We start from the raw sequence: 57,671 nt of genomic DNA, 5'->3' as shown, positions 1-57,671 counted from the left end.
GCCTCATCTACAAGGGCGTTATCGGCACGTACCTGCACGGACCGGCGCTGCCCAAGAACCCCGAGCTCGCCGACTGGCTGATCGCCCACGCCCTCGAGCGCCGCGGCGACGCACAGGCCGTGGCGCTGCTGCCACTCAAACCCCTCGACGACGCCTACGAACACGCCGCCCACGACGCCGCCATGAAGCTCCTCCCCTAACACCTCAACCACCACAAAGGGGACAGGCACCTTTGTGGTGGTTTTTCAGTTTGCTAACGATATGTGAACGGGTAAAAAAGTCTGCTATACTCTTTCCCGCTGTCCCCATCGTCTAGCGGCCAAGGACGCCACCCTTTCAAGGTGGATATCACGGGTTCGAATCCCGTTGGGGGCACCATTTGAAATGCGAAGCCCGTTACCATTTCGGTGGCGGGCTTTTTTCTACTCCAACGCCGGGATTCGAACCCGGCAGGGTGCTCGCTATCAGATAAACAGCTCGCATTCTTTTCGATCCACGCAGGCTTTGCTCAACATCTTGGTAGCCGCAGAGAGCATGATGGGGTTTACCGCGCGAGCGGCATGCGGACACACGGCAACGCAGCGCATGCAAGAGATGCACGCCTTTTTGTCCACCCGCCTGGGATCGTCTTTATCGATGGCACCAACGGGGCACGCAGTGGCGCAGGCCCCGCAGTCGGTGCACTCCTTAGTGGCCTTAGGCACCATACCGGTGCCCCCAGCTTTCTTGTAGGGTCGGTTGCCGGGAATGGCAGGCTCAGAAGCATCTCCCTCAGATATCTTTTGCTGAATCTTACGCGCGAACCCAGCGAGCTGTACCGCGTCCTGTGCATCTGGTCGGTCGGCGGCAAACTGACGAACAACAGAATGCTCGGCAATGGCAGAAACCGCTGCGATCACCCGAAATCCCGCGCCCTTCGCCGCATCCTCAAGCTCGACCAGCGTGTCCTCATACGCGCGGTTTCCGTAAGCACAAACCAGAACCGCCCGTGCCCCGTTCCCTCGCACCATACCCAAGCGTTCCACGGCCACAGCCGGAACTCGTCCGCCATACGAGGGCACCGCTATCACGGCTACATCCTCTTTTGTCATCGCAACCGTACGAAAACCAAGCCCGCAATCGGTCAGATCCACAGCAACGGGCTCCCCTTCCAACGCATCGGCAATGTAGCCAGACACCTTTTCCGTTCCACCCGTCGGGCTAAACACAATCTCGAATATCTTCATCGGCAAGTCCTCCCCTTTATGGGCAAACGCCACAAGCGCGTCTATGCCAAAACAGGTTACATCTTATTGGATGCCTCGCACGAGGCACTCGCTCTGCAGCAAGCCCGCAGAAGATCTGAGCCGCAAAAAAGAAGGGGCCTCGCACAGGCGAGACCCCTTCGAACGCAAAATCGAACGCGTCTGTTACACGTAGAACAGAATGTCATCGTAGGTCGGAACCGGCCAGTAGTCGGCGGCCACGATCTCCTCCATGGCATCCACGGCGGCGCGAAGCGCGTCCATAGCGGGAACGACCTCGTGCGCGTACACGATGGCCTGCTCCTGGCCATCGAGGGCCTCGGCCTTCTGGTGCACGGCATCGAGAGCCTTGATGGAGTCGTTGATGGTGGTGATACCGTTGCAGAGCTTGTTGAGCGTGTTCTGCTCGCACTGCATGGCGGCCTCCGCACCAGCGGCACGAATAGTCTCAAGGCCCTTGGCGACCTTGGTGGCATAGGCGGTGATGACCGGACGATAGGTACGACGTGCCTCGCGAATCATCGTGGTGGCCTCGATGTTCATAAGCTTGTTGTACTTCTCAAGCTTGCAGTCGTAACGGCACTGGGCCTCGGCGCGGGTCAGAACGCCCGTCTCCTCAAAGAGCGCGATGGCCTTATCGGCAACGAAGGCGGGCAGAGCGTCGGCCGTGGTCTTGTTGTTGGCGAGGCCGCGCTTCTCGGCCTCGACGGGCCACTCGTCGGAGTAACCGTCGCCGGAGAACAGGATGCGCTGATGATCGGTCAGGACCTTCTTGCAGTACTCGAGCGCGGCGTCCTGGAACTTGTCCTCGGGCGTGCCCTCGAGCGCGTCGGCAAAGGACTTGAGCGACTTGGCAACGGCAGCATCGAGCACCAGGTTGGAGTCGGAAACGTTCTGCTCAGAACCGCAGGCGCGGAACTCGAACTTGTTGCCGGTGAAAGCGAACGGGGAGGTGCGGTTGCGGTCGGTGTTGTCCTGCATCAGCTTGGGCAGGGTGTCGGCGCCCAGGTCGAGCACGCCGCGCGTGGCATGGACGGAAGCCTTGCCGTCGATGATCTTCTCGACGACCTCAGTAAGCTGGTCGCCCAGGAAGATGGACATGATTGCCGGAGGAGCCTCGTTGGCGCCCAGACGATGGTCGTTGCCGGCCGAGGCGACGGAAGCGCGCAGGAGCTCCTGATAGTTATCGACGGCCTCGATCACCGCGGTGAGGAAGACGATGAACTGCAGGTTGTCGAGCGGTGTGTCGCCCGGATCGAGCAGGTTCTCGGACTCGGTGCCGAGCGACCAGTTGTTGTGCTTACCCGAACCGTTGATGCCCTCGAACGGCTTCTCGTGCAGCAAGCAGACCAGGTCATGGCGGGAGGCGATGAGCTTCATCTTCTCCATCATGACCAGGTTCTGGTCGATGGCTTCGTTGACCTCGCCATAGACGGGGGCGAGCTCATGCTGGCAGGGAGCGACCTCGTTGTGCTTGGTCTTGGCGGGAATGCCGAGCGCCCACAGCTCGTTGTCCAGGTCCTTCATATAGGCCGAGACGGTGGGGCGGATAGCGCCAAAGTAGTGCTCCTCGAGCTCCTGGCCCTTGCAGGGAGCGGCGCCAAAGAGGGTGCGGCCGGTGATGACCAGGTCCTTGCGCTTGCGGTAGGCATCCTTCTTGATCAGGAAGTACTCCTGCTCGTCACCCACGGAAGGAACGACCTTCTTGGGGGTCTTGCCAAAGAGTGCCAGCACACGCTTGGACTCACGCGAGAGCGCGGTCATGGAGCGCAGCAGCGGGGTCTTCTTGTCCAGGGCCTCGCCCGTGTAGGAGCAGAACGCCGTGGGGATGCACAGGACGTCGTCCTTGATAAAGGCGGGGCTGGTGGGATCCCAGGCGGTGTAGCCGCGGGCCTCGAAGGTGGCGCGCAGGCCGCCGTTGGGGAAGCTGGAGGCATCCGGCTCGCCCTGGATGAGGTTCTTACCCGTGAACTTGGTAATGGCGGTGCCGTCGTGGTTGGGCTCGAGGAAGCTGTCGTGTTTCTCGGAAGTGATGCCCGAAAGCGGCTGGAACCAGTGCGCGTAGTGCGTAGCGCCCTTGGAGATGGCCCACACCTTCATGGCGTGAGCAACGGCGTTGGCCACATCCAGATCGAGCGGCTCACCATCCTCGAGGGTTGCAGCAAGGCGCTTCCAAATGTCCTTGGGGAGGTAGTCCTTCATGACTTCCTCAGAGAACACCATGGTCCCGAAGCGGTCAGTAAGTTCGGCCATACGGAACTCCCTTCGTATCGGCACCGCGTGAGAAGCGGTGTTGATTACTAACGAACGAGTCATAGATTAGGCTCGCCGTGTTTCCGCGACATTACCGTTATGTTGCTGTCGCGAAACCAATCAATGAGGTTACCGCATCGCAGCGGCATTACCACCCCTAACAGCAAATGAACTGTATAAATTGCAGACCTCTCCGCATGGTTAAAGGGTAGTTATTTGGGACGGGGCTATTTTAGCTGCCTCGGCTGCCAGCGCTAGCGTTTTGCCTGACTGACGGTCGAGGTAGCTAAAATGGCCCCGCCGGGAACACTCCCGACGGGGCCATGATCAACAGCACCCTATGCGAACCCGTTTGCCGCTACAGGCAGACGCCGTCTTTCCAGATACCGATCTCGTGACAGCCGCGGCGCCGCAATAGCATGGGCCACCAAATTAATCCAGGTCGGCTCCGTTAGTCTCGATCACATGCTTGGCCCAGTAGTAGCTGTCCTTGAGGACGCGCTTGCCGGTACCGTGGCCGTAGTCATCGCGATCGACGTAGATAAAGCCGTAGCGCTTGGACATCTCGGAGCTCGAGCAGCTCACAATATCGATGGGGCCCCAAGCGTAGTAGCCGCGCACGTCGACTCCGTCCGCGATGGCCTCGCGCACCTGCTCAAGGTGCGCACGATAGAAGTCGATACGATACGGATCGTGAACGGTCCCGTCCTCCTCGAGCGTGTCGTAGCAGCCCACGCCGTTCTCGGTAATGTAGATGGGCTTGCGGTAGCGATCCCAGTACGCGTTGAGCGTAAAGCGCAGGCCGAGGGGGTCGATGCACCAGCCCCACGGATTCGCCGGCAGCTCCTTGTTGCGCTTGGCGTCGTAACCGTCCTCAAACGATTCCTTGCTCACCACGCGCACGTAGTAGTAGGAGAACGTGCAGAAATCGGCCGTGTTGCGCAGGTCCTCGATATCCTGGTCGGAGATCTGGACCTTGATGCCGTTGTCCTCCCAAAAGCGATATGCGGATCCGGGAACCTCGCCGCGCAGCAGCACATCCGAGAAGAAGAACTGCATCTGGTTGAAGCGCAGCGTCGCGAGCGCGTCCTCGGGTTTGCACGAAGCTGCATACGAGGGACCACCGCAGAGCATCATGCCGATCTGCATCTCGGGATGGTGCTCATGGGCATAGCGCGTCGCGCGACCGCATGCAACCATCTCGTTCATGACCGCCTGGTACTTTGCAGAAGGCAGATCGTCGACCTTGTCCTCGGCAACGCCCAGATGGTTAAAGGACTCATGCTCGATCAGGTTGATCTGGTTGACCAGAATCCAGTACTTGACCTTGCCGGCATATCGGTCAAACACGACCTTGCAGTAGCGCTCAAAGCAATCGATCGTCTCGCGCGAGTACCAGCCCGTATAGGAGAGGGTAAGGTTGATGGGCATCTCGTAATGCGAGAGCGTGACCATCGGCTCCATGCCGAGCTCGATCATCTTGTCAAAGAGCCGGTCGTAGAACGCAAGGCCTTCCTCGTTGGGCTCCGCATCGTCGCCGTTGGGGAAGATGCGCGACCACGCGATCGAGGTCCTAAAGGTGTTGAGCCCCATATCGGCAAGCAGCTCAAGGTCCTCAGGGTAGGTATGGTAAAAATCGATACCCTCGCGCTTGGGGAAGATGCGGTCCTTGCTCTCGAGTGCTTCCTTGATAAACGTCGTGGTGATCTCGCGGTTGTGCTTCTCACCGATGGGGATATCGTCGCGAAACTCGTTGATATCCGCCACGCTCGGGGCCTTGCCGTCGACGTCCCATGCGCCCTCGCACTGGTTGGCGGCAACGGCGCCGCCCCACAAAAAGCCCTCGGGAAACGTGCGGGGAACCTTATGCATGGCTCTCCCCTCCCTCAAGCGCGCTCAGGCGGGCATCGAGGCTCTTGCAGATCTTGAGGATCTGCTTGGTGATCACGATTTCGGAGTTGACCGTCATCAGGTGATCTTGGGCGTGGGTGAACAGAAGCGAGTACTCCTGCTCCCCGCCGGCGGCCTCCTCCTGGATCGCATCGGTCTGCGTTTTGTGGGCGGCGGTGATCTTCTCGTGCGCGAGCTTCATCTTGTCCTCGGCAGCAGCAAAGTCCCACTGGGCCATAGCCTCGAGCGCGTCTTTGTTTGCAAGGCGGGCGTCGCCGGCGTTGAGCACGATGGACATTGCTGCCTGGATCTTATCGTCAGTCATGATGTAACATTCCTTACTTGAGCAGGGCAGACAGGGCGTCGCGCCACGCCTGCCCAGAAAACAATACGTACCGTCCGCTTATGCCTCTGCGGAATCGAGGGCGTCCTTGTCGCCGGCCTCTGCGGCCTCCTCGGCAAGAACCTGCTTCTCGTACACCTTGAAGAACGGGTACCACACGAGCGTCGTCACCACAAAGATCAGCACGCACAGAAGCACGGCCTGGATGGAGCCCTCGGTGGCAAGCCAGGTGCTGATGGGAAGCGGGCAATACCACAGCTGGAACAAAATCTTGGGCACGGGGGCAAACAGCACGATCTTGGTGAAGAAGAACGAGATCAGGCTCGCAAGCACCGTGTTGATGCACATGGGGAGCATGAGGATCGGGTTCCAGACGATCGCGCCAAAGACCGTGGGCTCGTTGATGTTGAACAATGCCGGGACCACGACGGCTTTACCGAGCGCCTTGAGACGCTTGGAGCGCGAGAGGAAGAGCATCAGCGAAAGACCGAGCGTGCACCCCACGCCGCCGATTGTCAGATACGAGTAGTTGAACGAGCTCGTGAAGACGTTGGCGGCACCCGCAGTCATGTTGGCCTCGATGCCCGCAAGCCTGAGCGGCGTGGTGATAGGCGTGAGGATCCAAGCGGAGATGCCCATGGCGTAGAAGATGGTTCCGATCAGGTTGAACAGCGCAAAGCCCCACCAGGTCTCGACGAAGTTCTGCAGTGGCATGAAGATCATCAGAACCGTGTTGTACAGGTCAAACCCGAGGTTGAGCACGACGATCCAACCGAGCAGCACGATGGTGCCCAGGGGCAGCATCTGGTCAAACCAGGCGCGGATGAAATCGGGAAGCGAGGACTCCTCGCTAAAGAACGAGAACTTGCCAAACGCCCTGAGAATCAGGCCCGTGATAATGCCGCAGACGATGGCGGCAAACATTCCGCCCGCGCCGAAGGCGCTATGGGCAAAGCCGATTGCCTCATCGGCCTGCAGGCGCGGCGTGATGCAGATGCAAAAGAGGATGACGCCGCTGATACCGGCGATGATGCGCGATTTGCGCAGGCGGCTCTTCTCCATAAAGTTAAAGGGGATGAGAAACGCCATCATGAGTGAGATCAGACCCATGGTCCAGTTGGTGAGCTGGCCAAACTGCGGCCACCATTCCCATCCAAAGGCAGACCCTGGAATGCTCAGCAGCGAGAAGATCGATCCCAGAAAGATCAAGGGCATGGTCTGGTTGATAGAGTCCTTGAGCGTGATCACCCAAACGTTGTGGTTAATCTTGTTCATCATGGGGGTGAAGCTGGATTCCATCCAGTCGAGCAGCTTTTTCATCCGATCCTCCTAGCCGATATTGCTGAGCAGGTCGTCGAGCGCGGCGGCGCCGTCGAGCTTTGAGTAGTAGTCCGCCTTCATAAGGATCACCTTCACATCGGCGCCCTGCGTGTACTCATCGATGTCGTCGAGGATGTAGGCGAGGTGCGGACCGACCATGAGGGCATCGATCTCGTCGATATAATTCTCGATCTCGCTTTCGCTACGGGCGGTCACTGCGATATCAAGGCCGCGCTCTTTAATCACCTTGCGCATATTGGCAGCCATAAAGCCAGAGCTTGCGCCCGAGCCGCATACGAGCAGAACGTTGAGCTTAGACATGGTCGTATCCTTTCTTGCCACGCTTGTCCGCGTGATTTCTGTTTTGTGTCGCTGCAAGGGCCCTTGCCTTTTGACGCTTCAACCCTACCCCGTTGCACGCAAGGATGCATCTTGCGTTTTGCACGCCCGTTGTGAAACGCGCGTATCGGTCCCGATTCACCCCCTGCATGCAAGTCCTCACTTGCCCGCCTTTGCAATTTGGCGGAATATGAGGCGCAGGAAATCAAGGTAGAAGGAGCTATCGTGAGGGCGGTACATCATCAGCTTATCCGCAGTCTTGTCAGCAACTCGCCGCAGACGGCCGCGACACTCGCCGAGACGCTCGATGTGAGCGTGCGAAGCGTCAGGACCTATGTGCGCGAGATCAACACCTCATGCCCCGGAATCCTCACCTCAACGCCTGTCGGCTACACAATCGACCGCAACCTTGCGGCAGACGTCCTCAAGACGGACGACGGAGAGCGCTTCGGTTCTTCAAAGGAACGCAGCGACTACATCGTCAACCATCTGATCGTGCAGCCCGATGGCGACCCCATCGACCTGTGGGACCTATGTGACGAGATGTCGGTAAGCATGTCGACGCTCAAAACGGACCTCGCGCGCGCCAAGCGCACCCTCGCGCGCAACGACCTTGAGCTCGTTACCCACCGAGACCGCATCTCCCTCAACGGAACGGAGCGCAACAAGCGCAAGCTCCTCTCGGGCATGCTTCGGCAAGAGACAAACAACGGCTTCATGGGTACCGGCGCGCTCTCACGGGCCTTTCCCGATATCGACATCAAGTCCGTTCAACAGCTGGTGAGCGACACGCTCTATCGCCACCATCGCTTTATCAACGACTATGCGCTCTCGGACCTGCTGCTGCACCTCGCAATCTCAATCGATCGCATCCGCAGGTCCGAAAGTCTCGATGCCGGCGATACCGCGGACCTACCGGAGGAGGACCGCACCATCGCCTGCGACCTCGCGGACGCCCTGGGGGCTTCCCTCTCGATTGAGTTTCCCGCAGAAGAGCTTCGCGAGCTCACCCTGCTCATCATGGCGCGTTCGACCGATATCGACTACCGCTCGGCAACCGAAAGCAACCTTGCGGAGCTTATCGGCACGGACTGTATGGCGCTCGTCGAAAAGCTCACCGCGCAATTCAATGAGCTCTATGGCATCGACCTTTCTGATCGGGGCTTTCTTGTGCGCTTTGGCCTGCATGTGCGAGGTCTCCTTGTCCGGGCGCGCACCCAAAAGCCCTCGCGCAACCCGCTTACCGAAAGCGTCAAAACCGGTTGCCCCCTTATCTACGACGCCGCCGTCGCACTCGCATCGACCATCACCAACGATCTTGGCGTCACGATCAACGACGACGAGATCGCGTATATCGCCTTGCACCTTGGCAGCGCCGTCGGCACCCAGCGCGAAGCTGACGCCAAGGCTAAGGCAACCATTTTCTGCCCCTCCTATTACGATATGGGGCCACGCCTTGTCGAACAGCTCGCTGGGCGTTTTGGCGAGCAGCTCATGGTCACGCGCATCGCGACAGACGAGGCGGAGCTCACGGACTGCCCCGACGACCTCGTCATCTGCATCTCGCCCATCCAGAGCGTGCTCCAAGTCCCAACGCTCCAGATCGCCCCCGTGCCCTCAGGCACCGACATCGCAAACCTCAGAAGCAAGATCGAGGGCATCTTGGACGCACGTAAGCGCTCCGCGTTCAAAGACCTGCTGCACGAGCTCATCGATCCTGTGCTCTTTGAGGTTCGGGACGATCTTTCCGACCGCGCCGCCTGCATCGAACACATGGGGCGCGGCCTGGTCGACAGCGGTTTTGCGGATAGGCCCTATATCGACAAGGTATTTGAACGCGAGGAAATGTCCTCGACTGCCATGGGGGCATTTGCCATGCCCCATACCGTGGGACTCGTCGGCAAGCATTCCCGCATTTCCGTGCTCATCTCCAAAAAGCCCATCCAATGGCAGGATACGCAGGTCAACCTCGTTCTCATGCTGTGCTTTAGCCCGGCGGAGCGCTCGTCGTTCAACACGGTATTCGACCGCGTGGCGGGCTCTCTCATCGAACCCGCCAACATACGCCGACTTTTGGAATGCACGTCATACGAAGCCTTCGTCGACGCGCTCGCCAGCCTGGCCAATTAGGCTTACAGCAACCTTCCCGCTCGGCGGATACCTGCTGCGTATCGACGGCGCGGTTCTTGAGCGTACGCTTGGTCATGGCGCACCTCGCATCCTCGGAGCACGCAACCGCGTAGCCCGAGCCGGCTCAGGGAAACGGGACCGCTCTAACCGCACCAGACAGCGCTCGCAATACCAACCAAAAGCCCCGTCCAAAAATGAACTGCCCCAGGTACCTGGTTGATGGGAAAAAGCCCCATCCCAAATGAGCTACGTTGTTATAGGAAATGCCGATAGCGAAGCATCTTCGATTGCTATTCCCAAATAGCGAGTAAAACTCCACCGTGGCGTAGTGGTGCTGTAGAATCCTTACAATACATCGCACTAAATATCTAAAGGAGCACGATATGCGCGTCGACGAGGTTTTTAAGCAGGCAGCATCCCAGGGCACTGCACCCGTTTCGTTTGAGATGTTCCCGCCCAAGGGTGAGCTTACCCTCGATACGGCTCGCGAAGTGGCGGGCAATCTGTGCAAGCTTTCGCCGAGCTTTGTCTCGGTCACTTGTTCCGCTGGCGGCTCGGGCAACGGTGCCACCACCGCCCCCATCGCGCATATGATTTCGAGCGAATTCGACACGCCCTCGGTGGCGCACCTCACCTGTGTGGGCCGTACCCACGCCGATATCGCCGCCAAGATCGATGAGTACCGCACCGCCGGCGTGGAAAACATCCTGGCCCTGCGTGGCGATCTCCCTGCCGGTGCGACCGAGGACAACAAGCCCGCCTCCGACTACGCCTACGCCCGCGACCTCATCCCCGAGCTCGTCGACGCCGGCTTTTGCGTGGGCGCCGCAGCCTACCCCGAGGGCCATATTGCCTGTGAGGACCTCAACGCCTCGGTCGAACACCTCAAGCAAAAACAGGACGCCGGCGCGAGCTTCTTTGTGACGCAGCTCTTCTTTGATAACGAGTGCTTCTACCGTTTTCGCGAGCTTGCCGACAAGGCCGGCATCACCGTGCCCATTACCGCAGGCATCATGCCGTTTATGGGCAAGTCGCAGATCAGCCGCATGGTCTTTATGTGCGGCGCGTCACTGCCCTCCCCCGTCATCAAGATTCTCGCCAAGTACGAGAACGACCCCGAGAGCCTGCAGGCAGCCGGTGTAGATTATGCCGCCCGTCAGCTTTGCGACCTTAAGGAGCACGGCGCCGCCGGTCTGCACCTGTACACTATGAATCGTCCTGCGATCGCCGCGACCATTATGGAGCGCCTAGGGTAATGGAAAAACCGCACATCGATACAACCGCTGTCGAAGTGCCGGCCGACCTTGCGTCGCCGGCGCTTTACCGTGTCGATGCTGCGCACCATCCCCGTGTCGACCGTGCCGAGATGCTGCGGTATCTGGGTTACGGCGGCCAGCAGATTGAGCCCGAGCTTTCGCAGCGCATCGAACTTGTCGTTGAGCGTCTGGAACTGGATATTGAACCCCGCGGCGTGCGCCGCGTGTTTGCCGTCGATGCCGCGGGCGTGGACGAGCAGGGAGAACCCTGCATTCGCCTGGCCGGCACCAACGTTGAGCTGCGAGGTCGCGATATCTATCGACATCTCAAAGACGCCCGCTTTGCCGCGCTCATGGCATGCACCCTCGGCATGGACGCCGAGCGTCGCCTGCGTACCACGGGAGCCCAGCAGCCCCTGGAGGGAGCCGTGCTCGACGCCGCATGCTCTGCCTATGTAGAAGCCGCCGTTGAGCAGATGGACCAGCAGGTTAAGGCTGCGGCCGCCGCACACGGACTCGCCGGTAACTGGCGCTTCAGTCCCGGCTACGGCGACTGCCCGCTTACGGCACAGCGCTCAATCGTGGACGCGCTCAACGCCACGCGGCTCATCGGGCTTACCATCACGCCCACCAGCCTGCTCATGCCCACCAAGAGCGTGACCGCGGTGATCGGTCTGTTCGACGGCGAGGTCCACGACGCCCAGAGCCGCCCCACCTGCAATATCTGCCGCATGCGCGAGCACTGTCGCTTCCGCGCCGCCCACACCACCTGCTATTCCAGCCATTAGGAGCCCTCGATGTTTACTCCGCTTATCACTCATGATTCTGACGGCACTGCATTGGCGGCACCCGTTGATGCCGCACGTCGCAACGGTGCCACGTACAAGACGCGCACAATCGACGACCTTCGCATTAAGGACGATCGCCTGCGCGCCGCCATCGAGGGCACGGGGCATCTGCTGTTCGACGGCGGCATGGGCACCATGCTGCAGGCGGCCGGCATGAAGGCCGGAGCCCTGCCCGAGCTGCTCAACTTTGAGGAGCCCCAGGTCATTACCGACATTCAGCGCCAGTACGTCGAGGCTGGCTGCGACGTGATCACCGCCAATACCTTTGGCGCCAACGCCCACAAGCTCGACGGTGCCGCCGCCGTGGCAGACGTCTTTGCCGCGGCCGTCGCCTGTGCCCGCGAGGCCGGCGCCCGCTACGTCGCCGGTGACATCGGCCCCATCGGCGCGTTGCTTCGTCCCTTAGGCACCCTCAACTTTGACGAGGCCTATGACCTCTTTGCCGAGGAAGTGCGTGCCAGCGTCGATGCGGGCGTGGACCTCTTTATTATCGAGACCATGACTGACCTTGCCGAGATCAAGGCGGCGGTCCTCGCCTGCCGCGAGAACTCCGACCTGCCCGTCTTTGCCACCATGACTTTTGAGGAAGACGGTCGCACCTTCCTGGGCACGAGTCCCGAGGTTGCCGCCATCACGCTCGATGCCATCGGCGCCGACGTTTTGGGCATCAACTGCAGCCAGGGACCGGCCGAGCTCCGAGGGCTCGCCGCTCGCATGCTCACCGTTACGGACAAGCCCATCATGGTGCAGGCCAACGCTGGACTGCCCCGCGTGGACGACGACGGCAACACCGTCTTTGATATCCAAGCCCCCGAATACGCCGAGGCCGTCGCCGGCATGATCGCCGACGGCGTGAGCGTCGTGGGCGGTTGCTGCGGTACCACGCCCACGCACATGGCAGCGCTGCGCACGCTTATCGATAACCACACGCCCAGTCCGCGCCACCGCAAGCCCAGCATGTCGGTCACAAGCGCCCAGACCGTGGTGGACCTCCCCTGCGACGGCCACAAAATCGCCGTCATCGGCGAGCGCATCAACCCCACCGGTAAAAAACGCCTGCAGCAGGCCCTGCGCGACGGCGATCTGGACTACGTCGTAAGCCAGGGCATCAGCCAGCAAGAACAGGGCGCCGATATCTTGGACGTCAACGTGGGCCTGCCCGAGATCGACGAGGTCAAGGTCATCCAGCAAGCGACCGAGCAGCTCCAAGGCTCCACGCTGCTGCCGCTGCAGATCGACTCCACCGACCCCGCAGCCGTCGAGGCCGCCGTGCGCCGCTACGCCGGCAAGCCCATCATCAACTCGGTCAATGGCAAGCAGCAGATCATGGATGAGATCTTTCCACTGGTCGCCCACTACGGCACCAACGTTGTCGGCCTTACGCTCGACGAAGGCGGCATCCCCGATACCGCCGAGGCTCGCTTCGCCATCGCCGAGCGCATCGTGGCCGAGGCTGCCCGCTACGGCATCGGACCGGACCGCATCCTCATCGACTGCCTGGTCATGACCGCCTCGACCAACCAGCGCCAGGCCGAGCAGATCCTGCGTGCCATGTCCCTGTGCAAGGAGCGCCTGGGTGTCAAATGCGCGCTCGGCGTGTCGAACATCAGCTTTGGCCTGCCTGCCCGCCCGCTGCTGGGCTCGGTCTTTTTGGCCGCCGCCTTTGGCGCGGGCCTCGATGCCCCCATCATGAACCCGGGCTCCAAGCGCTTTATGGACACCGTCTACAGCTATCGCGTCCTGAGCGTTGAGGACGAGGGCTCGACCGGATACATCGAGCGCTACGCCGGCTGGACCGATCCGTATAAGATCGCCGCAAACCCGGCAGCAGCTCAGGCCGCATCGAGTGATGCCGTGCCCGCCGCTGGTGTCACCAGCACCGACGGCAACGACGACCCCATCCGCCACATGGTCGTCTCGGGCCGCAAGGGAGAGATCGCTGCCGAGACCGAGCGTCTGCTGGCAGACCACGACGCTATGGACCTCATCAACAATCACTTTATCCCCGCCCTCGACGAAGTTGGCGTCCTCTTTGACCAGGGAAAGTTCTTCTTGCCGCAGCTCATGGCCTCGGCCGAGGCCGCGCGTGTGGGCTTCGACACCATCAAGCGCCTGATGCCCGCCGGCGAGATTGCCGACAAGGGCAAGATCTGCGTGGCCACCGTCAAGGGCGACATCCACGATATCGGCAAGAATATCGTCAAAATGCTGCTCGACAACTACGGCTACACCGTCTTTGACCTGGGCCGCGACGTCGATCCACAGGAGGTGCTCAAGACCGTCAAGGAGCGCGATATCAAACTCGTCGGCCTCTCGGCGCTTATGACCACCACCGTCGTCGCCATGGAGGAGACCATCAAGCTGCTCCATGCCGAGGTGCCGGGCGTCAAGATCATCGTAGGCGGCGCCGTGCTCACCCCCGAATACGCCAAGCAGATCGGCGCGGACTACTACGCCAAGGATGCCGCCGAAAGCGCGCGCATCGCCGAAGAGGTCTTTGGGCAGTAACACAACGGAAACAACCGAGCACCAAAACGTGCCGCATGCGCCACTTGGCACGTGCGGCACGTTAGAATAGAAAAGACTATGCTCGTTTTGGCAGATAGGAGCGCAAGGATGGCGATCACGCCCGCAGAAATCGCGGAAACCCGCGGCATGGTTGAGGAACAGAACCTCGACATCAGGACCATCACCATGGGTGTTTCGCTCATGGGTTGCGGTGACGAGAACCTCGACCGCATGTGCACGAAGATCTACGACCACGTGACGCACACGGCTGAGCATCTGGTCGAGACCGCCGAGAACCTCGAGCGCGAGTACGGTATCCCCATCGTCAACAAGCGCGTTTCCGTCACCCCGGTGGCGCAGATCGCTGCGTGCTGCAAGGATGAGGACCTCACCCCCATCGCGCATGCCCTCGACCGCGCGGCCGAGACGCTCGGCATCGATTACCTGGGCGGCTTCTCCGCACTCGTCCAGAAGGGCATCGGCGACGCCGACCGCCGCGTCATCCAGTCCATCCCCCAGGCGCTCGCTACCACCAGCCGCGTCTGCTCCAGCGTCAACGTCGCCAGCCTGCGCGCCGGCATCAACATGGACGCCGTGCTCATGGCCGCGCAGACCATCATCGATGCCGCTAAACTCACGGCCGACCAGGATTCCGTCGGCGCTTCTAAGTTTGTCTGCTTTGCCAACATGGTCGAGGACTCCCCGTTTATGGCGGGCGCCGTCCACGGCGGTGGCGAGGCCGACGCCGTCATCAACGTAGGCGTTTCGGGCCCCGGCGTTATGGCCGCAGCCCTGGAGACGCTGCCCGATTCCGCATCGATGATGGAAGTCGCCGAGAAGATTAAGCAGACCGCCTTTAAGATCACCCGCGCCGGCGAGCTCATGAGCCGCGAGGCCGCCCATCGCCTGGGTGTCGAGAAGGGCATCGTCGACCTGTCGCTGGCCCCCACGCCCGCCATCGGCGACTCCGTTGCCCGCATTCTCGAGATCATCGGCGTGGGCACCTGCGGTGGCCCCGGCACGACCTGCGCGCTCGCCATGCTCAACGATGCCGTCAAGAAGGGCGGCGTCATGGCCAGCTCCAGCGTGGGCGGTCTCTCCGGCGCCTTTATCCCCGTGTCCGAGGACGCCGGCATGATCGCCGCCGTCGAGGCCGGTGCGCTTTCGCTCGAGAAGCTCGAGGCCATGACCTGTGTGTGCTCCGTCGGCCTGGACATGATCGCCATCCCCGGCGACACCCCAGTCGAGACCATCGCCGGCATCATCGCCGACGAGATGGCCATCGGCGTCATCAACAACAAGACCACGGCCGTCCGCGTGATTCCTGCTATCGGCAAGGGCGTGGGCGACTGCGTCGAGTACGGCGGCCTGTTTGGCCGTGCGCCCATCATGCCGGTGAACCCCAACGCCGGCACCGTGCTTGCCCATCGCGGTGGACGCTTCCCAGCGCCGCTGAACTCGCTGAAGAACTAGCCTAGGGATACGAGGCGAGGAGCCCCGCCGCCCGGCGGCAGACATATAAGGTCGCCTGCTCGGACAGTCCTGACTCGCACGGAGAGCACATTAAGTGCTCTCCGGCTCGTGCGGAACTCGCGATCGACCTTATATGTCTGCCGCCGGGCGGCGGGGCTCCCGCACATCTCAACCTTGGCTGAGTTCTGTCCCATGTTGCAGTTGCTTCGCTCCTGCACCACATGGTTGATACGGCGGTTTGGCGTTGGATCGGTTCTTTCTGATATATGCTGGTTGCGGCTCTTCTTTTGGGAGGAGTCGCTTTTTTGTTGTGAGGGGGATGGCCCGTGGCTGATGATTTGATTCGCTCTGAGCTTCTTTCTGCTGATTGGAATGGCGAATGGATGCGCCTGCAGGCTGATCGGCGGCGGGCTGATGATTCTTTTGAGTGGGATAAGCGGGCTCGGCATTTTCGGCCGCTTGAGACTGCTCCGTATGCCCGGGATTTTATGAAGCTGTTGGCGTTAAAGCCTGGTGAATCGGTGCTTGATATGGGGTGTGGGGCTGGGTCGATTGCTATTCCGCTTGCTCAGGCTGGGCATCCTGTGATTGCGGCTGATTTCTCCCCTGCCATGCTGGGCACCCTTGATGCTGGCATTGAGTATTACGGACTCGAGGATCTTATTACGCCGCTTGAGCTTGCTTGGGATGATGATTGGGATTTGGTTGGACCGGTCGCGAAAGCGGTGGATGTTGCCTTTGCCAGTCGGTCGGTTACGACGACCAATCTAAAAGATGCGCTTGCCAAGCTTGATCGAACGGCTCGTCGGCGTTGTGCTGTCACGATGGTCGCTAACTCCAGCCCGCGCTATGATCTGCACTTGATGAACGCTATCGGCGCCTCGGTTACCTGCAGCAATGGCTTTGTGTACGCTTTCAACATCCTCATTCAGATGGGTGCGTTGCCGCAGGTTACATACTTTGAATCGCCTCGTCGCGATACCTTCGATAGCCTTGAGGCAGGCGTGGCGGATTTTTCCCGTATGCTCGAGCATGGCAACGAGGATAAGATCGACTGCCTGCGCGACTACATCGCTCAACACATGATTGAGAATCCCCATGCCGGTGAGCCGGGCTCCAAGGGCGTGCCGCAGGGGCGCTATATGCTCGATCATGTCCGCAAGGTTCGCTGGGCGTTTATTGCATGGAAACCGGTCTCTGAATCCCGCTCGTAGCCCGTTCACAGCCCGAGCTGCCCATCACCTCGGCATCCGCATTCTTTGCGAACTGGGCAAACGCGCTCCACACCGCGCCGTTCCTGCGCTATCGTGGGACAGCTCACGTAGATTAAGGCCCCATCGCGGGGCGCCCATACATAGAAAGCGAGAACCCATGGCACTGACAGGAGCCCAGGTCAAGCAGCTTCGCAGCATGGCCCATCACCTCAACCCCGCCATCATCATCGGTAAGTCCGATGTCAACGAGGGCACCGTCGAGCAGACGGTCGCCTACCTGGAGAAGCACGAGCTCGTTAAGTGCTCCGTGCTCGATGGCTCCAGTCTTTCCGCCCGCGAGGCCGCCGAAGAGCTCGCTGAGCGCTGCCACGCCGAGGTCGTCCAGGTCATCGGCCGCAAGTTCTCGCTGTATCGCGAGTCCTCGCGCAAGGACATCGAGAAGATCAAGCTCGTCTAAGAGCCAATGATCCGACGAGCCAACACATAGCAAGCTTACGGGTGCCCAAGTACTTCGGGCGCCCGTTTTTTATCGCTCGACCAGCACGCGGTTGAGCCGACCCTCCACCAAGCGCTCGTATAGACGCCGCGTCTCGGGCTCGGGCACGCCATTGACCTGCTCCCTCAGATGGTGCATATGCCCGCTGTACAGCTCGACGATATCGCGCCGCCGCCCCGCCGCACTGTAGACGCGCATGGCGCAGCGCACCATATCCTCACGCGCTGTTTCCTGCCGAAGGCCCGACTCCGCCAGCCAAATCGCCGACTGCAGATCGTTTTCTTCTAGAGCGGCATTTGCTCCCTTAATCATGCAATCGATGTACTTTGACTGCATAATGCGTCGCATACGCAAAAAGTAGGTGGGGTTACAGCCATTGGGAACATACAGCGGTCCGGCATAAAGCTGCTCAATCTTAAGGCACAGCTCAACTAAATGGGGTCCGCGCGCACCCGTGCGATTTCCCAAAACCTCGCGGCTTATCTGGTCAAACAGCCGTACATCGGTCTTGACGTAGTCGCCGTTGAGTCAGATGCATTCATTTTGGATGAGCACGCACGACTTGCCATCCGGCGTCGGTCCCAAAGCCGACCGCAAGCGCGATATCGTAGAGTACAGGTTGTTGCGGGCGCTATTGAACTCGGCATGGGGCCACAGCTCCATGGCCAGCGTCTCACGATCGACGAGCGCATCCATGCCCAGCGCAAGCCGCTCGGCAAGTGTCGCCGCCTTCTTGCGGCGCCACATTTTGTCCGTGATGGGAAACCCGTCGCGCTCGGCGCGGAACGCACCAAACATGCGAATCTCGATATGGTCGATGGTATCAACGGCTTCAACCTCGCCGGCCTGGAACAGGCGCTCGCCCTCCCCTTCCAAATCGTCGCGCAGCGAGTACCGCGACAGCTCGCGCACGGGAAGCTTCTTGCGAATCCTGGTCGCCGGCTCGCCCAGACAATGCATGGCAAGGCGCGCAAAGAGCCGATACGATGGCTCCAGAATCCCCGCACGATTCATGGACATCCAGGCCGCAAGATCGCTGTCTCGGCCCGCACAGGCCAAATGCAGCGCCACCATCCAGGCCTCCGCTCCACCAACCTGCGTCTGGCTTATATCGAGTAGCTCCGCTTCCTCGCGCACCGAAACCATCGAGGTGTTACGCAGATATGCCGCGCGCTCCAGCAGCAATGCGTTATCGCGCATGTACGCAATCGACTCCTCGGCAAGTTTGAGCACTTGGACCGCACGGAACTTTGCATTAACCGGCCGTCCCTCTGCCAGCGACTGCCAGCCTTCTAGCAACAGGCCAAACAGCTGAATCTGGTTGTCGCGCATGCGCACGGCAAAACGATCGAGCTCGTTGAACGCCGCGTCGTCGGTTACCGGCAGGCCGGAAAGGAGCCGCCGTGCCGCCAACACCATGCGCACCCAGATAGCCATCGCCTTGAGCCCACGCACGTCGAGTGCCTCCCGCACCACCGTCATCTCGTCGTCACGCTCGTCGGTTCCCGCAAACGACCCGTCAAAGAGCTCCACCAGCATGCTATCGGCCCGTATAACAATCCCCGCAATGTCGAGCTCGCAGTCGTAGGCCTTGCACGTTTTGAGCTGCTGTAGAACGCCGCCGTCATCTCCCCGCTCGGTCAGACAGCGCTTGACCTCGATATGCGCAGACAACATATCGAGTGCGGTATGGGATGTCTCGATTTCTGGCACGGTCAGGTTCGTAGGAAGCCCAAGCCCGTTGTCCCCATAGCAAACAGCCGTCAGTGTCTGGGCCACCCTCCATGAAACAGGGTCTATTTCGCAGGCCGCCCGTTCGCCCCCGCGCTCGATGACCGATGCCATATAGCGAGCGAGCTTTGTATTGGACACGCTGACCGCTGCCAAATACACGCCGAGCGCCTCGGCAGGCGTTGGCTCTGGAGCCGGATCGTCGGCATCGATCGTGCCCAGCGCTGCTCGGCAGATATCGGCCCCGTGCCCCGTCAGAGCCAGATCGACCCCATACTGCCCAGCAAGTTCAAGGACCGCATCACGGTCCAAAAAGGCGTCCGCCAGGCCCATCGCCGCATCGCATCGGCCCGCCTTAAGCAAAATCCGGGCCGCCCTCGGAACAAGTTCGGGACGAACCTCGGCCACCAACTTACGCAAGCGCAAGCGTCCGTTATCCTCCGTGCCCAGACACGTAAAGCTCCGCTCGGCGGGGTCCAAGCCAAAGCTCGGGTAGTCGCGTACGAAGTAGGACTGGTCGACCATCGATAGCCTCACCCCGCAAGCCTCGAGTTCTGCGATATTGCCCTCGCCCATCAAAATCATGAGACATGCCACGCAAAACAGTGCATTATTGTCGAGCGAAGCCAGATCGACAAGTGCCGCGCCATATACGTTGACAATCTCGTTTTCGAGCAGACCGGCCACGTCGCCTTGGCCATACAGACCCGTCTGCAATGCCGAAACGAGCTCGGGCACGCCCTGCGTGAGCTGATAAAAGTCGAGCGATGTGCTGATCGAAAACGCCGATGCCCACGCCGAATACTCATAGGCATGCACCTTGAGCATCTGCGCATTGATCTTAACCGAATCGCCCAGCCCATGAATCAGTTGACGATTTGAAGGACGGCAGGAGATAAAGACCCCTACCCCCATAGCGCGCAGGCCGCGAATCCTGTCGATGAGGTCTTCGGTATCGTGCTGATCGAGGTTTGGCACATTATCAATCGCGATAAGGGAGTGCGGTTTGTCTTTGAGTTCTTCGGTAACCACCTCGAGCTGCATAAACACCTCGCGCCCAGTGGCGCGATCGGCCTCGATAATCCGCACGGGGCCTCGCGTCGGGTCGCATTTAACCTCATGGGTGTACTGCAGCAGTACCGAGGTCTTCCCAAACCCGTCGGGCGCATAAAGAACCACGATGCCGGCCTTTCGGCCCTTGGCGAGAAGCTCATTCATCAAGCGTTCGCGTCGCACCATATAGCCACCGCCCAGCGGCATCAGCTCGAGGTCGTCCATACTGCCCAAATCGTTTACCATGCCCGCTCCTCAACTCGACCGTATGGACACTGTAACCGCAAGACCATACAAGCCGCGCTATGAATAGAGCGACCTTGTGTTCTAGGTTGTCTTTTGGTACGCAAGCGGCAAGTTTTTGTACAGCGAGGGCCGATTGTTATTAATCCCCCGACTAATCGGTCTTTAAGCAGGTAAATGAGCTTGTCAGCTTGTCCCATCTAGGCGGCAGTGTAACGCAAATGAACAAGGTTCAGCTATGTCATTCAACTCGCCTAGCACCCGCTACCGTCTACGACCTTTTAGTGGCATTTTTGCATAGAATCTGGTATGGAATGAATCAAGCTGTTGGGCATCCGGCATTCGTCGAGCTTGCGGCAAGATTTTGGTCAAGCGGGCGGAGGGGGATAACAAAAAGGCCCCCGCAAAGCGGAGGCCTTAGGCAAGGCTATGTCGAGAGCAGGATTCGCGCTACTCGCAGAGCGAAAGGGCGGCCTCGTCGGCAACGACAACGCAGTTGGTGTGCAGCTGCAGGATCGAAGCCGGGCACGCGGGCGTAACCGGACCATAGCACATGTCATGCACGGCCTGAGCCTTGGCCTCGCCGTTGGCGACGACCAGGATCATGCGGGCATACATGATGGTCTGGGTACCCATGGTGTAGGCCTGACGGGGAACATCGTCGATGCTGTCGAACAGGCGGCTGTTGGCCTGAATGGTGCTCTCGGTGAGATCGACGCAGTGCGTGCCCTTGGAGAAGTGGTCATCGGGCTCGTTGAAACCGATGTGGCCGTTGTTGCCAATGCCGAGCAGCTGCAGATCCGGGTAACCGGCGGCGGCGACGATCTTGTCGTACTCAGAGCAGGCAGCGGCGGCGTCGGGGTTGGAACCGTCGGGCACATGCGTGTTGTTCAGGTCGATGTTGATGTGATCGAAGAAGTTCTCACGCATGAAGTAGTGATAGCTCTGGGGATCGTCGTGCGAAAGGCCGCGATACTCGTCCAGGTTGTAGGTGCTGACCTCGGCAAAGTCGACGTCGCCCTTCTCGTACCAAGCAGCGAGCTGCTTGTAGGCACCGATCGGGGTGGAGCCGGTGGCAAGGCCCAGCACGCAATCGGGCTTGAGGATAACCTGCGCCGAGATAATATTGGCGGCCTTGCGGCTCATATCCTCGTAGTCTTTAGCTTTAATGATCTTCATTACGCGTCCTTTCTCGTACAAGAGAGGCAAGGCTCCCCTTACAAGCACTTGCCCGCGGCCCGCGTCGGCCGCAACCAACGTGTGCGGCCACCAGGGCGAGGTCGCGTAATGTATGTGTCTCGTGTCTAGCCGCGTCGAGGCCCCTGCCCGTCCACGGTGACCCAAAGCCGTTTAGCTTCGGACAAATCCCATCTTGCCACGGAGGGNTCTTTCAAGGGCGCCCTCTTTCAAGGGCGCCCTCTTTCAAGGGCGCCCTCTTTCAAGGGCGCCCTCCATAAACGTGTTTGAATTGTAGGCTAATGGCCACGTGTACTTGCTAGCGCTCGCGAGCAACGATGAGCTGGTCCATCTCTTCGACATGCACGCCAACGGAGCCCTTGATGCTCGAGAACTCAACGGAGTTGCACACCAAGATGGGAACCGTCACATCATAGCCCTCGGCAGCAATTGCCTCGCGATCGAACTCAATGAGCACATCGCCCTTATGGACGATGTCACCCACTTGCGCATGTACGGTAAAGTGCTTGCCCTCAAGCTGAACAGTGTCCAAACCAACGTGGATGAGCACGTCCAAGCCATCGACCGTGTTAAGCGCAACAGCGTGTCCTGTGGGAAAAATGGCCTCGACCTTGGCATCAGCCGGTGCAATCACACGCGTGCCGGTAGGCTGAATCGCCACGCCCTGGCCCAAAAGGCCGGTGGCAAATGTCTGGTCATTGACCTCGGACAACGGAATGACGTCGCCCGAGATGGGAGCATCCAGCGTAAGAACTCGTCCACGCATACCAAAAGACCTTAGGACTTTAGTGAACATGCTCCCCCTCGGACATACCAATCGACCAAAATAGCTTTAACAGTTTACCACTTGGCACCCGTTTTTGACCATTAGGGAAGTTCGCGCTTGACAACCTCGACGATGTCGTCGACAACACGCTGAGTGAGCTCGTGCGTCTCCGCCTCGGCCATAACACGGACCAGCGGCTCGGTACCGCTCGGGCGCACCAGAATGCGGCCGCGGCCGTCAAGCTCCTTCTCGGCGGCAGCGACGGCGTCCCAAATGGGCTGGCAATCGTCCAGGCCGGCCTTGTTGTCGGAATGCACGTTGACGAGTACCTGCGGGTACTTCTTCATGATGCCGGCAAGATCGGTGAGGGTACGACCGGTGCGCTTGAGCACGGCCAGCAGCTGCAGAGCCGTCACCAGGCCGTCACCGGTGGTGTTGTGCTCCAGGAAGATGATGTGGCCGGACTGTTCGCCGCCGATGACGGCGCCATCCGCGAGCATGCGCTCCAAAACGTAGCGGTCACCCACGGCGGTCTGAACCATCTCGAAGCCCTGCTCCTTCATAGCGATGGAGAAGCCAAGGTTGCACATGACGGTCGAGACGATCTCGGAGTTGGCGAGCTTGCCGCGGGCGGCGAGGTCAGAACCGCAGATAGCCAGGATGTAGTCACCGTCGATCTCATTGCCCTCACTGTCCACGAACAGTACGCGGTCGGCGTCGCCGTCGTGGGCCAGACCGATGTCAGCATGGGTGCGCAGCACGAGCTCGCGCAGGGGCTCAAGGTGAGTGGAGCCGCACTCAACGTTAATGTCGGTGCCGCAGTAATCGGTGTTGATGGCATGGACCGTGGCACCCAGGCGCTGCAGCGCGGCGGGCGTAGTCTGGCAGGAAGCACCGTGACCGCAGTCGACGGCAACGACCAGGCCATCGAGCCTCAGGCCATCAAGCGTATCGATGGCGTGGTCGACGTATGCCTTGCGAGCGTCCTTCATCTTGATAATGTGGCCCACGCCGGCGCCAGTCGGCAGCGTATCGGCAGCCATGGCTTCCTCGGACATGACCCAGGCGCTGATCTCCTCCTCGACCGCATCGGGAAGCTTCATACCCTTGCGGCTAAAGAATTTGATGCCGTTGAACTCCGGCGGATTATGCGAAGCAGAGATGACGATGCCGCCGTCGAGCTCATTCTGGACGGTGAGCAGCGCCACGGCAGGCGTGGGGATGACGCCGCAGCAGTGCGGACGGCCGCCCTCGGCCATGATGCCGGCGGTCAGAGCGCTCTCGAGCATGGTGCCCGAAAGACGCGTGTCGCGGCCGACACAGATATCCGGACCAAGGAACTTGGTCGCCGCGCGGCCCAGGCGAAACGCGAGGTCACACGAGAGGTCGGCATTGGCGACGCCACGGACGCCGTCGGTACCGAAGATGTTCTGGGGCATAGGATCGCTCCTTCCCTAGCAGGCGATATGCAACCGCCCACCCTAGTCGAAAAAGAAAAGCGGGACCCGCCGAGGAATCGGCAGGCCCCGCTTGTACATTGTATCTCGAAAGGAGATAAAACCTTAGCGCTTGGAGAACTGGGGAGCGCGGCGGGCCTTCTTGAGGCCGTACTTCTTGCGCTCGACCACGCGAGCATCGCGCGTAAGGAAACCGGCCTTCTTGAGGTCAGCACGGTAGTCGCCAGCGTTCAGAAGAGCGCGAGCGATGCCCAGGCGCAGAGCGCCGGACTGACCGGAGATGCCGCCGCCATCGCACAGAGCGATAACGTCGAACTGACCGGCGGTGTCGGTCACCTTGAAGGGAGCAAGGGCGTTCTCAACGAGCTGATGACGGCCGAAATACTGCTCGGCGTCACGCTTGTTGATGGTCACCTTGCCGGTGCCGGGGACGAGACGGACGCGGGCGACGGCGTTCTTACGACGGCCGGTACCCTGGTAGACAACGGTGTTCTCAGCCATCTTTAAGCCTCCAGCTCAATCTTCGTGGGGTTCTGGGCAGCGTGCGGATGCTCGGCACCAGCGTAGACCTTAAGCTTGGTCATCTGGGCACGGCCGAGGGTGGTCTTGGGCAGCATACCGCGAACGGCGCGCTCGATGACCTTCTCCGGGTGCTTCTCCATAGCCTGGCGGAAGCTCTCAGCCTTGAGGCCGCCGTTGTAGCCGCTGTGGCGATAATAGGTCTTCGTGTCGGCCTTGTTACCGGTAAGCTGGACCTTATCGGCGTTGATGACGACAACGAAGTCGCCGCAGTCGCTGTTGGGCGTGAACTGGGGCTTGTTCTTACCGCGCAGGATCATTGCGATCTGGGTGGCAAGACGGCCCAGGACAGCACCATCGGCGTCGACGAGAACCCAGTTGCGCTGGACCTCGCCCTGCTTGGCGTAGTGAGTCGATTTCGAAATCACTTAGACTCCTCCATGTACAGTACGTGTTGTTACAGAGATTCACGGGGCTCTGCAAGTAACCCGTCCATATTACCCCGCTCGCCGTACGAGTCAACAGGTATTTTGGCTCCGACCAGAGTTTCTGCACATGTCATCCACGAGCCGTGATTTTTCCAACTCTTTAGCTGTTGTCATTTTTTGAGGGTTCGCCGTCGCTAGCGCTCAACGAACTCTTGGATTTCCGCGAGCAGGCGCTTTGCCTCCTGACGGCCCTGGATATACAGGTCCAAAAGCTTTGCCGGATCGTGCTCGACATGGCCGACCTCGACCGGCTTTTGCGGAGCGATGACCAGCGCGCGGCCCTCGCGCTCATACTTCCACAGGTGCATGCGCTGGAGGTTATAGCGGTCGTGGCGCGTCTCGATAGCCTCGAGCAGGTAGGGGTAGTCGGCATAGCGGGCGCGCGCGGCAGGCATAAACTCGTAGGGCTTTTTCTCGTACGAGCGGTCCTGGGTGACGATGACGACCGCACGGTCGAAGCCCGCCTCCTCGAGCACATGCTCGATAGGAACCGAATCGGCCACGCCGCCGTCGACGTATTTGTGCCCGTCGATCTCGACCGGCGGCGTCACCAGCGGCAGCGAGGTGGAGGCGCGCACAGCATCGAGGTCGAGCACGGCGCTTTTGACCGGCAGGTAGGCAGCGGTTCCAAACAGCATGTCCGTCGCGACGGCGTACATCTCGATGGGGCTCGCGTCGAACGCCTCGTTGTCAAAGGGATCCAGGCGGTCCTGGATATCGTTGAAGATAAAGTCGTAACCCACGATGGAGCCCGTGGATGCGAAGGATGCGGCACCCATGTAGCGGTTGTCATTGCAGAAGGTCAGGTTGATGCGATTGACGCGACCGATCTGGTGTGACTTGTAGTTGACGCCGTTGAGCGCACCGGCCGATACGCCATATACCGCCGGAATTTCGACACCGGCCTCCATGAGAACGTCGAGCACGCCGGCGGTAAACTGCCCACGAAAACTGCCACCCTCCAAGACGAGCGCGACCTTGCCGGCGTTCTTTGCCTTATCTTCTGCAGTCATATCGACCTCCTGCGATTGAGTTTTGGCTTTCTTCTACCCAGTTTTGGGATGGAGGGCGCGCAGGTTTTTCGAGGCGGCAGGTGAAGCGGAAAGTGCGTCCCAGTTTGAGGCGGGATTTCGGGATGGACTTTCCGCTTGGACCGCCGTTAGGAAAGCGTGTCCCGTTCTGAGCGCGGATTCCGGGATGAACTTTCCGCTAGCCATTCATTTGGAAATTGCATCCCATTCCGAATGAGGATTCCGGGATGCGCTTTCCGCTTGAAACGTCATCCGGAAACCGCATCCCAGTCTGAACCGGAATTCTGGGATGGATTTTCCGCCTGGGGCGACGTTGATGCGGGGCATGGCAGGCTGCAGTCCGATCGGCATCGCATCTGCATAGGGCTGAGGCTTTGCGCGGAGAATCCGCGTATTTGCTTCGCAAATACGCACCGGCTTCGGCCGGCTGCCGCCGCCCTCGCCCGCGGGCTAAAAACGCTTACGCGTTTTCTTTACGCCCGCGCCCTGCATAGAGTTCGATTCTCCGCGGATGAAGGGGATCTGTCGGCGCGGGGCACAGCCAGCAGAAATGCCGTCGGCAGCACATCTGTTTTGGGCTGGGGCTTTGCGCGGAGAATCCGCGTATTTGCTTCGCAAATCCGCACCGGCTTCGGCCGCCTGCCGGCGTCCTCGCCCGCGGGCTAAAAACGCTTACGCGTTTTCTTTACGCCCGCGCCCTGCATAGAGTTCGATTCTCCGCGGTACAAATTAGAAATAAAAAGGCAGGTAGAGATAAGTATCTACCTGCCTGTAACTATTGGTGGAGGCGCGGAGAATCGAACTCCGGTCCACGAAAGCCCCCTGATTGGCATCTCCAAGCTCAGTCGCTGGTTTAGTCTCGGACGCTTTGCGCGCAGCGACACGCTCGCGGCGTCCTAACCGGTTCGGTCTTAGCCTGCGCCATACCGATTACGTGCGCAGGAGCATTCCCCTAAAATGACGTCGCGCCGGTTTCGGGGAAATCACCGGGTTGACGCGCCGCTATAAATTAAGCAGCGAGAGCCATGGGCTCAAAAGAAGAGTTGTTGTCAATTCAATTTGACGGTACCCCTGTTTAACGAGGCGAGGAGACCTCGGCTTGCTTCCTCTCTCAGAGCTATCGTGTCGAAACCAGTCGCCCCCGAATGTCGGGAAAGTCTGGATGGCATTGGGTGCGAGCACCCAACGCCCGTCGACTTTTCAAGGAACATGCGGGGCGAGCCCCGCTTGTGGAGTGTTATCTTACCACGTTCTGAAAGCGGACAGCTGTTCTATGCACGAGCTGTGAAGACCCCAATGTGCGCCACACTTCGCACTTTTGCTACCGATCGCGTCACGTATATTTTCGCCAAGCAAAATTGACCCGTCGAAAGGACCGTTATGGATACCAAGCAGCAACTCGTCAATGCCCTCGCAGGCCTGGGCTCAACCATTACCGAAGCTATGGATGTCATCGAGGGCTTTGTCCCCTGCGGACATCCCGCCCTCACGGTATCGAACGCACTCGTCGCGCTGGACGTTGACGATGATGCAGCTCTCACTCAGCAGCTTGAGACCGTCGAGGGCTTTATCGACCACGTGAGTGAGAACCGCGGCGTGGCCGCCTACCACGGTATCGAGGTCGAGCTCGCGGGTCCCAAGGCCGATCTGTTCGCAGCAATCCGCGAGGTAGGCGCCCTTATGCAGACCGCAGGCGTCAAGAACACCCAGGTCAACGAGTGGGTCTACCGCAGTCTGGCAGCACTCGACAGCTCCAACGAAAAGGCAGCCGAGCAGCTCGCAGAAAGTCCCACCATCAAGGCCGAGCTTTTGTAAATAGCAGACGCGGGCCCCTTGGCGCATCGTCGTCCAAGGGGCCCGCGAACAGCTCACGTCAACCGATAGCCGTGCCGCCGCGTTTGGCCAAAGCAAGAATCGGCATCATTTGACGAGGTGTCTTTGCTGCAAGATCGGCATGTTCGAGCAGCTTGCGATCGTTGGTCACCAAGTAATCGACCTGCGCGCGCTTGCACGCGGCGAGCACCAAGTTGTCCTCGTAATCGCGATGGAGCGCTACGTATTTGTCGGCCAGCCAAAGGTCCGACGCATCTGCACCCACGGCCGTGGCGTTTTCGGTCATATTCCGAACAAACGCCAGCGCCGCATCGCCAATCGCGCGGGCAGAAGCCTCGTCGAGCGCTCCCCCGCTGGCAAGAACGCTACGCTTCAGTTCGTGCTGGACAACGTACAGCACGTCCTTGGCGATATGTACCGGAAAGAGCAACGTTGCGCCCGATTCCGTCGCCCGCCCAATAAACGCACGCGCGGCAAGCGACTCGGCATGGTCGACGCAAAACGAATCAACCCATACGTTGGCATCCACCATTATTTTGAGGGAAGCCCTGCTCACAGGATCATCCCCTTTTGGCGATAGCGCTCGTCCATGGCTTCGGAATAGATTGTGTCCCAATCGCGATCGTCGGATACGGGCGACGTAGCGATGCCCAGATCCGCGTAAAGCTGATCCGCCACCGCCCATGATGCGGCGAACGGTGCATCGGGCGCGACGGTCTGCTGCCGGTCGTCGACGGCCGCAAGCACTTCCTCGCACTGCCCGCCACCCTGCGCGACCTTAGCCACCACCTTTTTGATGAGCTCGGGCAGTGACCCACCCGAAAGCCGCAGCACCTCCTCGGCACGGTTCTTGACCTGGCGATCTACGCGAACGTTCACCTGCGCCATGCCGCTAACAGCACCCACGTCGATCCCGCTCCCTTCAATTGCTAGCCCTGCTAGCAACACTATATAGAGAAGCTAGCACATGGTCAAACGCAAAAGGCCTGCGCTCGGACGACACCGATGCCGTCTGGGCGCAGGCCAGATAACGTGGGCGAACACGTCTGCTAACGCAGGTACGCCTTTGCGTTGCCCAGGCTGTAGGCGATCGTTGAGCCGTTGTGCAGCAGTGACGACGTCTGCGGAGTGATCATGCCGGTAATACCCAATGCCAACAGCGCCGAGTTGGTGAGCATCACCTTAGAGTAGGAGCTCGTCAGACGATCAATGAGGCCCTGACTCATGCGGCGCAGGCGCACGATTGCGGCAAGATCCGTATCGGTCAGGATGATATCGGCGACCTCCTTGGCGATGTCGCTTCCGCCACCCATCGCCAAGCCCACGTCGGCCAAACCGAGCGCCGGCGAATCGTTGACGCCGTCGCCCACCATGGCAACATGGCGCCCCTCGCTCTTAATGCGCTCCACATAGGCGTACTTGTCCTCGGGCAGCAGTTCGGCCTTAAACTCGTCGACACCCGCCTCGTGCGCAATGCGCTCGGCCGTGCGCTCCGAATCGCCCGTGAGCATAACGACATGCTTGACGCCCAGCGCATGCAGGTCGGCGATGGCCTCACGGACCCCGGGCTTGAGCGGATCCTCGATGCCGAGCACGCCGACGACCTTGCCATCGACCGCCAGATACAGCGGTGACAGGCCCTGCATCTGAGACTCAATGCGCTCCTTAATGTCGGAATCGAGCTGCGCGGCCTCGTCCTCAAACACAAAGTGTGCCGAGCCGATAATCGCGCGACGCCCTTCAATGGACGAAGCGATGCCGTGCGCCACGATGTATTCGACAGCAGCATGGCGCTCGCGGTGCTCGAGCCCGCGCTCGCGGGCGGCGTTGACCACGGCACGCGCCACCGGATGCGGGAAATGCTCCTCCAGGCAGGCAGAAAGGCGCAGGACCTCGTCCTCGCTCCAGCCGTCGGTCGTCAGCACGCAAGCCAAGCGCGGCTGCGCCTCGGTGAGCGTGCCAGTCTTATCAAACACAATGGTGTCGGCCTTGGCAAACGACTCAAAGTACTTTGCGCCCTTGACCATGACGCCCATCTTGGCAGCATCGCTCATAGCGGTCATGACGGCGACGGAACCCATGAGCTTGAGTGCGCACGAGTAGTCGACCATCAGCGCCGCCGAGGTCTTGATAAGGCTGCGCGTGGTGAGCGCAACCAGGCCCGCGAGCAGGAAGTTCCACGGGACGATCTTGTTGGCGAGGTCCTCCATATGCGACTGGCCCTCGGATTTGAGCGAGTCGGCCGTCTGCACGAGCGAGACGATCGAGCGCAGTTTGGTCTGCGCCGTGTTGGCGCGCACGCGCACCAAGATGCTGCCGTCTTCCACGACGGTACCGGCGAACACGTCGTCGCCCACGCTGCGCTCAACGGCCAGCGGCTCGCCGGTCAGGGTCGCCTGGTTGACCATAGCGCTCCCCCGCTCGACGACACCGTCGATGCAAATGGACATGCCAGTGCGCACGGCGACCAGATCGCCGGGCTCAAGCTCGGTGGCAGCAACGCTTACCTCGGTGTCGCCGACGACCTTTTGCGCCTTGTCGGGTACATCGAGCAGCGAGTTGATGAGCTCGTTTTCGCTCATGGCGCGGGTGTAGTCCTCGAGCAGCTCGCCCACGTTGAGCAGGAACATTGTCTGGCCCGCGGTGTCGACATCACGCTTGACGAACGAAATGCCGATGGCCGAAGCGTCGAGCACGGGAACGGTCAGGCGCGGCTGCGCCAGCTCATGAAGGGCAGCGCGCAAAAATGCCATGTAACCGGCCACGACAAACACCGCACGCAGAGGCGTCGGCAAGAACCAGCGGCGCGCGTAGTGGGCGCCGACGAGTGTCGCCAGGTCCATAACGAGTTTGTGCTTGCGCGGCTCAAGCTGCATCACATAGCCCGACTTGGCATCGGCGATAGCTTGAGCATCGAGTGCGCCCAAGGCGTCGAGCACGCTCGCGCGACGTGGCTCGTCGTATTCGAGCGCCATCTGGCCAATACGGCCATATACGCGCACCTTGCGCACACCATCGATTTCGCCACTGAGCTTTAGAAGTGCATCGAGATCGCTCTCTGGCACAGGACCCGCCAATTGAAGACGGGTCCTGCCGGGGATCTCGCTAATAATCGAGAATCTCATAGTTTGTGCCTGGGAGCGTTACTCGGCTGCCTCGTCAGCAGCGGCCTCGCTCTGGGTGATGTAAGCAGCCTCGGCAACCATGTCGTCGACATTAGCCTTGGCCTGCTCGACCATGTCCTGGTAGCCGTTCTTGATGCGCATACCGCACGCAATACCCTGCACGCAGGCATTCTTGACCGGAGCGCTGGTAAGCAGCTTGATGCCGGCCGTGCCAAGCAGAAAACCGCCACCGACAAGCAGGGTATTGAACGTCGACTTCTTCATGTTGCTTCTCCCTTTTGCCGCATTGGACGCGGCATGGTGCTTCAGCACCCGAGTAAACAAGTTTGCTCGAGCACGCTTTTGAAATATCTCAATTTTATCTAACTATCTAGGTCAGCCATGGCTAACCTTTTGAAAATTAACGATGCGGAGTAACCGATTGTCAATGTGAGAAAGGGACTGTCCCTTTGCCCCTTCTTACAACTGCCAGGTAGCTGCTTCCTTTTGCAGCGCCACCATGCGGGCGAATTCTCCACCTGCCGCCTTGAGCTGCGCCGGAGTGCCCTGCTCGGCAACCACACCATCCTTGAGTACAACGATTTTGTCGGCATTTTCCACCGTACGCATACGGTGGGCAATAACGATAACCGTCTTACCTGCAAGCAGACGGGAGAGCGCCTGCTGAACCACGGTCTCGTTCTCCACATCCAAACTCGCCGTCGCCTCGTCCAACAGCACGATAGGCGCGTCTTTGAGCAGCGCACGGGCGATAGAGATGCGCTGGCGCTCACCGCCGGACAGCTTGGAGCCGTTCTCGCCGATCATGGTGTCATAGCCCTGCGGCATGCGGCTCACAAACTCGTCGCAGTTGGCGGCACGCGCGGCAGCAAGCACTTCCTCATCGGTGGCATCGCGACGACCAAGACGGATGTTTCCCATCACCGTGTCGTCAAAGAGCAGCACGTCTTGGAACACAATGGCGTAGTCGCGCAGCAGCACCTCGGGATCCACGCTCGCAACATCCACGCCGCCCACGGTGACCGTGCCCGCGGTGGCATCCCAAAAGCGCGCGGCCAGGCGGCTCACCGTGGACTTACCGGAGCCCGAAGGACCGACCAGTGCCGTGACCTCGCCTTCCTTGGCGGTAAAGCTCACATCGGTAAGAACTTTCTCGCCGGCGCGGCCGTCCTCGCCCGCACCATAGCCAAATGCCACATGATCGAACACCACATCGTGGCCTACGGGCTCAAACTGCTCGCTGCCCCGCGCCACGGGCTCTTCCATGATGGAACGCATGCGCTTGGCCGACGACTCGGCGGCAAACAGCTCGGACATCAGCATCAGCGCCTGATCAAAGGGCGCATAGATGCGGCTCACCATAAGCAGGAAGGCAAACATCATCAAAAAGTCGGCCTGGCCGGAGGCGACCATTGCAGCGCCCGTGACCAACGTGGTGGCAATCCCCAGGCGCAGGATGGCAAAGGCGGAGTTGACCAAAAGCCCATTGGCGAGCTCGCCCTTGGTGGTCTCGCGCTCCTCGGCATCGATCACGGCGTTGAGCCCCTCAAGATAATGAGCCTCCTGGTTGGTGGCGCGGATCTCGCGCACGCAGTCGAGCGTCTCCTGGATCGCCTCGGTAACCTTGACCTTCTCGGCACGCACATGGTCGAACACCGGGGTCATGGGGCCGCGTGTCAGATACAGCACGGCAAAGGCCACGGGCACGCTCCAAAACGCCGCGATCGCCAGCTGCCAGCAAAAGAACAGCGACGCCACGAACACAATGGCGCTTGCGATGATGGCACCCCAAAGCTCTCCCAGCACGTGGCTGTAGGCGTGCTCCATGGCCTGGACGTCGCCCATGATGGTCTCGGTTAAATCGGCCAGATCACGACGGCCAAAAAACGACAGCGGCAGCTTGCGCAAGCGCTCGGCAATCTCCATACGCTGCTTGCCGCACTCCTCGTAAAAGATGCAGTAGGTGTAGTAATACTGCTGCCAGTTAGAGGCAAAGAGCAACACGAAAAAGACCAGGAGGCCGCCCACAATCGGCAGGGCATCCGGCAGGTCGGCACCGGTGGCGAGATGTTCGACAAAACCGGCCATGACCAGGAACAATAAGCCCATGCCGGCCATGGTAATGAGATTGGTGAGCGCGGTCCAGAAAATGCCGCGTTTTACGCCGGCGACGCCTTTATCGGATAGGAAATACTTCTTTTGGAATGAGGCGAACATTTAGGCCTCGCCTCCCTTCGTGACGGCGGCATCCGCGGTCGCTGCAGTGATCTTCCAGCTCGCGGCCTGTTCGTATTCGGCCCACATCTTGGCATACAGACCCTCTTGGGACAGCAACTCGGCATGGGTGCCGGCCTCCTGCACGCTACCTTGGTTGAGCACCACGATCTTGTCGGCCCCCACCACGGTCGAAAGCCGGTGCGCGATCATAATGACTGTGCGACCCGCCGCCAGCTTGCTAAAGGCACGCTGGATGAGCGCCTCGTTCTCGGGATCCGCAAACGCCGTGGCCTCATCGAGCACCACGATAGGCGCGTCTTTAAGGATCGCGCGGGCGAGTGCTACGCGCTGCACCTCGCCGCCCGAAAGATATGCCCCTCCAGCACCGAGCATGGTGTTAATACCCTGCGGGAGCTTGGCCACAATGTCGTCGCACTGAGCTGCGGAGAGGGCCGCACGCACTTCGTCGTCAGTGGCCGTGGGCTTGGAGGCACGCACGTTATCGGCAAGTGTTTGCCGGAACAGCTGGTTGGTCTGGAACACGAAGGCAACCTGGTCCATAAGCTCGTGCGGGTCCATGTCGCGAACGTCCACACCGCCCACAAGCACGCGACCCGAGGAAACATCCCAAAAACGCGGGATCAGGCTTGCGCAGGTTGACTTACCGCCGCCCGAGGGACCAACCAACGCAAGGGTGCTACCTGCGGGAACGCTAAAGCTCACATGATCGACGGCAGGCGCTTCGGCACCCTCGTAGGTAAAGCTTACATCCTCAAAGCGCACATCGCTACCGGCGGAGTGCTTGGGCTGGGCAGGCACGGAGAGCTGTTTGGAATCCATGACGCTTCGAATACGAGCCAGCGAATCGGCACTCATCTGAGAGGCCTCGCCCACAAACATGAGCTTGGTCATGGCCGTCGGCACCACGGCCGAAAAAATCGCGTAAAACGTGAAGTTGGTCATAAAGCGTGCAAAGTCCGTCTCGCCCGGCGCCAACAGCAACGCCACGGGCAAAAGGAATGCCACAAGACCATTGAGCGCGGTAAGGTTGAGCACCTGTGGACCTCGGCAGAACGTGCCCGCATAGCTTTGCGCCATGTCGGCGTATTCGGCGATCGCATCGTGAAACGCCTTAAAGGAGTAGACCGTCTGCTGGAATACCTTGACCACGGGGATACCGCGTACGTATTCGGTGCCGGTCTTGTTCATCTTGACCAGCGCGCCCATGTAGGCCTTCATAAACTCGCCGCCCTTGCCGCCCATCATGGCGGCCATGGCGCCAAGCGAAACGACGACCGAGATAAGGCATGCCGCGCCCAAGCGCCAATCGAGGGCGAAAAGCAGCACGAGCAGACCTGCGACCATGGCGGTGGCGCCGGCGATATCGGGCAGCATGTGCGCGAGCAGTGTCTCGGTTGAGGCGGCGCATCCGTCTACGATACGGCGCAGCTCACCGGTGGCGTGCGTGTCAAAGTAGCCGAGCGGCAGCTTAAGCAGATGCTCGCTCGTAGCCTTGCGGATATTGGACGCGCAACGAAACGCGGATAGGTGTGTGCACATGAGCCCCACGAAATAAATCACGATGCTCACCAGGGCAAAACCGACGGCCCACCAACCATACATCGCGATATCGCAGGCTTCGCTCCAGTTAGGTGCCACGGCGATCAGATCGCGCGCGACAAGCCAAATGCACACGTACGGGCCAAAGCTCAGCAGCTGCGAGAGCGCCGAGAGGGCCATGCCCAAATATGTTAGGAATTTACGGTCGCCGGCATATGCAAGCAGCTCGCCGATACCGCCGCCTTCCTTTTTTGATCCCTTTGCCATGAGATTCCTTTCTAACGGCTTGAGAGTTAACCGTAATGAACTTATCATTGATGTGTTAGCCATGGCTCACAATCGAGCCAGGCGTGGACGTTTCTGCAAAGGAAAGGGACGCTTTTGCAAATACGGCGGGCAGCGACCGACATAACCGAGCTCTACGCACCGCAGTTTGAGCAGTTTGGTCTGGAGCTTACCGGCAGGGGCGCCGTCTTTACCGGCGAGGTGGCAAACGATCGGGCGCACGGACGCGCATGGATCATGCCTCTCTCCCCCGCCTGCATCGTTATGGAGCATTTCATTACCCCGATGCACGATATGTACCTGGCCGAATACACACCCGAACCGTACGCCTGCGTGAGCGAGGTCAGCGCGCCCACACTTATATGCATGCCCGAGGCTGGCATAACGCCTGCGAACCTTAAACCCTTGCATGGACCGTGGCCGAACAGCGCGGTGTGCAGCTTTATCCAAGATAGCTGCGGCGAGGAACTAAGTCCGCTGTTTGCAGGGCAGCTTTATCACTCGCGCTCGGTGCTCTTTTTGCCCGGGTATTTTGACGAGCTGGAGCATCGGTATCCCACTGAGTTCGTGGGAGTCTTTGAAGCGTTTGCCGAGTCGTGGCACGAGGAGGCGACGTCTGCCATCTGCCACACGCTGCGCCGGATTAACGAGGACCGCGCCCGCACCGTAGGCGGACACGTCTATATGCAAGGCATCGTGGAGACCATGGTCGCGGAGCTCGCCTGTTCGCGCGCGGCCCACAAGCAGGCGCGGCGGGCGGCAGACACACGCGCCAGCATAACCATTGCCGAAGAAGCAACGGCAATGATTGAGCGCGCGCTCGACAAAGGCAGACGTGTGGGTATCAACGAGGTAGCCGAGAGGCTCTACACAAGCCGCTCCAAGCTATGCGCCACCTTTAAGGCCCAAACTGGCGAGTCCCTGGGCGCCTACATCCGCAGACGCCGTATGGAGCGAGCACAGGACCTTTTGGCCGACAGCTCGCTGACGATAGCGCAGGTGGCAGAGCGTCTAGGCTACCCTCAGCAGGCCGCCTTCGCCCAAGCCTTCAAGCAACACACCGGCACCACCCCCACCGCTTGGCGCTCCCAGCATCAATAAAGAGGCGACAAAGGGACGGCCCATAAGTCCCACAAGCAGGGAAGACCATTTGCAATGTGACAAAGGGACTGCCCCTTTGTCACCCGCACAAAAATGGGCGTGCCGACGGCACGCCCATTCACTCTATTCCATTCAGCCCCACCTGACCCGAACGGCCGAGTCGTCTGGCCGGGGAAGCCCCGAGTCGCCGGGGTGTTTGCTCCAAATGAGTTCCGCATGCAAAGAAGGCCACTAAATGTGGCCTTCGTCTTGCATAGGACTGTTTGAAATTTGGAGGAAACACCCCGGCGACTCGGGGCTTCCACGGCCTCGCAGCTACGAGAGCGACGTTCTCAGCAACTCGTTGAAGAGCTTCGGGTTGCCCTTGCCGCGGCTTGCCTTCATGCACTGGCCCACCAAAAAGCCGATAACCTTCTGGTTGCCGTCACGATACTGCTGCGCCTGATCGGCACAGTTTGCCAGCACTTCGTCCACGATCGGCTGCAGCGCGCCGGCATCGCTCACCTGACGCATACCGCGCTCGTCGACGATCTTGTTGGGATCGTCACCGGTCTGGGCCATGGCCTCAAAGACCTCGTGCGCTTGGTTGGAGCTGATGGCATCGGTCGCCAGCAGCTTGGCGAGTGCTGCCACCTGAGCCGGCGCGATACCGGACTCGGCGAGCGACACGCTCGCGCCCTTAAGGTAAGCAATCATCTCGTTCACCAGCAAGTTTGCAACCGTCTGGGCCTCCTTGCCAGCCATACCGGCAGCGGCCGCCTCAAAGAACTCGGCAAACTCCGGGTCGCCGGCGATCTGCTCGGCGTCGGCCGCCTTAATGCCAAAGTCGGCCTCAAAGCGGGCGCGCTTGGCATCGGGCAGCTCGGGGATCTCGCCACGGCAGCGGTCGATGAACTCGTCATCCAGATCGAACGGCGCCAGGTCGGGATCGGGGAACAGGCGATAGTCGTCGGCCGTCTCCTTCACACGCATGACCACAGTGCGCTTGCGGCTGGGCTCCCAGTGGCGGGTCTCCTGATAGATGATGCCGCCCTCCTCGAGCACCTCGGCCTGGCGGCAAATCTCGTAGGCAAGGCCATCGTGCAGGCTCTTAAACGAGTTGAGGTTCTTGAGCTCGGTCTTGGTACCCAGCTTGGTCTCGCCGCGGCGGCGCAGCGACACGTTGCCGTCGCAGCGCATGGAACCCTTCTCCATGGAGCAGTCCGAAATGCCCAGCGTCACAAAGATGCGGCGGAGCTTCTCCATAAACAGGCGCGCTTCCTCGGGCGTACGCAGGTCGGGCTCAGTCACGAGCTCAATCAAAGGCGTGCCGCAGCGGTTGTAGTCGACGAGCGACTCGGCCGCGGCGGTAATGCGGCCCTCGGCGCCACCCACGTGGACCATCTTGGCGGCGTCCTCCTCCATGTGGATGCGCAGGATGCGGATGGGCACCGTGTAGGAACCGTCCTCGCGGCGCTCGGGCATCTGCAGGTTGGACGCATCGTAGCTGGCCAGGTGACCGGCGCGCTGATTGCCCTCGCGCATGGTCGACGTCATGGACGTGGACAAGCCCTCGGCGTTGGCCGAGGCGCTCGCCAAGCTCTGGGCCTCGGCCTCGCCAAACGCGCAGTCGGGGCGCTCGGCGGCACCGCGACCGGTCACGTCCAGATCCAGGTGACCGTACATGGCAAAGGCGACCGGACCCTGCGTGGTCTGGAAGTTCTTGGCCATATCGGGATAGAAGTAGTGCTTGCGGTAGAACATCGAGTGGCGCTGGATCTCGCAGTTGGTGGCCAGACCGGCCTTGACGATGCTCTCGATGGCGCGCTTGTTGGGCACCGGCAGGGCGCCGGGCAGGCCCAGGCACACCGGGCACACGTTGGCGTTGGGCTCGTCATCGTGGCTGAGCTTGCAGTTGCAGAACATCTTGGTATCGAGTGCGGTGAGCTCGGTATGGATCTCCAGGCCGATCACGGCCTCCCAATCCTGCAGGACCTCGGAAAGCTCCTTCATTACAGCTCGCCTCCCTTCCCGGCAAAATCGGGCGCGACGGAAAGCGCGGGCGCACCCGTAGTGGCATCGGCAAAGCCGCGCTCCAGGGCGCGGGCAAACGTGAGCAGCTGACGGTCCTTAAAGGCAGGCCCCACCAGCTGGGCAGAAACGGGCAGCTTGGTGTCCTCGCCCAGGCCCAGCGGCACCGAGATACCGCCGTTGCCGCAAATATTGAGCGAAATGGTGTACAGGTCGGAGAGGTACATCTGCGTGGGGTCGCTGATCTCGCCAAACTTAAAGGCCGTGCGCGGCGAGGCGGGCATGAGGATGGTGTCCACCTTGGCATACGCGGCGTCGTAGTCCTGCGTGATGAGCGTGCGGGCCTTTTGCGCGGCGTAGTAGTACTTGTCGTACACGCCCGAGCTCAGCAGGTAGGCGCCGAGCATCTGACGGCGCTTGGCCTCGGCACCAAAGCCGTGGGCGCGCGAAAGCGAGCTCTGGTCGGACAGGTTGGCGCAGCCCTCCTCCTGATAGCCGTAGCGAATGCCGTCGAAGCGGGCCAGGTTGGAGAACGCCTCGGCCGGGCCGATGACGTAGTAGGCGGCGATGGCGGCATCCAGGTGCGGCAGGTCGACCTCGACCAGCTCGGCGCCCTGGTTCTGCAGCTCCTGGGCGGCGCGCTGAACAGCGGCCTTGACCTCGGGCGTCAGGCCCTCGGCCTCCATAAACGCGGGGATGATGCCCACGCGCTTGCCCTCGATGCTGTCGTTGAGATGCTCGGTAAAGTCGACGGCGCAATCCTGGCTGGTGCAGTCGTACGGATCGTGGCCCGCGCCGGTAAGCGCGTTCATGGCCAGCGCGACATCCTCGACCGTGCGGCCAAAGGGACCCACCTGGTCGAGCGACGAGCCAAAGGCAACCACGCCGTAACGGCTCACGGCGCCATACGTGGGCTTAAAGCCCACCACGCCGCACAGCGACGCCGGCTGGCGAATGGAGCCGCCGGTGTCCGAGCCCAGCGAGAGCGCGACCTCGCCCGCGGCGACGGCGGCAGCGGAGCCGCCCGAGGAGCCGCCGGGCACGCGTTCGGTATCCCAGGGGTTGTTGGTGCGGTGGAACGCCGAGCTCTCGGTGGAGCTGCCAAAGGCAAACTCGTCCATGTTGGCCTTGCCCATGGGCAGGCAGCCGGCGTCGAGCATGCGCTGGACGCAGGTGGCGGTGTAGACGCTCTGGTAGTTCTCGAGCATGCGGGAAGCGCAGGTGGTGCGCGTGCCCACGAGGTTCATGTTGTCCTTGATGGCCAGCGGCACGCCCGCGAGCGGGGGCAGCGGCTTGCCTGCAGCGCGGTCGGCATCCACGCGCGCGGCGGCCTCGAGCGCAAGCTCGGGCGCCACCTGCAGGAATGCCTGGACCCCGCCCTCGCGCGCCTCGATGGCGGCAAGGGAGGCCTGTGCCACCTCGGTAGCGGTAAAGTCGCCGGCGGCAACGCCCGCGGCGATCTGGGCGGCGGTAAGGGAATCGAAGCTCTGCGCCATTACTCGCTCTCCCCCTCTCCCAAAATGGACGGCACGCGGAAGTAGCGGTCGCGCGCGCTGCCGGCGTTTTCGAGCGCAACGTCGAGCGGCAGGTCGCGCTCGGGCTCGCGCAGGTCATCGCCCATCACGTTGGACAGGCTTCCGATGGGATGGAACGTGGGCTCCACGTCGGGCAAGTCATATTGCAAGACGGGCTCGAGCATCTGGACGGCGTCGTTCATGTAGGACGTCATCTGGGTGAGCTCGTCATCGGTCAGTGCGATCTTTGCGTACTCGGCTATGCCGCGCACGTCTTTCTCGCTGAGTGCCATAGGCGCTCCCTTCCGCATAACAGATAAACCGCTCTAGTATACAAGGCAACGCCGCTTGGAGCAGGTGCTTTACCCAAATGCAGCGAAAACGTAACGAGGGCGGCGGCGGGCTGGCAGGCGGCGGGCTGGCGGTTCTGCAGCGAAACCGCACCGTCCATAGCGAAAACCGTACTGCTCACAACGAAAACCGTCCCGCCCGCAACGAAAAGCATCACAACATTCGACGTTTTTCGCCAAAATCGCGATTTTCATCGATTGTTGTGATGGTTTGGAAGTCCCGACCACCACAAAGGTGCCTGCCCCCTTTGTGGTGGTTCTGGAGAATGTCTTATGCCGAGGCCTTGGCCTTGCGGCGCTTGCGGACCGCGTGGATCACGATGTCCAGCAGCAACAGCACAATGGCCACGACCACGATGAGCACGGCAAACTCGCGCTTGCCCCAGTGGCGGCCGGCCAGCGACTTTTGCTTGTCGACGTCCTTCTTGTTGTACTTGGTGCGCACGCAATGCACCAGCAGGCGATGGTCGTTCACGCCGTAGGGCGTGCAGGTGACGAGCGTCACCTTGTCGGCGCCGGGCTCGATGGTCAGCGACTCCATCTCCTCGGGCAGCACCACCTCGGAGTCCACCATCTTGTAGGCGAGTGTCTTGTTCATGGTGTGCAGCAGCACCAGGTCGCCGGGTTCCAGCGAATGGATGTCGTCGAACATGCTCAGGTTGCGCATGCCCGAGTGCGCGGTGAGCACGCAATGCGTCGAGGTGCCACCCACCGGCAGGCTCGTGCCCTCAAGGTGGCCGACGCCCGCCATAAGGACTTCCTCGCTCGTGCCGTGGTAGATGGGCATGCTCACGTCGATGGAGGGAATCTCGACCCAGCTCATCATGGGGTCGCGGTCAAAGATGAGCTGCTGAGCGTAGGGCTCGATCTGGTCGGCGGGAAGCTCGGTGGCCTCGCCCGCCAGCTGCTCGTTAAAGGAGCGCGCCTGGAGCAGGATGCGCTCGCGCTCCTCGGCAGACAGCGCGTCCACGGTGCTGGACACCGTGCTGATCTGGTTGAACACGCCCGAGGCCTCGAGCCGGTCCAAGATCCACGGCCAGGTCATAAGGCCCACACCAATTAGGATGATGACGATGGTGATGAGCCGGTCGGCCCAACGCGGCAGTCGCTTGCGGCGGCGCTTGGGCTTGGGCTTGGGCTTGGGCTGAGGTTTGGGCTGAGGGCTTGAGCCGCCGTTGGCCGCGGCGTTATTGCTCTTCATATGTTTGGCGCCCTGCACCATCGTCGGTCACTCCTCTACAACTCAAGTTGTCTAAACAAATAATAGCCGATTAGCGAGCTCATGCGTCGGACAACGCAGCTAGACTGCACTGTCCGGGCCACGTAACCCCACTCAACCAATCAAGCCATATGTTGCTTTCATCGTCTCGAGCAACTGCACCATCGTTACGCCCGCAACCCCGATCTGTTTCAGATTGACGTCGCCTACCTCACAATCTTTAACAAACGCAAGCATATCGTCTTTCAGTTCTCCGCCCAGGTCGACACCTTCCGACTCGCCGAGCAGCTGAGCAAGCCTCAGCGCATCGCGTTTATGCTTTTTTACCTTCTTCGAATCAACGTTCTCCCCCGCCTCCCTTCTGGCTTTTAGGTCGAGATACGCCTTCGCTTTGAACGGGACAATGTATTCCGTACCCAGGACCGAAACGCCGTCTACGGTCCGAATTCCCTGAAGGAACAAGCTGTAGTAAGCATCGTCCAACAAAATTGCCGAAAGACTGCTTATGTTTTCATCAACGTGAATTGGCGCCACATCAATCCCCTCACGACCCTTTAGAAAGTCGGGGCACTTCGCGAAGAGTTCGATCATATGGGGGTAACCCGGCCTCTTAGGCTCTGTAAACCGATAAAAACATGAGCCTTTGCCTTCGCCCCAGCCGCAGCGGTAACCGCCATCACGCACCAAAGTCCATATAGCTTCTGCCGTCTGAGGCAACCGGTCATCGGCGACAATTACCACATCAAAATCGTGAGTCGCCCTAAACGGAAGTCCCGCCTCCGCGAGCAAAATGTCGCATGCCGTGCCGCCGATAAGGGCATACGATCCTTCAGCTTCTTGCATATGCTGCTGAAATTCTTGGAGACCCTCTACAGCGCTTCTTGCCATGGATATTCCTTTCCAAACATGCGATCGACTTCGAGCTGAATTCGCTCATCGTCGATTGCCGCCAAAGATAGCGCAAGCGAAATGTTGTCGACACGGGAGGAGTCGGCAAACACGGGTGCATAGCGCCACACTTGGATCATCGCCGTCTCGTTATCCGGCAACTCCCCGTCTGCGACTTCGAGGTCGCTCAGTTGACGCCATGTACTTCTTAAGACGGCCTTTTGTTCCATGCCCGGCGCAGCGAGCATCGAACGCGCAGCGAGCGCCGTCTCCCCGGCGTCAACAAGATAGTCGATCTGCGGCGTCTTCCTTGCAAAAAAGACCTTCGAGACAGGCGAGGAGAGCTCTGCCATGTGCTCGCTAAGCAGAAGATCAACGGCAACAGGGAACACGACGACACGTCGCTCGCGACGCTCGCGCCTCGCGAGCCCCCTGTCAACAAGCTCGGTTATGGCCTCACTCGCGCGGCTTGCCGAAATCCCAAGCGCACGACAAAGGTCATAGGGACGATATGGCTCCTGGGCTGCTCCCCAGATTGCGGCAGCCTGTGCGTTGGGTGACATCTTGGTCGCGTGATTGCGAAACCGGGCACCGCCCCTCTCCGTGCAAGCTGTGCCCATAAATGGAAGAAAAGCCTGTCTACCGGGGCAGACAAACGGAATCCCTTGTGCAACCAATGCTTTGCGCTGACGTGCATCGGCATCAGGAAACGAAACGACAACAGGAATCTCCGCACGCAAGGCCAGCTGACTATAGACCCTCTTAGCCTCGGGAAGCCCGATGCCAGTAGGCAAACTTGCAAGCAAAAACGAAAAACCGTTTGCGTCAACAGCGCGGACCTCAATCGCCCGCAGATGCAGCGGCAAGCGTGCGGATCCAGGCCAAGTTTTGGTCTTGGCGGAGAGGCCTAGTGCTTCTTGTAAGTAGATTAGCGCTTCGTTCATTTCCATTGTTTTCGTTCGGTTCCAGTTTATATTGGAATTATACATAATTCTCGGAATTGACGAGATTCCGTTCGTGCCTGGGCCCGCATTTGAGTTTTCAAAATGTCCCGAATCGGCTGGGCGATTCGGGATACAATGTCAATAGAAAACGACGCACCCCGCGTAAATGTACGAGAGCGCGGGCGGCCTAGTTTTCTGGTTTTGTTAAATGCCCGGGCTCCGAACCCCGGGCATTCTTATTTGCGCGTGTTGCGGCGCAAATGCCGTCCACCGTCCGCACCGCGCGTACGCCTACGGACCTTAAACCGAACCTCATACGAGTCAAGAAACGCGATGACGAACGTGCCCACCGCCGCGAGGGCGGCGAGCGCGTTAAGGAATTTCAGCATTTGGGGACCTCCGATCGAGTCGTCGGCCGCCCGCGCACGGGATGCGTCGCAAGGGTATTTTACTGCGAGTGTATGCACCCACAGCTGGTCAACGCGATTTTGACAAACATTTGTTCGATAGTTACAAGCACGATTCCTCACCCAGCGGAGCCTGGCCGCATTGTCCGGGTTTGCCCGACGTGTTTGCGTTTTCAAAATGTCCCGGATCGGCGGGGCGATTCGGGATACAATAGCTACAGGAAACGACGCACCCCGCGTAAGTGATCGAAAGCGCGGGCGACCAGTTTCCGGTGTTGTTAAATGCCCGGGCCTCTAACCCCGGGCATTCTTATTTGCGCTTGTTGCGGCGCAACTGCCTTCTACCGTCCGCACCGCGCGTGCGCCTACGGACCTTAAACCGAACCTCATACGAGTCAAGAAACGCGATGACGAACGTGCCCGCATCGGACGATGGAGGCTGCCTGCGTTGTCCAAAAAACGGGGCAGACTCCAGTGCGGAGTCTGCCCCGAAAAGAGAATGGCAAAGCAAGAACGTGGATAGACGAGAAAAGTGTCCGCAAGTCTCATGGCCATCACATCCCACCTGCCAAAGGGATGGGTGATCGAGCGTTACTCCTGCTCGGACTCCTCAGCCTGCTTACGGCTGCGGATGAGGTGTGCCACGCCGATGCACAGCACCGCGCCACCAGCGATCCAAGTGAACGTCACGCCATTAAGGCCGGTGAGCGGGAGGCCAGAGCCCTTCTTGTTCTGGATAGTGACGGGGATGGTAGCGTCTTTTGTATTCCCGGGGGTAACCATAACGGTATCGCTGGACGTCACATCGAGATTCGTCAGATTGCCGTTATTGTCGTATGTCGGATTCACCGTAATGGTAAACGGAGCAAGGGTGTTGTAACCAGCAGGAGTATTGCATTCGGTAATCTCATACGTTCCCTCAACAAGACCAGGGATATAAATCTTGCCAGTTTCCTTGTCGGTCTTGAATTTTCCGGCATCTTTCTCATTTTCGGTAATGCCGCCAGTTTGGGTCAGCCACCTATTAGTCTCAAGCGACTTATCTCCCTCTTTGGTCATTTTAACTTGGAAGGTAGCTTCAAGTTTTTGATTCTGGTTGTCCTTTTCGACCTTGGTCACATCCAGGCGGAAGACATGGTCAGTAACTCGCTTCGACGTGGAGGTGCCAGTACCTTCAACCATGGGGTTATTCGAATAGACGAGTTTGACATCATTGGTGTTGCCGGTGGCAGTGTATTCAGCCTTGTCAGTCAGCGTTGCTTTGTATTTCACAACGACCTCGGAATTCTCATTGAGTGTAACACCCTTGGCCTCCGCAGCAGCCTTGAGGTTATCGAAGGAAATCGTCAGATCGTTGCCCGTAGAGTTCCCGGACTTGTCTTTGGTTTCCTTAAGATTTACCGTATAGCCATTTGCGGGCTGATCAGCATCTACACGAGGGATGGTAACACCTCCAATAGTAACTACGACGGAATTCAGGTCGGCACGCAGCCCAACAGAGAGATGGTCCTGGAACACATACTGGTACTTATCATATGTGGCAATATTGGCCGCAACAGTACCAGTCAACTTGTAGTCGATTACCTGCCCAATCCAGGCATCGCCCACGTTCTTCCAGTCATCCTTTGTAGCGTCATCGGCCGTCTTGCCCTTAGTGTCATCGAGAATCTGCTTATCGACGGTAGGAATGCTGGTCTTCTCGGTAACGGTCACGAGAGCGTCACCGACAACAGCAAAAATCGGGGAAGTACCGGTATTCTTCTTCGGATTCTGATCAGTGCTCAAGGTGTTTTCATCGGTCACAAAGAGATAATAGCCTTGCAGAGCATTGCCGCTCGCGTCCTTGGGCTGAAAGACTTCGCCTGCAGCAAAGGAAGAACCTGTCTGATCCACGCCATTTTCGACCGCTTTTGCCAATCCGTTGAACAAATTGTCGTTTTTGATAGGGGTCGTCTCGCCGGTGCCCTCTGAATGGTCGGTCAGATACTTAGCAGCTTCTTGCGCTGAAGAGTTAGCGTCAATGCCAGAATTAGGTACAGCTGCAAGATAGTCCAGAACCGCCCTCTCGGCCTGACCACTCGCCCAACCAATGTTCGAAACAACTTTACCGCTGTCTCCATCAATGACATCGGCCTTAAAGATCTGGTATGCCTTGAACTTGGTGGCTCCATTATCCTTATTCTGCGTAATGGTGATGCTATTGGTCGCGCCCTCCGCGGCAAACGCCATGGTCACCGGGGCCATGACGCCGCCGAAGCTCAACGCTGCGGTGAGGCCGGCGGTTACTGCCAGGCGTGCGATGTTCTTGCTCATGCTCATCTTCTTTTCCTCCGTTTTCCGTTTGGTTCTCATTCGATCGGTCATCATCTGTCTGCATCTTAGCATCTACTTCGCTACGTCTCGCCCCGCTCTCTGTGGGGCTGCCAGCTACTCTTTATGGCTGCCACCTCCCCGCTTGACCAGGAGCGCGACCACGATGAGCGCGGCTCCGGCGACCGCTGCGGCGGCCGCGGCGTACATTGCCATATCGCCAGTCGAGGGCATAAAGCCTCCGGTGGTAATGCTAGGGGGTGTGCCGGTGGGCGTGTTGATGAGCGACGCCTCCAGGCCGCCCGTCGACCCGTCCGCGCTGTCGGCGCGCAGGGGCGACTCGGCCGTGATGGTGAGCTTGGGCTTGGCGGCGGCCACCTGGTCGACGTCCAGGCCCTCGGCCTTGACCGTCACGGAGCGCGTGCCCTCAAAGGCGGTGTAGCCCTTGGGCGCCTTGAGCTCGCGGACCTCCAGCTTGCCCGAGTCCACGCCCGAGACGGTCACGCGGCCGTCCTCGCCCGTGGTGACGGTGGCCTTGCCCTCCGCATCCCACGTGCCGTCGGCCGCCAGCGTGCGGCCGCGATCGTCAGCGATGCTCAGGACCGCCCCGGGCAGCGGCTTGTCGCCGTTGCTGCTGCGCTTGGTGAGGGCGAGGTCCCAGGTGTAGGCAGTCGCATCATCGCTCGGCGTGCGGGTGAAGCCCGCATCGCCAGACTGGTCGGCAAACGGAGAGCGCGGGTAGCGCAGGTAGACCTCGTTGGGGTTGCCCTTCGCGATGCCGTGGTTGCATGCGCCGTTGAGCGGCGCGTTGTACACGGCGACCACGCGGGCGCCCGCAGTGAAGGCGTCGGCCCCGCCGAGCGCGGCGATGAGGTCGCCGGTGCGCACGGTGAAAGTCCCGTCCGCCGCCACCTTGGTGGCGCACTGGGCCGTGATATCGGTCCAGCCCTTCCCGGGCTCGGTGCCGGCGCGCCCGTCCTTACCGGTCTGGACGGCGTCGAAGCCGCCGTCCGCGCCCGCCGCCACGTACACGCGCATGCTCGCGGCCACCTTTGAGGGATCGAGCCCCGCGCTCATGGTGTCGACGAACCGCACCGTATAGGTGTCGTAGGCAGTGAGCCCCGCCGGGACCGTGGCCGAGAGGCGCCAGTACAGGTCGTCGGCGACCGTGGCGTCGGCGGCCTTGCCCCAGGCGGCGGTGCTGTCCTCCAGCACGTGCTTGGCGACCTTGGGGGTCGCGGCCTTGGGCTTGACGGTGACGGCGCTGCCGCCCACCAGGACCATAATCGGCGCGGTGCCGGCCTCGCCCTGGGCGATGGCGTCGTCGTCGGCGACGATGAGCCAGTAGCCACAGGGCAGCTCGGCCGTCGTGCCCGCGTTGAGGGCCACGGACACGGCGCCAGAGCTCTGGAGGGAACGAGCGAGCTGTGCGCTCAGCGCGCTCGTAAGGTGGGAATCGGTGTTGAGCCACTCGGCAGCTTCCTGCGCGGTGGTCTGGGAATTGGGCATGCCGGCGCTGTGCAGCACAGGCAGGACGGCGTCGCGCGCGGCGTCGCTTGCCCAGACAAGGTCGGTTGCAATCTTGGCGTCGTTGTCGCCGTCGACGACGTTGGCGCTAAAGATCTGGTAGGCGTCGTAGCTGCGCGCCACGGTGCCGCTCACCGTGATGGAACCGGTCGAGGTCGGCGCGGCCTGCACGGATGCGGGGAACACAACCGCGCAGGTGCCGATCAGGAGGGCAAGCAGCGCAAACAAGATCGGGAAGGAGCAAACTTTCTTATTCACGACGCTCGCCTCCCTTCGCATTCGCCTTGCGACGAATGTGCATCCAAGCCGCAGCAGCGCAAAGCACCGCCGCGCCGGCAAGGTACGTCAGAGTGACGCCCGACATACCAGAAAGGGGCAAAGAGGTGGAGTAGGTGTTGATGAAGGTGGGGGTGGAGGCGTCGGTGAGTTCGTGGTCGGCGCTATTAGCATCTTTCCACTTGCCATCGGAGCCAACGGTTCCCTTCCTGTAGGTCACCTTACAGTTGATGGTTCCTTTGGTATTGTCCGTTGCAACAACCGTAAGCTTGTAGACCGACTTGTCGAACTTGTAGTGCGAGAAAAGCGAACTCTCATCCTTCTCGCGCACATAGTACGTGAAGGTCTTGGAAGCGCCACGGCCGGTGGTGCCCCCGCCCTCGAGCTGTTTCAACTCATAGTTGACTGCTTCAAACGGTAGCGTCTGAGTCTTGTCACCATCAATCTGAGTCTTTACCGTCTTGGCTTTCTCGAAGGCCAGATTATCCGCAAACTCGAGCGTAAACTCCTTCATCTCGCCACCCTTAACGACCTTAGTCGCCTTGGGAGTCCAGGAGCCGCTGGAGGTGTACGGAGTGTACTTGTTGGTGAAGGTCTTTCCCGCGTTGGAGTCGATAATCGAATAATAGCCTTCGCTGTCTCTTTCCATAGTGCCCAGCGCTTTTGTTGTATCTCCGGAGCGCCCGGTCGCACTCACGCTTGTAATCGTATAGTTATGGACGTAAAGCGGAACGTTCTGACTTGAATCATCCTTCTTCGGCACATTCATGAGCAAAGTTTCGTTGTCCGTGAGCTGCACCTCGATCTCGTACACAGTGTGGTCGTACTCAATGTCAGAGTCTCCACCGGTCTGTTCGACCAAGTAGTATGTAATCTTGTTAGCCACAACAGTCTTATCTACGAACTGTTCACCAAGGTCAAACGTAATGTTACCTTCAGCGTCATTCTTGGCAGACCCGACTAAGGTGCAGTCACCATCGCTGAAAGAGTCATTTTTCCAAGAAGGCGCCGTCGCAGTATCCGAATCCTTGCGATAAACCGCGAAAGAAAACTGATCTTTTGTGAGCATTTCTTCTTTTTCGGTTTGCTTATTTTTCAGCGCCTTTGACGCCTTTAGCTTAAGGCTTGGGTAGACGTACGTATCCGCAGGCACGCCTAGGTACAGGTCGCCGTTCGACATGATGCCGCCGCCATGGTCCCAGGAATAGTTGCCCGTGATGAAGGTTGTAGCAGCCGCCTGTGCATTATTTGCTTCAGCGTCGCCAACATGAACATCCGAAGTCAATCCGATACTCCGATAAATCTGCACGCCGCCATCGGCAGGAATTTTTATAGCTTCATTGAGCTCTTTGCTTCCCGAATACTTGGCGTCTCCGCCGCCGAGCATCTTGCCGATTATTGCCGCAAGCGGTTCCTTATGGCCATCCTTTGCCGCAAGGAAGAAATCGGCATGGCCTTTCTCGCGGAACTTCTCCGAGTTGTATGCATCTTGATCTTGATTCTTTTCGCTACCGCCACTTGAAAGATGGGGCTTGCCTTCATTACCACTGTTAGTTGCCGGATCGTAACCGTTGGCATTCTGCTCATCGCCATCAGCATTTTGCTCATTGCCAGCAGATATATTGCCAAAGATTGCAGTGCCGTCAGTGTTCGTCACCAGCGTCTTGCCCGTCGGGCAGACTGCAACGCCACCACCATAGCCACCGGCGGTATTGCTGCTAATGTACGAGTTGTATACAAATAATCTACCAGCAGTATATTCCTTACCCGCATTCGAGTTTCCCTGGACAAAGATGCCGCCGCCGCCCCAGTCAAAGCGAGACATGCAGTAATTGTTAGTGATATAGACTTTATTGCCTTCAGTGCCGTTAATCATCGCATCGACCATCTGGCCAACGCGGATACCAGCGCCCTCAGATCGGAAGCTCTCGTTAGAGGCAATAATTCCTCCCGTAATGTTGAGCCATGCCATATCCTTGCGAGAACCGTCTCGACCAAGATCGGTAACGTAAACGCCACCACCAGCTTCTTCAGAATAATTGCCAGTAATCTGGCCACCGGAAATGGTGACATGGGCGCCGTTATTGGCAGCAAGCCCAGCGCCGCCATGGTCACCCCAGCCATCGTGGCCGCAGAACTGAACCATTCTATTATTCGTGATATAGCCACCAGAAACGGTCACGATGCCGCCCTTGGCCATAATGCCGCCACCGAGTCCCGCGTTGAGTGTGCTATTACCGGAGATTATGCCACCGGTCATGTTGATTTTGGTCATGTTGGTTTCAGGGTCTTTAGGGTACACATCGGCGCCGTTAGCGTATACACCGCCGCCATTGGGAGCGCGGTTACCTGCAATCACGCCACCGGTGAGGTTGAAAGTGGCACCTTTGCCGTTCTTGACGCCAAGTTCGATGCCCGCGCCTTGGCTCTTAGAGGTTGCACCGCAAACGTAGCCACCGCTCATATTGACGGTAGAACCTTCCTCGGCATAAACCAAACTGTTAACACTGATATTTTCCTGTTGCGTAATCACGCCACTCTCGAGCTTGAACGTACCACCCTTGCCGTCGGTTGCATAGAGATTAATGAGTTTCAGGTAGTCATGATTCAGGTTGTCTTTGTCAGCACATGCCACGATGGCACCGCCGATACTCGTTCCATGTTTATACAGAGTCTCGGTAGTACTGGTGCCGTCCACCTTAACAGACGATCCAGTTACATAGTAGGTGAGATTGGTAGGGATATTGGAATTGTCGTAGGTCATGGAAGCAAGGTTACCATTTTTGCTGAGCGAATTATCCTGGCAAACGAATTTGTCGCCAGTCGGAATATCCATTGCAGTCTGCCCATTATCCTTGACGGTTAACGTTGCACCTTTAGTGATGTTGAACAGAGGCTGATCCTTATTCGAATACTTAATCTTATGGCCGTTTAGATCCAGCGTGATATTGCTACCGTCTTCGTCGAGCACAATAGACGTGTTGATATCAATATCGCTCACAAGTTCGAAGTTGGCTGCGCCGCTTGCCGCCTCCAGTCCAGATTTCAGCTTTTCCGCGCTATCTATCTTGTCGGATGCCGTTTCAGTCTGCCCGCCTTCCGCGGCCGCCTTTACTGCATTGTCATCCGACGTCTCACCGTCTTCACCCCGTTGCTCGTCCTCGAGCTGATCCTCAGCCTGATTCTTCTCAACGTCATTTGAAGAGCCAGTCTCGTCGCCCTCGGTCTCGTCACTATTCTGGTTTTTTTCGGTATCCCCGCTGTTGGTGTTTTCTACATCAGTAGACTCAGTTGAGGAATCAGCCGCCGCCACAGTTTTCTCGGCTGCACCCGCCTCGGCATCGTTGGCAATGGCCTGCGAGATTGGAGGCATGACGAGCGACAGTACCAGGCTCAAAACGGAGGCTCCGCACAAAACGCCTGCCAGTACACGGCGCGTCGCTTTATTACTCTGCTTAGATTTGTCCGAATTCGCTTTCATCGATGTCTCCTCCCCAAGAGACCGCGATCTTGCTCTTTCACCATCAAACGTATCTGCGCAATCTGTAATTGCGCTCGTTTAGTAATGCAATTATAACGATTGTTTAAACATCTGAGCAACAAAACCGACATTTTTGTAGCAAGTTCTCAATTCTCTTGACATTTGCTCGGATTTGCCTTCGTTTATTCGCTATCTATTTTTTTATTTCTGCTGGTAATTTAGTTGCGTATTATTTTTTAATGGCATTAGATTTATTTGCACAACATTTTGCTCAAGAGCAAACATCCTGTGAACGGTCGAAAATCGACCGTGAGCGGTAGGTCATTAACCGGGATGAATATCCTACCAAATTGATGAGAATATCTTAAACCCATCGGTGGTTAGAAGCATGATGTTCAGACAACAATATTTGAATTTTCCCACAGATTTTAGGTACCAATTCGCCCAAATCGCCTGAGGCCACCGCAAAAGAGCCTGCTCCCTTCTGCGGTGGTTCTCCCCCAGCGCTACAGCAGATGTTCCTCGATAAAGATCGCGATGCCGTCTTTGTCGTTGCTCGCGGTTACAAAGTCGGCGGCGGCACGGGTGGCGTCGCTGCCGTTTGCCATGGCCACGCCCACGCCGGCGTCGGCCACCATGCAGGTGTCGTTATCGGCATCGCCAAACACGCAGATGTTCTGGAGCTCCATGTCGTTGAGCTCCGCCACGCGCACAAGGCCGCGCGTCTTGGACACGCGCGGATCCATGAACTCGTAGAGCCGCTGCGTGGTTTGCAGAGCCGCCGCCTTAACAGTGTTATCGGCAAACGTCGATGCCCGCTCAATCACCCGCGGCATTACCTCGGGCGCCATGGTAAACATCACCTTGGGCTGCGGCTCGCGCAAAAACTCGGCAAAGTCGACCACCTGGTAGGGCACGCCGTCGACGCGCGACAGGTGCTCGACGCACGCGTTGCTCTCGGGCACGTAGAACACGCCGTCTCGGGGGCAAACGGGCGTTGCCGGAAGGTCCGCCATGTGCTTGCAGATGCGCGCGATGGTCTCGCCCGGCAGCGGATAGCTCAGCTCGTTGATGTCGTGCGCGCGGTCGATAACCTCGGCGCCACCGCAGCCCACCATCACGTCTACCAGGCCTTCGATGCCCCAGAGCTCGTACATGGCCTCGGTCGCGTGGGCGTCGCGCCCGGTGCACAGGCCAAAGAGCACGCCGCGCTCGCGCAGGGCGCGGATCGCCGCCACGGTGCGCGGGGACACCGTGTGCTGGCTCGTGAGCAGCGTGCCGTCGATATCGCAGAACACGGCTTTGATGTGGCTGAAGGTGGTGTCCATGGGGGCCTTTCTGGGTTGTGCGGCGATGCTGAATGTGATCGGAAATGGTGTTCATGGTATACCAAGGCGCAGCCGCGGCCCGTCAAAGCAAAAACCACCACAAAGGTGCCTGGCCCCTTTGTGGTGGCCGGACTCGCAGGGTGGCCTGGCCCGAGGCGCAAACCATCACAACATTCGACGTTTTTCGGCAAAATCGAGATTTTCATCGAATGTTGTGATGGTTTTTACTGCCTTGCGGCACGATCAAAATGCCGGCGTCCAAACAGCAGCAACGCCGCGGGAACCGCCGTCACGACCATGCCCGCCCCTACGAGCGTCCGCTGCACGCCAAACGTCGCCGCCAGCCACGGGGCAATCGCCAGCGGGGCCACGCCGGCGAACATGTTGCCAAAGCCCATGACCGAGTTGATGCGACCGAGCTGCTCGAGCGGAGCCGTCGTTTGCACGATAGTGTTGTGGAGCGGGTTGACGACACCCCAGGCCACGCCCAAGGCAATCTGGCCGACGAGGGCCACGCCTACGTACGGCGTCCCCACATAGAGCAAACTTCCCAGGCCCACGGACATGAGCGCCACGAGCAGCGTTTTAAGGTTGGCCAGGTGCGGCGGCAAGCGGAGCGCGAGGACGGCGCCCAGCACCGCGCCCACGCCGCAGGCCGACGAGAGCCAGCCCATCCACTCGACACCGACATGCAGAACATCGCGGTAGAAGAACGACTCCAGCGGGTCAAAGGCGCCATAACCAAAGTTCGAAAGGAAAATAATGCAGAACAGTAGGGCGAGGACGCTGTTGGTAAAGACCGTCTTGATGCTGGTCGCGAAGGTTGCGCGGGCGGACGTGCTGGGGTTGGAGCTTTGTCCCGCACGCTCCCCTTCCTCTGCCGAATCGGCATCCGCATGCCCGGCGACATGGCTGGTCTGCGGCCTAAAGCCCCAACCGACGACGAGCGCCAGCACGGTAAAGAGCATCATGAGCACAAACACCGCGCGCGACGACGCAGCCGCCGCGACAAAGCCGCCCAGCGTGGGGCCAACGATGATACTCACGTTTGAAAACATGGCGATGGCGGAGTTGATGTCTTTGAGCTCGACAGGATCGTCGGTGAGGTAGGCCGGATAGGATGTGGCAATGGGCTGGGCGAACCCCATCACAAAGCCCAGAAACACCGCGCCGAGCAGGACGATGCCGGTCGCGCTGCCAAAGGCGATGATTGCCGTGCCAGTTGCGAGCGTGCCCACAATGCTCAGCAAGAAATGGCGGCGCGGACCCCAGGCGTCGAGCACCGCGCCACCCGCAAAGGATCCCAGGATCACGAAAACGTTCATGAACAGGACGGCCAGCGATGTCGCCACGACTGAGGCATCGTCTGCATAGGTGAGCGTTCCGATGACGCCGATAAAATAACTGGTCTGAAACCCGGTGTAGATGAGAAAGCGCATCGCCACCAGGCGCTTGGCCTGCACGGACAGCGATGATTGAGGCTTTGAGAAAAGAGAGATGAGCATGGAGACTCCTTGTTTCATACGAATGCGGACGGCGGGCATTCGCCACCGTCTGTCAAATCAATCTATCCGCATGAAACATTAAGGACGCATCAGGACCCTTCTCTCCGTTTTTCGCCCGTCATGAACTACTTGGTAGATTGTAAGGCATGTCCCACACATCTACCAAAGCAAAAACCACCACAAAGGTGCCGGCACTTTTGTGGTGGAAATGGCGTTTGCCCAGATAAAACCTGCCAAAATAAACCTGTCCTTATTTGGCAGGTTATGGCAGCGCAGCGAGCCGGCCCTTAAAGGTGATCTTGGATCAGGTCGCAGATGGCTCGGGCGTCGTTGATGTTGATGGCTCGGGTCGCGAAGCCGGCGTCGAAGGCCTGACGCGCCAGGGCTTCGTTGCAGGCAAGGGCCAGCGTGTGACCGTCGACCAGGTCGAGCGAACTCTTGCCGCGCAGACGGTCGACACCGGAGCGCGCGACCACGATGTTGTCGAAGCCCTCGGTCTTGTAGCCCTCGATGATCACCACGTCGACATCGTTGTAGCGCGACAGCAGCTCGCGCGCGGGCATCTCGTCCTCCTCGCGCGTGTCGGCGTACTCCGCCCAACGCGTGGCGCAGATGAGGCCCACGTGCTTGGATCCGGCCTGGTGATGGCGCCACGTATCCTTAGCGGGCACGTCGATATCAAAGCCGTGGTGCCCGTGATGCTTGAGTGAACCCACGCGCAGGCCGCGGCGGGTGAGCTCGGCGACAACCTTCTCGACGAGCGTGGTCTTGCCCGAGTTCTGGTAGCCGATAAACGCGATCGCGGGGACGGCCGGTGCCGGAGCAGCGGGCGCGACGGCGACGGGTGCGCTTGCGAGCGTGGCACCGTCAGCGGCCACGGCCTCAACAGCAGCAACCTGACGCTCCGCACGATCCCACACGCCCGAACGGCCGCCCTCCTTGTGCAGCAGGCGCACGTCGACGATCTCCATGCCGCGATCGACCGCCTTGCACATGTCATAGATGGTCAGACACGCGGCACTCGCGCCGGTCAGAGCCTCCATCTCGATACCCGTCTTGCCCGTCACGCCCGCCGTGACCAGTACGTGAAAGCCAACCTGCCCGTCCGCGCGCGCCGGCGCCCAGCCCTCGGGCACGTCATCGGCCGGCGTCCCCGCCGCAGCGATGGGCGCAATGTCGCACTTGCTCTTAGTAATGAGCAGCGGATGGCACATGGGAATGATGTCGCTCGTGCGTTTGATGGCCATAATGCCCGCCACGCGCGCGCAGGCAAGCACGTCGCCCTTTTTGGCGCGGTCCTGCAGCACCATGGCCTGCGTCTCGGGGTGCATGAGGATGGTGCCCTCGGCGATGGCAATGCGATGGGTCTCGGCCTTGTCGGACACGTCGACCATGCGCACCTCGCCCTTAGCGTCCACGTGCGTCAGCTCGTCGCGGCGGGCGTCGCGGGCGGACTCGACGACGGCGCTGGCGGTCAGCTGCGCGGACGCGTCGGCGTTGCCAGCATTCGCCGCAGCCGTGACTTTGTGGGCAGACATCGCGGCCCTGCGAGCGGCCTTGGTGGCATCGGCGTACCTGCTCTTGGCCATATGATCATCCTCCGATTTGGGACATAAATCGTTGCGTGCCCTCAATTATCGCGTGTTCCTGCGGTTTGTGGGCCACGGCATCGCGCCAAATCGAAAGTACCTGCATATCATCACCACGGCGCAGGGCGTCGCGCACCGAATACTCGGCATCGCTGAACAGGCACGGACGCACGTTGCCATCGGCCGTCAGGCGCAGACGGTTGCAATTCGCACAAAAATGGTTGGACATGGCGCTGATGAAGCCGACCGTTCCCGCCGCACCCGGAAAGTGCCAGTAGCGCGCAGGGCCCGCGCCGGCAGGAGCGTCGTTGATGTCGAGTGGCTCGAGCTCGCCCAGTCCCGTCGCGGTGGCCCCGGCATTGATGCGCGCCCGCAGCTCGTCGCTCGGCACGGTATCGCTCGCGTCCCACAGCTCGGGATTGAGCGCGGGCGCATGCGGGTCCACAGTGCAATGCGAGCTCGTATGCTCGTCGCCGATGGGCATGTATTCGATAAAGCGCAGGTGGATGGGGCGGTCGACGGTCAGTCGTGCAAGGGCTGCCACATCCTGGTTGAGCCGGCGCACCACAACGCAGTTGACCTTAACGGGCTCAAAGCCCCAAGCCAGCGCCGCGTCGATGCCGGCCATGGTCTGCTCGAGCCGGCCCAGGCGCGTGATCTTTCCAAAGAGCGTAGGGTCGAGTGTATCGAGCGAAATGTTGACGCGGTTAAGCCCGGCATCTTTGAGCTGCGGCGCCAGCTTGGGCAGCAGGGCGCCGTTGGTGGTAAGCGAGATGTCCTCAATCTGCGGAATCGCACGGATGTCGCGAATAAGCGGAATGATACGGCGGCTGACCAGCGGCTCGCCGCCCGTCAGGCGCACGCGGCGAATGCCCTCCCCCGCTACCAGGCGCACAAAGCGGGCGATTTCCTCAGCACTGAGCAGCTCGTCGTGCGCGCGGGGTGCCACGCCATCGGCCGGCATGCAGTAAATGCAACGGAAATTGCACTTGTCGGTAACGGCAATGCGCAGGTAGTTGATATCGCGGCCAAAGCCGTCATGTTGCACGTGCCCGTCCACGCAGCCCTCCCCTCACGCGGCGTTTTATTCTTCGGAAAACATAATACCCCACGAGCGAATCATGCCGACACCCGTACGACAGGACAGGTCGCTTCGAGCAAGACCGGCTTCCCAAGCCCATCCTCAGCACGCAAACCATCACAACATTCGATGCTTTTCCCGTTTTTGGCGAAAAACGTCGAATGTTGTGATGGTCTGCCTGCCCATGGCACCCCGTAGAAGGGCCAGAACGCCCCTAAAGGCCGCCGTCCCAGTGTCGAATCACGAATTCCCGCAGATCGTTCTGACGTTTCTGGAACGCTTCGCTTCGGTCGCACTTAAGGCCCATAGCGAGTGCGATGGCGTTCATCGCCCGGTGCAATTGCAGCTGGTGGGCAAACTGAGTCCCGGTGAGGACGATCATCCTAAAGCCCAGCGCGCTCAGCACGGTCATACGCTCCGCATCCGACGCGCTGCGCTGTTTATCAAGATGGTCCGAGCCGTTGTATTCAATCCCCGTATCGCTCGCAGGCGCATATACGTCGATCTCGAAATACTCGGCCTTTGCGAGATACTTGAACCCGTTGGGAACATCGACCCGATGATTGAGCTCAACCTTGGCGTATCCCAGCCCTCCCTGGGAACGTTTTGCTACGACCATGATTGCGGCGGCCGTCTCCATGGGCGACCGCGCGCCATCATGCACGCGCTTGAGCACGGCGGCCGCGCGTACAGCCCCCTGACGAGATCGGTTCTCATTGCAATAAGCAATCAAATCGGCAACGGTATACCTCTGCCCCATCTCGATATAATCGCCTGTCGACAGATGATTCAAATGGTATCGGGCACAGATTTCGTAGCCATATTCCAGCTGCTCGGGCTCGCTCATCCACGAACCCGCCTGGACAAAGCACATAGCCTCATCAACCACCAGAAGGCCCTCCGCCACCTCGATAAGATGGCCTGGAGGTACCGGCGCCCCAAACACGTGGCACCTAAATCCAGCCGGCGTCGAGCGCTCAAAATCGAAGTTGACGAGCGTGTCGATATGATCGAGCTCTTCTCGTGGAATACCAAGCGAAACCAGATAGTCGGTAACGATCCCAACTGCCGTCGAAGCCCTCAGCCCCTTGGCATCGAGTCCCAATTTGGGCAGGCTCGCAGTCGGCTCCGCCTCGTTAGCAAGCGAGTCCTCATCGTATAGGCTGCTTGCTCGCGAGAGCGGCTCGGACGGGCGCGCCACGTTGTGGTACAGCCAGGCAGTCTTATGGGACAGGACGATCGGGGACTGCGGACGATTTCTTGGACCGTCACGCGGCCCTTCCCAGCGCGGCGCGGAACTCGGCCGGCGTGCGGCCGCCGAG

44 protein-coding genes, 1 tRNA gene and 1 other RNA gene (1 of these 46 running past the window's edge) are annotated in these 57,671 nt (G+C 59.9%); 11 read left to right on the top strand and 35 right to left on the bottom strand.

Features of this window, described 5'->3' with window-relative positions:
• Together AQ996_RS10085 and AQ996_RS03345 are read left to right on the top strand one after the other, a co-directional pair.
• Positions 1-200, top strand: the 3' portion of a protein-coding gene (locus AQ996_RS10085) for a MurT ligase domain-containing protein (protein WP_070097121.1). The gene continues 1,978 nt to the left of window position 1, outside the view; only the last 200 of its 2,178 coding nucleotides appear in the window; its start codon lies off the left edge, out of view; it ends in the stop codon at positions 198-200.
• A 101-nt stretch (positions 201-301) separates the two neighbouring features.
• Positions 302-378 (top strand) — tRNA-Glu (locus AQ996_RS03345).
• A gap of 86 nt (positions 379-464) precedes the next feature.
• Here AQ996_RS03345 and AQ996_RS03340 read toward each other — a convergent pair.
• The 6 genes from AQ996_RS03340 to AQ996_RS03315 all read right to left on the bottom strand — a co-directional run bounded on the left by AQ996_RS03340 (position 465) and on the right by AQ996_RS03315 (position 7,371).
• Positions 465-1,226 (bottom strand): 4Fe-4S binding protein, encoded by a 762-nt coding sequence (locus tag AQ996_RS03340; RefSeq protein ID WP_055251032.1) that lies wholly within the window; start codon positions 1,224-1,226, stop codon positions 465-467.
• Between the two features lie 183 nt (positions 1,227-1,409).
• The gene (locus AQ996_RS03335) at positions 1,410-3,497 is read right to left on the bottom strand and encodes a glutamine synthetase III family protein (protein ID WP_055251031.1); all 2,088 of its coding nucleotides are present in this window, start codon (positions 3,495-3,497) and stop codon (positions 1,410-1,412) included.
• Positions 3,498-3,929: 432 nt separating this feature from the next.
• The gene (locus AQ996_RS03330) at positions 3,930-5,369 is read right to left on the bottom strand and encodes a glycoside hydrolase family 1 protein (protein ID WP_055251029.1); all 1,440 of its coding nucleotides are present in this window, start codon (positions 5,367-5,369) and stop codon (positions 3,930-3,932) included.
• Complete coding sequence (locus AQ996_RS03325) at positions 5,362-5,712, bottom strand: PTS lactose/cellobiose transporter subunit IIA (RefSeq protein WP_055251027.1); 351 nt, start codon at positions 5,710-5,712, stop codon at positions 5,362-5,364. The genes AQ996_RS03330 and AQ996_RS03325 overlap by 8 nt, the downstream gene beginning before the upstream one ends.
• Positions 5,713-5,790: 78 nt before the next feature.
• On the bottom strand, positions 5,791-7,050 hold the full coding sequence (locus AQ996_RS03320) for a PTS sugar transporter subunit IIC (protein WP_055251025.1): 1,260 nt from the start codon (positions 7,048-7,050) through the stop codon (positions 5,791-5,793).
• Positions 7,051-7,059: 9 nt separating this feature from the next.
• Positions 7,060-7,371, bottom strand: a complete 312-nt coding sequence (locus tag AQ996_RS03315) for a PTS sugar transporter subunit IIB (protein WP_055251023.1) — start codon at positions 7,369-7,371, stop codon at positions 7,060-7,062.
• Positions 7,372-7,614: 243 nt separating this feature from the next.
• On the opposite strand from AQ996_RS03315, the gene AQ996_RS03310 reads away from it, so the two are divergent.
• From AQ996_RS03310 to AQ996_RS03280, 7 genes are all read left to right on the top strand, one after another.
• The gene (locus tag AQ996_RS03310; protein ID WP_055251021.1) at positions 7,615-9,519 is read left to right on the top strand and encodes a BglG family transcription antiterminator; all 1,905 of its coding nucleotides are present in this window, start codon (positions 7,615-7,617) and stop codon (positions 9,517-9,519) included.
• A 383-nt stretch (positions 9,520-9,902) separates the two neighbouring features.
• Positions 9,903-10,775 carry a methylenetetrahydrofolate reductase gene (locus AQ996_RS03305; protein ID WP_055251019.1) on the top strand — a complete coding sequence of 291 codons (873 nt, stop codon included), beginning with the start codon at positions 9,903-9,905 and terminating at the stop codon, positions 10,773-10,775.
• Positions 10,775-11,563 (top strand): hypothetical protein, encoded by a 789-nt coding sequence (locus AQ996_RS03300; RefSeq protein WP_055251018.1) that lies wholly within the window; start codon positions 10,775-10,777, stop codon positions 11,561-11,563. Before AQ996_RS03305 ends, AQ996_RS03300 begins: the two co-directional genes overlap by 1 nt.
• Positions 11,564-11,572: 9 nt before the next feature.
• Positions 11,573-14,131, top strand: a complete 2,559-nt coding sequence (locus AQ996_RS03295) for a homocysteine S-methyltransferase family protein (RefSeq protein WP_172674601.1) — start codon at positions 11,573-11,575, stop codon at positions 14,129-14,131.
• Positions 14,132-14,239: 108 nt separating this feature from the next.
• A complete protein-coding gene (locus AQ996_RS03290; protein ID WP_035136908.1) occupies positions 14,240-15,604 on the top strand; it encodes a PFL family protein in 1,365 nt (454 codons plus the stop codon).
• A 326-nt stretch (positions 15,605-15,930) separates the two neighbouring features.
• Positions 15,931-16,818, top strand: coding sequence for a methyltransferase domain-containing protein (locus AQ996_RS03285; protein WP_070097120.1), 888 nt, complete (start codon positions 15,931-15,933; stop codon positions 16,816-16,818).
• Between the two features lie 157 nt (positions 16,819-16,975).
• Entirely contained in the window at positions 16,976-17,275 is a 300-nt protein-coding gene (locus AQ996_RS03280) for a YhbY family RNA-binding protein (RefSeq protein WP_006234690.1), read from the top strand.
• 69 nt (positions 17,276-17,344) lie between these two features.
• Here AQ996_RS03280 and AQ996_RS03275 read toward each other — a convergent pair whose 3' ends face one another.
• The 9 genes from AQ996_RS03275 to ssrA form a co-directional block, all read right to left on the bottom strand.
• Complete coding sequence (locus tag AQ996_RS03275) at positions 17,345-17,782, bottom strand: bacterial transcriptional activator domain-containing protein (protein ID WP_172674600.1); 438 nt, start codon at positions 17,780-17,782, stop codon at positions 17,345-17,347.
• 60 nt (positions 17,783-17,842) lie between these two features.
• Positions 17,843-20,344, bottom strand: coding sequence for an AfsR/SARP family transcriptional regulator (locus tag AQ996_RS03270; protein WP_055251015.1), 2,502 nt, complete (start codon positions 20,342-20,344; stop codon positions 17,843-17,845).
• A 447-nt stretch (positions 20,345-20,791) separates the two neighbouring features.
• Positions 20,792-21,520, bottom strand: coding sequence for a glucosamine-6-phosphate deaminase (gene nagB / locus AQ996_RS03265; RefSeq protein WP_055251013.1), 729 nt, complete (start codon positions 21,518-21,520; stop codon positions 20,792-20,794).
• Between the two features lie 316 nt (positions 21,521-21,836).
• Positions 21,837-22,304, bottom strand: a complete 468-nt coding sequence (locus AQ996_RS03260) for a PTS sugar transporter subunit IIA (RefSeq protein WP_306421699.1) — start codon at positions 22,302-22,304, stop codon at positions 21,837-21,839.
• 101 nt (positions 22,305-22,405) lie between these two features.
• Positions 22,406-23,743, bottom strand: coding sequence for a phosphoglucosamine mutase (gene glmM / locus AQ996_RS03255; RefSeq protein ID WP_055251011.1), 1,338 nt, complete (start codon positions 23,741-23,743; stop codon positions 22,406-22,408).
• Positions 23,744-23,866: 123 nt separating this feature from the next.
• A complete protein-coding gene (gene rpsI / locus AQ996_RS03250; protein ID WP_022094634.1) occupies positions 23,867-24,262 on the bottom strand; it encodes a 30S ribosomal protein S9 in 396 nt (131 codons plus the stop codon).
• Between the two features lie 2 nt (positions 24,263-24,264).
• The gene (gene rplM / locus AQ996_RS03245; protein ID WP_022094635.1) at positions 24,265-24,708 is read right to left on the bottom strand and encodes a 50S ribosomal protein L13; all 444 of its coding nucleotides are present in this window, start codon (positions 24,706-24,708) and stop codon (positions 24,265-24,267) included.
• A gap of 194 nt (positions 24,709-24,902) precedes the next feature.
• The gene (locus AQ996_RS03240) at positions 24,903-25,781 is read right to left on the bottom strand and encodes a patatin-like phospholipase family protein (protein ID WP_055251009.1); all 879 of its coding nucleotides are present in this window, start codon (positions 25,779-25,781) and stop codon (positions 24,903-24,905) included.
• A gap of 797 nt (positions 25,782-26,578) precedes the next feature.
• Positions 26,579-26,942: a transfer-messenger RNA gene (ssrA, locus tag AQ996_RS09540) on the bottom strand.
• Positions 26,943-27,179: 237 nt separating this feature from the next.
• On the opposite strand from ssrA, the gene AQ996_RS03235 reads away from it, so the two are divergent.
• Positions 27,180-27,614: a hypothetical protein gene (locus tag AQ996_RS03235; protein WP_055251007.1), complete on the top strand. Its 435-nt coding sequence runs from the start codon at positions 27,180-27,182 to the stop codon at positions 27,612-27,614.
• Between the two features lie 58 nt (positions 27,615-27,672).
• Here AQ996_RS03235 and AQ996_RS03230 read toward each other — a convergent pair whose 3' ends face one another.
• The 6 genes from AQ996_RS03230 to AQ996_RS03205 form a co-directional block, all read right to left on the bottom strand.
• Positions 27,673-28,188 carry a type II toxin-antitoxin system VapC family toxin gene (locus tag AQ996_RS03230; protein WP_172674599.1) on the bottom strand — a complete coding sequence of 172 codons (516 nt, stop codon included), beginning with the start codon at positions 28,186-28,188 and terminating at the stop codon, positions 27,673-27,675.
• Complete coding sequence (locus AQ996_RS09915; protein WP_055251003.1) at positions 28,185-28,538, bottom strand: hypothetical protein; 354 nt, start codon at positions 28,536-28,538, stop codon at positions 28,185-28,187. The genes AQ996_RS03230 and AQ996_RS09915 overlap by 4 nt, the downstream gene beginning before the upstream one ends.
• Before the next feature lie 143 nt (positions 28,539-28,681).
• Positions 28,682-30,697 (bottom strand): heavy metal translocating P-type ATPase, encoded by a 2,016-nt coding sequence (locus tag AQ996_RS03220; protein ID WP_253274595.1) that lies wholly within the window; start codon positions 30,695-30,697, stop codon positions 28,682-28,684.
• Positions 30,698-30,775: 78 nt separating this feature from the next.
• Positions 30,776-31,021, bottom strand: a complete 246-nt coding sequence (locus tag AQ996_RS03215; protein ID WP_055250999.1) for a DUF6110 family protein — start codon at positions 31,019-31,021, stop codon at positions 30,776-30,778.
• A 195-nt stretch (positions 31,022-31,216) separates the two neighbouring features.
• Positions 31,217-32,974 (bottom strand): ABC transporter ATP-binding protein, encoded by a 1,758-nt coding sequence (locus AQ996_RS03210; RefSeq protein WP_055250997.1) that lies wholly within the window; start codon positions 32,972-32,974, stop codon positions 31,217-31,219.
• A complete protein-coding gene (locus AQ996_RS03205; protein ID WP_055250996.1) occupies positions 32,975-34,801 on the bottom strand; it encodes an ABC transporter ATP-binding protein in 1,827 nt (608 codons plus the stop codon).
• 114 nt (positions 34,802-34,915) lie between these two features.
• Between AQ996_RS03205 and AQ996_RS03200 the strand changes: the two genes are divergently transcribed.
• Positions 34,916-35,920 carry a helix-turn-helix domain-containing protein gene (locus tag AQ996_RS03200; protein WP_055250994.1) on the top strand — a complete coding sequence of 335 codons (1,005 nt, stop codon included), beginning with the start codon at positions 34,916-34,918 and terminating at the stop codon, positions 35,918-35,920.
• 315 nt (positions 35,921-36,235) lie between these two features.
• Here AQ996_RS03200 and gatB read toward each other — a convergent pair whose 3' ends face one another.
• The 14 genes from gatB to AQ996_RS03130 all read right to left on the bottom strand — a co-directional run.
• Positions 36,236-37,912 carry an Asp-tRNA(Asn)/Glu-tRNA(Gln) amidotransferase subunit GatB gene (gene gatB, locus AQ996_RS03195; protein ID WP_055250991.1) on the bottom strand — a complete coding sequence of 559 codons (1,677 nt, stop codon included), beginning with the start codon at positions 37,910-37,912 and terminating at the stop codon, positions 36,236-36,238.
• On the bottom strand, positions 37,912-39,426 hold the full coding sequence (gene gatA, locus AQ996_RS03190) for an Asp-tRNA(Asn)/Glu-tRNA(Gln) amidotransferase subunit GatA (RefSeq protein ID WP_055250989.1): 1,515 nt from the start codon (positions 39,424-39,426) through the stop codon (positions 37,912-37,914). The genes gatB and gatA overlap by 1 nt, the downstream gene beginning before the upstream one ends.
• A complete protein-coding gene (gatC, locus tag AQ996_RS03185) occupies positions 39,426-39,737 on the bottom strand; it encodes an Asp-tRNA(Asn)/Glu-tRNA(Gln) amidotransferase subunit GatC (RefSeq protein ID WP_055250987.1) in 312 nt (103 codons plus the stop codon). Before gatC ends, gatA begins: the two co-directional genes overlap by 1 nt.
• Before the next feature lie 328 nt (positions 39,738-40,065).
• Positions 40,066-40,995, bottom strand: coding sequence for a class C sortase (locus tag AQ996_RS03180; RefSeq protein WP_172674598.1), 930 nt, complete (start codon positions 40,993-40,995; stop codon positions 40,066-40,068).
• 132 nt (positions 40,996-41,127) lie between these two features.
• Positions 41,128-41,901: a hypothetical protein gene (locus AQ996_RS03175; protein ID WP_055250984.1), complete on the bottom strand. Its 774-nt coding sequence runs from the start codon at positions 41,899-41,901 to the stop codon at positions 41,128-41,130.
• On the bottom strand, positions 41,883-42,851 hold the full coding sequence (locus AQ996_RS03170; protein WP_055250982.1) for a MarR family transcriptional regulator: 969 nt from the start codon (positions 42,849-42,851) through the stop codon (positions 41,883-41,885). Before AQ996_RS03170 ends, AQ996_RS03175 begins: the two co-directional genes overlap by 19 nt.
• 992 nt (positions 42,852-43,843) lie before the next feature.
• Positions 43,844-45,565 (bottom strand): isopeptide-forming domain-containing fimbrial protein, encoded by a 1,722-nt coding sequence (locus AQ996_RS03165; RefSeq protein ID WP_172674597.1) that lies wholly within the window; start codon positions 45,563-45,565, stop codon positions 43,844-43,846.
• 114 nt (positions 45,566-45,679) lie between these two features.
• Positions 45,680-47,347 carry a SpaA isopeptide-forming pilin-related protein gene (locus AQ996_RS03160; RefSeq protein ID WP_055250978.1) on the bottom strand — a complete coding sequence of 556 codons (1,668 nt, stop codon included), beginning with the start codon at positions 47,345-47,347 and terminating at the stop codon, positions 45,680-45,682.
• The gene (locus tag AQ996_RS03155; RefSeq protein ID WP_055250976.1) at positions 47,340-50,846 is read right to left on the bottom strand and encodes a Spy0128 family protein; all 3,507 of its coding nucleotides are present in this window, start codon (positions 50,844-50,846) and stop codon (positions 47,340-47,342) included. The genes AQ996_RS03160 and AQ996_RS03155 overlap by 8 nt, the downstream gene beginning before the upstream one ends.
• A 506-nt stretch (positions 50,847-51,352) precedes the next feature.
• Complete coding sequence (locus tag AQ996_RS03150) at positions 51,353-52,174, bottom strand: HAD family hydrolase (protein ID WP_055250974.1); 822 nt, start codon at positions 52,172-52,174, stop codon at positions 51,353-51,355.
• A 224-nt stretch (positions 52,175-52,398) separates the two neighbouring features.
• Entirely contained in the window at positions 52,399-53,679 is a 1,281-nt protein-coding gene (locus AQ996_RS03145) for an MFS transporter (RefSeq protein ID WP_172674596.1), read from the bottom strand.
• Positions 53,680-53,966: 287 nt separating this feature from the next.
• Positions 53,967-55,268, bottom strand: a complete 1,302-nt coding sequence (mobB, locus tag AQ996_RS10185; protein WP_055250972.1) for a molybdopterin-guanine dinucleotide biosynthesis protein B — start codon at positions 55,266-55,268, stop codon at positions 53,967-53,969.
• Positions 55,269-55,272: 4 nt separating this feature from the next.
• Positions 55,273-56,328 (bottom strand): GTP 3',8-cyclase MoaA, encoded by a 1,056-nt coding sequence (gene moaA / locus AQ996_RS03135; protein WP_253274594.1) that lies wholly within the window; start codon positions 56,326-56,328, stop codon positions 55,273-55,275.
• Between the two features lie 235 nt (positions 56,329-56,563).
• The coding region (locus AQ996_RS03130) for a putative endonuclease domain-containing protein (protein ID WP_055250971.1) at positions 56,564-57,671 on the bottom strand (1,108 nt) is incomplete at its 5' end.

It is taken from the genome of Collinsella aerofaciens, assembly GCF_001404695.1.
Classification (GTDB): Bacteria; Actinomycetota; Coriobacteriia; order Coriobacteriales; family Coriobacteriaceae; genus Collinsella; species Collinsella aerofaciens_E.
Note: the sequence above shows the minus strand (reverse complement) of the source record. Positions and strands in the feature narration are given on the sequence as shown.

Bases quoted from the DNA above. Each gene is read 5' to 3' on its own strand.
- AQ996_RS03340 (WP_055251032.1), bottom strand. From the start codon at position 1,226: ATGAAGATATTCGAGATTGTGTTTAGCCCGACGGGTGGAACGGAAAAG.
- AQ996_RS03335 (WP_055251031.1), bottom strand. From the start codon at position 3,497: ATGGCCGAACTTACTGACCGCTTCGGGACCATGGTGTTCTCTGAGGAA.
- AQ996_RS03330 (WP_055251029.1), bottom strand. From the start codon at position 5,369: ATGCATAAGGTTCCCCGCACGTTTCCCGAGGGCTTTTTGTGGGGCGGC.
- AQ996_RS03325 (WP_055251027.1), bottom strand. From the start codon at position 5,712: ATGACTGACGATAAGATCCAGGCAGCAATGTCCATCGTGCTCAACGCC.
- AQ996_RS03320 (WP_055251025.1), bottom strand. From the start codon at position 7,050: ATGAAAAAGCTGCTCGACTGGATGGAATCCAGCTTCACCCCCATGATG.
- AQ996_RS03315 (WP_055251023.1), bottom strand. From the start codon at position 7,371: ATGTCTAAGCTCAACGTTCTGCTCGTATGCGGCTCGGGCGCAAGCTCT.
- AQ996_RS03305 (WP_055251019.1), top strand. From the start codon at position 9,903: ATGCGCGTCGACGAGGTTTTTAAGCAGGCAGCATCCCAGGGCACTGCA.
- AQ996_RS03300 (WP_055251018.1), top strand. From the start codon at position 10,775: ATGGAAAAACCGCACATCGATACAACCGCTGTCGAAGTGCCGGCCGAC.
- AQ996_RS03295 (WP_172674601.1), top strand. From the start codon at position 11,573: ATGTTTACTCCGCTTATCACTCATGATTCTGACGGCACTGCATTGGCG.
- AQ996_RS03290 (WP_035136908.1), top strand. From the start codon at position 14,240: ATGGCGATCACGCCCGCAGAAATCGCGGAAACCCGCGGCATGGTTGAG.
- AQ996_RS03280 (WP_006234690.1), top strand. From the start codon at position 16,976: ATGGCACTGACAGGAGCCCAGGTCAAGCAGCTTCGCAGCATGGCCCAT.
- AQ996_RS03270 (WP_055251015.1), bottom strand. From the start codon at position 20,344: ATGGTAAACGATTTGGGCAGTATGGACGACCTCGAGCTGATGCCGCTG.
- nagB (WP_055251013.1), bottom strand. From the start codon at position 21,520: ATGAAGATCATTAAAGCTAAAGACTACGAGGATATGAGCCGCAAGGCC.
- AQ996_RS03260 (WP_306421699.1), bottom strand. From the start codon at position 22,304: ATGCGTGGACGAGTTCTTACGCTGGATGCTCCCATCTCGGGCGACGTC.
- glmM (WP_055251011.1), bottom strand. From the start codon at position 23,743: ATGCCCCAGAACATCTTCGGTACCGACGGCGTCCGTGGCGTCGCCAAT.
- rpsI (WP_022094634.1), bottom strand. From the start codon at position 24,262: ATGGCTGAGAACACCGTTGTCTACCAGGGTACCGGCCGTCGTAAGAAC.
- AQ996_RS03240 (WP_055251009.1), bottom strand. From the start codon at position 25,781: ATGACTGCAGAAGATAAGGCAAAGAACGCCGGCAAGGTCGCGCTCGTC.
- AQ996_RS03235 (WP_055251007.1), top strand. From the start codon at position 27,180: ATGGATACCAAGCAGCAACTCGTCAATGCCCTCGCAGGCCTGGGCTCA.
- AQ996_RS03215 (WP_055250999.1), bottom strand. From the start codon at position 31,021: ATGAAGAAGTCGACGTTCAATACCCTGCTTGTCGGTGGCGGTTTTCTG.
- AQ996_RS03210 (WP_055250997.1), bottom strand. From the start codon at position 32,974: ATGTTCGCCTCATTCCAAAAGAAGTATTTCCTATCCGATAAAGGCGTC.
- AQ996_RS03205 (WP_055250996.1), bottom strand. From the start codon at position 34,801: ATGGCAAAGGGATCAAAAAAGGAAGGCGGCGGTATCGGCGAGCTGCTT.
- gatB (WP_055250991.1), bottom strand. From the start codon at position 37,912: ATGAAGGAGCTTTCCGAGGTCCTGCAGGATTGGGAGGCCGTGATCGGC.
- gatA (WP_055250989.1), bottom strand. From the start codon at position 39,426: ATGGCGCAGAGCTTCGATTCCCTTACCGCCGCCCAGATCGCCGCGGGC.
- gatC (WP_055250987.1), bottom strand. From the start codon at position 39,737: ATGGCACTCAGCGAGAAAGACGTGCGCGGCATAGCCGAGTACGCAAAG.
- AQ996_RS03180 (WP_172674598.1), bottom strand. From the start codon at position 40,995: ATGAAGAGCAATAACGCCGCGGCCAACGGCGGCTCAAGCCCTCAGCCC.
- AQ996_RS03175 (WP_055250984.1), bottom strand. From the start codon at position 41,901: ATGGCAAGAAGCGCTGTAGAGGGTCTCCAAGAATTTCAGCAGCATATG.
- AQ996_RS03170 (WP_055250982.1), bottom strand. From the start codon at position 42,851: ATGGAAATGAACGAAGCGCTAATCTACTTACAAGAAGCACTAGGCCTC.
- AQ996_RS03165 (WP_172674597.1), bottom strand. From the start codon at position 45,565: ATGAGCAAGAACATCGCACGCCTGGCAGTAACCGCCGGCCTCACCGCA.
- AQ996_RS03155 (WP_055250976.1), bottom strand. From the start codon at position 50,846: ATGAAAGCGAATTCGGACAAATCTAAGCAGAGTAATAAAGCGACGCGC.
- AQ996_RS03150 (WP_055250974.1), bottom strand. From the start codon at position 52,174: ATGGACACCACCTTCAGCCACATCAAAGCCGTGTTCTGCGATATCGAC.
- AQ996_RS03145 (WP_172674596.1), bottom strand. From the start codon at position 53,679: ATGCTCATCTCTCTTTTCTCAAAGCCTCAATCATCGCTGTCCGTGCAG.
- mobB (WP_055250972.1), bottom strand. From the start codon at position 55,268: ATGGCCAAGAGCAGGTACGCCGATGCCACCAAGGCCGCTCGCAGGGCC.